The organism is Bradyrhizobium sp. CAR08, assembly GCF_052871955.1.
This window is the reverse complement of the sequence record NZ_JBIXJX010000014.1, coordinates 109,883-165,274: the sequence shown is the minus strand read 5'-3', so window position 1 is coordinate 165,274 and position 55,392 is coordinate 109,883. Positions and strand designations below refer to the sequence as shown.

Below are 55,392 nucleotides of genomic sequence, written 5' to 3'. Positions count from 1 at the left end.
CTCCTGATCAGGCTGGGATCGCGTCCGGCGAGCCGCTGCAGCGCATCGAAGCGATCGACCGGTGCATCGCGGCGCGGCGCGAGCGGACGGGTCGAGGCCCTCGCCCGCAGCGGCGGCGCGACATGGCCGTGCCCTAGTGAACTGCCATCGGCCCGGCGCAGCTCGACGAGATCGTCTGCGTCGCGCGCGGCGGGATGGTCGAATTTGACATAGCGCGACAGATCGATGCCGGCTGCGATCAAGCCGTCGGTGAGACCCAGCAGTGCGCGCGCCGAACGGCAGGCGCCGACGATGCGGCGATCGTCGTCATAGGCGAGCAGGCCGCTACCGCCGTCGCCCGGCACGGTCGCGATCCAGGCGTTGCGGAAATGACTGCGGAAGATCGCGCCCTCCATGCGCCGCGTTGCCTCCATCGTCACCGCGAGCGCAAGCTGATGCGCGGTGCGTTCGAGGTCCTCGCGGCAGGAGGTGATGTTCACGGCGCCTGCGAGCCGTCCCGCCTGGTCAAACAGCGGCGTCACGGCGCAGGAAAACATGTGCCACTGCGCGCGAAAATGCTCGTCGCGATGCACCAGGATCGGCTTCTGCTCGGCGAGCGCGGTGCCGAGCCCATTGGTGCCTTCGGAGGCCTCGGAAAAATTCGAGCCTGTGTAGATCTTCCAGTCCATGAATAGTCGTGCGTCGGCCTCGCCGGGCAGGCGGCTGAACAGCATGGTTGCGTTCACGTCTGCCAGGTTGACGCAATAGCCGGCACCGCGCAGTACCCGGGCGAGGTCGTCGAGCTCCGGTGTTGCAAGCCGGATCGTCTCCTCCATGGGTTCGGCGACGTGACGGATCTCGGCTTCGGTGAGCGTCTGCGGCGGCCCCTGACGGCCGGGATCGAGCTTGTGGCTGACCAGGCAGCGCCGCCAGGAATTGGCAATGCGCGAAGAGGCATCGACGTCGGCCAAGCGGTCTGTAACCTGATTGGCGACGGACAAGACACGGGCGACATGGTTCGAGGCCGAAAGGCTGGCCATCGCGGACGTCTCCACCCTGCATTATTGTGCAAAGTCTGGCACCGCGGGCGGGGATGTCAATCGGGAACCGGGAACGCGGCGAAGCGCAATCAGAATTGCTGCACCGCCCTCACCACGTATCAATACAGGGCCGCTTCTTCCCAGTCCGCGCCGGCGGCTTCGGCACCGAGCGCAGGCCCGCCATGATCCAGCGCCTGGTCTCGGCGGGGTCGATGACGTTGTCGATCTCGAACACGGAGGCGATCGAGACCGCCTTGCCGTTGGCATAGAGCTCGGCGACCTTGTTGCGATAGTAAGTCTCGCGCTCGACGGGGTCGGCGATCGCCTCCATCTCCTTGCGGAAGCCGAGGCGGACGTAACCCTCCAGGCCCATGCCGCCGAACTCGCCGGTCGGCCACGCCGCGGTGAAGAATGAGGCGTGGAAGCCGCCGCCGATCATCGACTGTGCACCCAGCCCATAGCCCTTGCGCAGCACGATGCCGAACAACGGCACAGTCAGGCTCGCGCCTGTCACGAACATGCGCGAGACGTGACGCACGATCGCCGTCTTCTCGGCTTCCGGGCCGACCATGAAGCCGGGCGTGTCGCACAGCGAGACGATCGGCAGATCGAAGGCGTCGCAGAGCTGGAGGAAGCGCGCGGCCTTGTCGCCGGCATCGGCGTCGATCGCGCCGCCGAGATGGCGCGGATTGTTGGCGATCAGGCCGAACGGTTTCCCTTCGATGCGAATCAACGCTGTGATCATGCCGACACCGTAGTCGCGGCGCAGCTCCAGCACGGCCTCCTTATCCGCGACGAGGTCGATCACGCTGCGGATGTCGTAGACGCGCAGTCGGTTCTCGGGGATCGCGCGGCGCAGCAGGCGCTGGTCGGCGGCCTGCCACTCCGTCACCGCGCCCTGGAAATAGGATAGGTATTTTTGCGCAACGGATGTTGCCTCCTCTTCGTCTTCGACGAGGATGTCGATCACGCCGTTCGGCGACTGGAACGTAACAGGACCGACCTCGGCCGGGTGATAGACGCCGAGCCCGCCGCCTTCGATCATCGCGGGGCCCCCCATGCCGATCGAGGCGTTCTTGGTCGCGATGATGACATCGCAGCAGCCGAGCATCGCGGCATTACCGGCGAAGCAATAGCCGGAGACGATGCCGATAACCGGCACCAGACCCGAGAGCCTTGCGAACTGCACGAAGGACGGACCATCAAGCCCGGTCATGCCGAGCCGGTCGGTATCGCCGGGGCGGCCGCCGCCGCCCTCGGCATAGAACACCAGCGGCACGCGCCAGTCTTCCGCGAGCGTCAGCATGCGGTCGATCTTCTTGTGGTTCATGTGGCCTTGCGTGCCCGCGAGCACGGTGTAGTCGTAGGCCACGACGATGCAGCGCCCGCCTTCGGGACCGAACTTCTCGGCGTTCACGGTCGCGACGCCCATGACGAGGCCGTCGGCCGGCGTGTTCTTGACGAGATCGTCGAGCTTGCGCCGGCGCCGCTGCGCCGCAATCGCAAGGCTGCCGTACTCCATGAACGAGTCGTCGTCGACGAGCTGCGCGACATTCTCGCGCGCGGTGCGCTGATTGGTGTTGCGGCGGCGCTCGACGGAGGCAGGGCGATTTTCGTCGAGCGTGTTGGCCTGGCGGGCGATCAGTTCGGCGAGATCAGGACGGATGTGGTCGAGATCGACATCGGTTTCCGTTGCCGACGCGTCCGCCGCAACGTCGAGCGGCTCCAGATACATGATCGGCTCGCCATGCATCAGCGTGATACCGTCGCCGGCGAGTAGCTTCGTGACGCGGCCGCCCTGCTCGGCCATGACCAGATGTTCCATTTTCATGGATTCGATCACGGCGAGCTGCTGGCCCGGGCGCACGACCTCGCCTTCCTTCACCTGAATAGTGACAATGGTCCCCTGCAAGGGTGCCGCGACCATCACTGTGCCTTCGGGCACGGTCTGTGCCGTATGCGCCTCGGTGCCGGGACCGCCGTTTCGCTCCGTCGCTGCAAAATAAAGTGGTTTGGCCGCGCCATCCGCGGCTTCGACGAGCTTGCCCATGTTGCAATCGATGAAGTCGGTCGCGATGCGGTTGGACCTGAAGTCGGGATGCGCCAGCACCGCCTGGAGGAAGGCGATGTTGGTGATGACGCCGTCGATCCGAAACTCGCGCAAGGCGCGCGAAGCCTTGGCGACCACGTCGTGCCAGGCTTCACCGGGCGTATGCACGATGACCTTTGCCAGGAGCGAGTCGAAGGCGGCGCTGGTCTTGTAGCCGGCATACCCGAAACTATCGACGCGGACGCCGGGACCCGACGGCGGTTCGAACACGGCGAGCACGCCGCCGGTCGGGTGCGTCGCCCCCAGCTCGTCCAGCGTCTCCATGTTGACGCGCAACTGCATGGCATAGCCGCGCGGTTTCGGGATCGAGCCTTGCGCCAGGCCGATCGAGGCAAGCGAGGCGCCGGCAGCAACCGCGAGCTGGGCGCGGACGAGGTCGAGGCCGAGCACCTCTTCCGTCACGGTGTGCTCGACCTGAAGCCGCGGGTTGGCCTCGATGAAGGCAAAACTGTCTTCGGCGGCACCGTCGACCAGGAACTCGAACGTGCCGAGATTGTCGTACGACGCGGCCACGGCGAGTTGCTTCGCCGCCGCGATGATACGGCCACGCAAGCCGTCGCTGAGCGACGGGCTCGGCGCCACCTCGATCAGCTTCTGGTGTCGGCGCTGAATGGTGCATTCGCGCTCCCAGAGGTGGGAGATCGCGCCGTCGCGATCGCCGATGATCTGCACCTCGATATGGCGCGCCTGCCGGATCAACCGCTCGGCATAGACGCCGTCGAAGCCGAACGCGGCCTTGGCCTCGGACTGGCAGCGCGCATAGGCCTCCGCGAGATCGGCAGCGCGCTCGACCACGCGCATGCCGCGCCCGCCGCCGCCGGCCATTGCCTTGATCACGATCGCCGCGTTGCTGCCGAGCGAGGTGAAGAACGCCGCGATGTCCTCCAGCGAGGACGGCCCGCTGGTGCCGGCGATGATCGGGACGCCGCAGCGCTTTGCCAGTTGCCGTGCCGCCACCTTGTCGCCGAACAACTCGAGCGCCGCGGCTTGGGGCCCGACGAAGGCGATGCCTGCATCGGCGCAGGCCTTCGCGAACGCAGCGTTCTCGCTGAGGAAGCCGTAGCCGGGATGCACGGCGTCGCAGCCTGCGCTCTTCGCCGCCTTGACCACGGCCTCGATGTCGAGATAGGCCCGCGCGCCGCGACCGGGGATTTCGACGGCCTCGTCGGCAACCCGCACATGCAGCGACATCGCATCGTCCGCGGGATGGATCGCGACCGTCGCGATGCCGGAATCGGCGGCGGCGCGCGCGATACGGATGGCGATCTCGCCGCGATTGGCGATCAGGAGCTTCTTGAACGACATGCAGCGTCTCCATGCCCGCGTGCCCAAGCGCGGGTCGGCAGGTCCCATGGTTCTGCTTCGTCACTTTAACCGAGGCCGTCAAGGGCAAGAACGCGGTCCCGACGACCGTTCCCGCGGGCCGGAATTTCAGTCGGTCGCGCGCGCCGTGATGAGGCGAATAATCCGCGCCACGGCAGACGGGATCGGCGCGATGATCGGCACGGTGAACATCGGCTGAAGCTCGCACGCAGCTTCGCCCAGCGGGCCGCCACCGATGATGACCGCCTCCGCGCCATCCTGTGCGATGCAGGCCTCGACCGCGCCGGCAAGCGCCGCACGCAATCGCGCCGGATCGCCCATCAGGTCTTGCGGATCGCCTTTGGCGAAGCGGGCGCCGGTATAACGCGATCGCAACCCCAGCGCGTCCGGCACGGCGTCGATCTTCGATTCCAGCAGCGGCGTCGTGGTCGCCACGCCGAAGCGACGGCCGTTCTCGGCGGCTGCCAGCATGGAGGACTGACCGATACCGACCGCGGGCCGTTTAACCGCGGCTTTGATCCCGGCCAACCCAGGATCGCCGAACGCCGCGACGATGATGCCGTCGCATGCATGCCGGTTCGACTGCGCGATCTCCAGAACTTCGATGGAAGCTGCATCCAGCGCATCCGGCGTCACGATCATTTGCGGCGCGCGCGTTGCGGTCGCGCCGTCGATGTCGAAGCCGTCCACGGCGGCCGACCTCGCGATGGCGACCATCATCTCAGTGGTCGCCACAGAACTGTTCGGATTGATCAGGAGAATGCGCGCGCTCATTCTCCTGCTATACTAGGCCGCCCGTACCCCCGCAACGAAAGCACTGACCTCGTCTTCCAGCGATTGCAGCTTCTGCGACAGCCGGCCGCTCGATTGCAGCACGAGGCCGGCGGCCTGGCCGGTCTCCGCCGTCGCGTCGGTCACACCCGAGATGTTCTGCGAAACCTGGTCGGTGCCGGAGGCGGCCTCCCGTACGCTGTGCGCGATCGCCGCCGTCGCGGCGCCCTGCTCCTCGACGGCTGCGGCGATCGACGAGGAAATTTCGTTGACCTCCATGATGGTCTTGCGAATGCTGTCGATGTTGCCGACCACCTGGTTGGTCTCGGCCTGGATCGCCGATATCTGCGCGCCGATCTCGTCGGTCGCCTTCGCGGTCTGGCTCGCCAGCGACTTCACTTCGCTTGCCACCACTGCAAAACCCTTGCCGGCCTCGCCGGCGCGCGCCGCCTCGATGGTGGCGTTGAGCGCGAGCAGATTGGTCTGCGAGGCGATCTGGTTGATGAGGTCGATGACCTCGCCGATCTTGTGCGCGGCTGCAGCAAGTCCCTGCACGGTGTCGTTGGTGCGGTGACCGTCGGCGGCGGCCTTGTCGGCCACGCTTGCAGCCTGCGCGACGCGCTGGCTGATCTCGGCGATCGAGGACGACAGCTGCCCGGCGGCGGAGGCCACCGTCTGCACGTTGCTCGAGGCCTGCTGACAAGCGGTGGCGACGAGGCTCGCACGGTCGGTGGCCTTGTCGGCGGTCTCGGACATGCCCTGCGCGGCCTGCTGCATCGCGCGCGCCTCCTTGAACACGTCGCGGACGACGGCTTGAACGTTCGCCTCGAACTTGCCGGCGAGGTCGGTCATCGTCTTGCGCTTCTCCTCGTCGGCCTTCTGCTTCGTCTCCTGCTGTTCGGCGTGCATGCGGCCGACCGCAGACGCATTGTCCTTGAACACGGCGAGCGCCTTGGCGAGCCCGCCGATCTCGTCGCGACGGTCGGTATGGGGCACGTCGAACGCGCTGTCGCCGGCGGCGAGGCGGTCGGTGAGCGCGGTGATCTTCGCCAGCGGCCGGGTCACGCTGCGGCCGATCACGAAGGAGGCGCCGAGCACGAGCACGAACACGACCAGGCACACCAGGGCGAAGGTCATCGCATTCTGGCGGAAGACGGCGTCAACATCGTCGAGATAGATCCCGGTGCCGATGATCCAGCCCCAGGGCGCAAAGCCCTTCACGTAGGAGATTTTCCCGACCGGCTGGTCGAAGCCGGGCTTCGGCCAGAGGTAGCTATAGAAGCCCGCGCCCTGCTTTTTGACGACGTCAACGAAGCCGACGAACAGCGCGTTGCCGGACGGATCCTTCATCCCGGAGAGATCCTTGCCATCGAGTTCGGGCTTGATCGGGTGCATGACCATCTTGGGGGTCATGTCGTTCAGCCAGAAATACTCGACCTTGTCGTAGCGCAGGCTCTTGATCTCCGCGATCGCGCCGGCCTGGGCCTGCTCGCGCGGGAGTTTTGCTTCGCTCTCGAGCTTCTGGTAGTGCGCCAGGATGCCGTAGCCGACGTCGACCAAGTGCTGCGTCTTGGCCTGACGATCGGCGATCATCTGCGCGCGCAAGGTCGAAAGCGCGATCGGCGCCAGCGCGATCATGCCAAGGAGGCTGATGCCGACAATCAGGACCAGCTTGAAACTGATGCGGGAGAAAAACATTGGTGCTCGCAAGATTTGGAAGGCTGATATGCCAGTTTATCCCGCGCCCCTTAGCAAAGCTTTAAGCATTCGGGTTCCCCCACCCCGCAAAACTCCATGCATCCTACCGGCATGCCGCAGACGGCTCGCAGGCTCGCGAGGCTGGCTGCATCCGAGATGCGAACTCTTCAAAACTAGAAGACCTCGACATCGCCCCTCCGAGCGTTGACTTGCAGGGGGCTCTGACGGAACGATCGACGCAGATCATCGGCGCCTGCCGGGACGTGGGCGCAGCCGGAGGCCAGAGGCTCAATGCACCAATCGACATCGACAGGGTCTCTCGACCTTCCGGCGCTGAGCGCAGCGGAGCGGCTCTTCATTTGGGGATTTCGGGCCAAGGCGCGCAGCGGAAGCGCCGTTCCGACCGCGGCCGACATCCAGCAAGTGACGACCATTTTGGCGTGGGCGACGCCGTGCCTTCGCTGGAATCCATCATCGAGATCTTTGCCTGCACGGCGCATACGGCCATCGCGGTGCACTGCCCGACCTGCCCCCGCATGTCCGACAGCGAGCACGGCATGTTACGGGCGATCGCGGCCGCGCAGAAAGAGCGCGACGATATCGCGCGCGAGCAGTTCGAATGCTGGCTGCCGCCGGTCGGCGCCGATTGGGCTCTCGCACCCGTGCGGGGGCTTGCAACGATCTTCCGCATGGCGGGTCTCATCCTGCCCGACCGGCGCGTTCCGTCTTTGGACCATGACCAGACGATGGCGATGAAGAGCTGGCTGGTCGGAAGCCCCACGTTGCACTGACCGGGATCGCGCATGATGCAGGATAGTTGCGGCTCTGTGCCTGTCACGGAAGCCGGCCAGGCGCGGCTCTGTCCGCTTCAGGCCGCGCTTGCGACGCGGCCTGACGTCGAGAGTTACGATGATTTTGGCCGCGTCACGCTCTCGCTGTTCCGGTTCATCGCTGCCGCCTATGCGACCGGCGCGTCCGATTGCTGGGAGGCGGCCTATCGCTTTGCCGACGAGGCGCCTGGCATCACCGACAGTCCGCTGCTGGTCGCACGCGTTGCCGCGCTGGTCAGAATCCTGCGCAGCGGCCGGCCTTGCCAATTGTGCTTCATGCCGCCATCGTGCCGGCGCCTGTCGAAGGACGAGGCGGAATTGATGCGGCTGCTGGCGGTCGCACGCGGCAAGCAGCCGGGCGAGCTCCAAACTGTCGTCTGCCAGTTCGTCGGCAACGAGAACGAGACCGTGACGACGCGGGCGGTCAACGCGCTCGCGGTCTGCTGACCCCTAGCCGCCCTTCCTGCCGAGCACGAGATCGATGGTGTGGGACGCGATCTTGCGCAGCTGGGGCTCGTCGCCGAAGGCACGTTCGAGCACGGCGAGGCCGCGCGTCACCGTGATGATGTGCAGCGCTGCGGACGCGGAATTGCCGTTGAATTCACCGCGCGCCGCACCCGCCGACAACGTCTCCTGAACGAGAACGGTGATGCGCGAGATGAGGTTCGCGAAGGCTTGCCGCGCCTCCTCGTCGAGCCCCTCGCCTTCGGCCGCGCCGAGCTCCATCAGCCCGCGCGTCGTCGGACATCCGCGCGGGGGCGTGCCGGCGCGGAAGTTGCTGATGGTCAGGTCGAAGAACGCGGTGAGGCGTTTTCGCAATGAGCCCGCACCCAGCGCCTTTTGCAGGGCGACGAGATAATCGCCCGCGTAGCGCTCGTAGGCCTGGAGGAACAGCGCCTCCTTGCTGCCGAAGGCGTTGTAGAGGCTACCGCGCTGGACACCGGCGTCGCGCGCGATATCCGACAGCGAGGTGCCGCGCACGCCCTTGCGCCAGAACTGGTCGAAGGCGATACGCAGGACATCGTCGTGGTCGAACTCGCGCGGCCTCAAGCTTTGCTCCTAGCAAGCATATTTGACACGATGTCAAAAACATGATTTCTTGACGCCGCGTCAAAAACAAACTGGGGGCGATGCGCCCTTTCGTCAATGAGGATTTCGCGATGCCTCTCCTCCACATTTCGATGCGCGCCGGAAAGCCGGAAGTCTACCGGCAGGCGATCCTCGACGGCCTCTACCGCGCCATGCGCGAAGCGCTGAACGTCCCTGAAGGCGACGAGTTCATGACCATCAGCGAGCTTTCGCCCGCGAACTTCCGCTGCGGCAATGCCTACGGCGTCACGCGCAGCGACGATGCCGTGCTGATCCAGATCACCGTGTTCGCCTCGCGCACCCCCGAGCAGAAGAAGGCCCTGTACCGGCGGATCGCGGACCTGCTCGGCGAAAAACCGGGCCTCCGCCCCGAGGACGTGTTCGTCAACGTCCTCGATGCGCCCGCGGAGAATTGGTCCGTTGGAAACGGCATCGCACAATTCGCTTGAGGCGGCAGCTTCAACGATCCGCAACGCAGGTCTCCATGATCCCGTCGAGCTCCGCCTTCGAGAGCACGCCTAGCTCGACGATGAAGACAATCCGCGCGCACGGCACGCCCGGCGTCGGCGCTTCGCCTGGGGCCAGCGTGGCGCGGCCGGCGGCGAGTTGAAACACCATCTGGCGCCCCGGCTGCTCGACGGTCTCGAACAGGCCTTTTGCCCGCGCGAGTTTTGGCGCCAGTCGGCCGATCGCCTGCTGCAGGCGGGCCAGCGAAAGTGGCTGGTTCGAGGTCCAGCTCAGCGTTTCGAAGCGTTGCTCTGCCGGACGCTTCGGTCCGGATTTGCGCGGCGCGGGCGCACGATCGACGGTCGCGGGAAACAGCAGCGCGGACGGAATCTCGCCGTGCTGCGCGTCGACGACCACGGCAGGAACGCGCTGCGCGCGGATGGCCTCGCGGATATGCGCGCCCGCACCCTCATCCGCCAGATCCAGCTTGCTCAGCGCCACGATGTCGGCGACGCGCAGCTGCGAACGGTGCAGCGCGTCGTCGAGAGCGGCCGGCGGTGTCGCCGTGTCCATCACGCAGAGCACCGTTTCCAACGGCGCTTCGCGCAGGATCACGGGATCCATCAAATTGCGGACGATCTCGGCGGGATCGGCGACGCCGCTGGTCTCGATGACGATGTATTCCGGCTTCGGATCACGCCGCAGCAGCGTCGCAAGCGTGCGCAGCAGGTCGCCTTCGAGCGAGCAGCAGATGCAGCCATTGGCGAGGCTGACCACGCCGTCGCTCGCGCCCGCGATCAGCTCGGCATCGATGTTGATCGCACCGAAATCGTTGACCACAGCGGCGATCCGCCGCCCCTCCGCATGCGCCAGCAGATGGTTCACGACAGTGGTCTTGCCGGCCCCCAGAAAGCCCGTCACCAGGAGAATGGGGACCGGCATGTCTCAGCTCCCGACGACGGGACGGCGCACGGGACGGCCGGGCCGCACCGCGACGTCCAGCACACCATCTGTGATTAACGGCTGGCCGCTGACGATCAGATGCCGCACGCCTTCGGAGGGACGGTTCATCGCCGTGAAGGTCGCGCGGTCCGAGAGCTTCTCGTAGTCGAACACGACGATGTCGGCATCGGCATCCTTCGCGAGCCGACCTTTTGCGCGCATCGCGGGCGTGCTCTGCGACAGGATCTCCGCCGGGATCAGCGCGCATTTGCGCACGCCTTCGAGCAGCGACACGGTCTTGCGCTCGCGCACCCATTCGCGGATGAATTTCGTGAAGCAGCCCGCCGAGCGCGGATGCGAGGTGGCGTCATCCGGCAGCGGCCAGGCATCGCCGGTGTAGGTCTTGCCGTCCGACGTCGTCCACGGCATCGCGTCGGAGGCGATCGCGCCGCCGGGATAGAGCACCGACATGTCGAGGAGGTCGCGGTGATGCGCATTGTTCTCGGTGTCGAGGATGTGCCACAGCACCAGCGAGGACGGCTCTTCCGCCTGCGCCTTCAGGAGCTCCTCGCGATCGCTGAAGCGATGGCCGTCGGTGACCCGCTGCACGGAATCGTAACCGGTGCCGTTGCGCTCGACGAATTCGGGGTCGCTGAAGAAGGCGGCCGCCAGCACGGTCGAGCCGGTGCCGTAGGGATAGGCCTCGACCGTGATGGGCAGGCCCTGCGCCTGCGCTTTCGCGATCAGCACGCGGCAGCGCTCGACGTCGGTCTTGCTCGACGAGTTGAAATGGCAGATGTGCATGTGCGCGCCGGTGGCTCCGGCATAGCCGATCAGGCGGATATAGGCTTCCGCCGCGCTCTCGGGATCGATGCGCGACATGTAGGCGACATGGGTGAAGGTCGGCACGTCCTGCGCGGCCGCGAGCTGGCAGACCGCGGTCAGCTCCTGCACGCCGGCGCCCGGCGCATAGGCGTTCAAGATCCCGATGCCGATGCCGCCCTCGTTCAGGCCGCGCGAAAGGCGCTCGAGGATGCCGGCAACCTCCGCATCGCTCGCCACGTTGTCCATCCAGCGGCGATCGCGCATGGCGCTGCCGAACGCCTCCAGCGAGCTCTCCGCATTGGAGCCCGTCATCGCGCCAATACGCGCGAAAGCCCAATTGGTGGCCGCGCCGTAGTTCAACACGCGCCCCTTCCGCGCCTGGCGCTCATACCAGGACCCGACCGGCAGCACGCCCGCTTCGAGATCGAGCGTCGTCGTGACGCCGTCGAACGCCTGCATCCGATCCGCGGGGAGCGACTGGCCATGCGCGTGCAGGTCGATGAAGCCGGGGGCGACCACTAGCCCCGTCGCGTCGATTGTCCGCTCGGCGCTTCCGAGCGAGGCGCCAACCGCGGCGATCCTGCCGTCCACGACCGCCACATCCCCGATGGCGTCCATTCCGCTGGCGGGATCCACCACCCGGCCGCCAGAGATCACCAAGCCGCTCATGTCAAAATTCCTCCGCGCTGAATTCGCATCAAGGCAGATTCCGGGAGGGACGACCACCTCCACCGATGCCGACGCATCATGCTCGCAAGGAAGCTCGAAAGGGAGGCTCGAAAGGGAGGTCAGTTTGCATGCGGGTCGCGGACACGCGCTCGCAGCCTCGCGGCATGTTTTGCCCGAGCTATGCTTCTCGCTTCACCCCCTCGAAAAGAAAGGGCGCAGGGAAGACCGGGCGCCGGCTGGCACCCATAAAAACCCCCATGCGAACTGATTGCACACGCAATGCACAGGGGAGACACAGGGCAGCCGAGACCAGGCCTTCCCTGCGCGATGGTTTGACGGCCTATGCCGCGCTCTCCCCGGAGACGAGTTCCTTCTTGCCTCCGTCACCTCCGCGAAATGCACGGCACCGCGCCGGTTGACGCGATGACGCCTTCGCAAAGGCTTGACCGTAGCAACGACGGCCAGGGCCACACGGTTTCGCCGTACGCAGGCATCCTGCTTCGCCCAAGCTTCGCAGGACATGGCCCTGCTTCGCCAGAGGCTTCGCGAGGTTTGAGCGCCGTCCGTCGATGCGGTTCGTGCCATGCTCACGAGGTTCATCTCGCCCTGCACGCACAAGCCCGCCTTTAACGCCGCCCGCGTCCACCGCAACTCCCAACCCGCGTTCGTGACGACGTACGACCGCCCCTTTTGTGGGCTGGGATGGCCGACACATACGATATTTCCGAATTTCGGTAAACTGGAATATTTTTGCGGAGAGGGATTGACTTGCGTTTGCGGCTGTTTCGCTCTACCGGCGGAGACGATGGACTGCACGACCATGCAATGGACCGCAGAGCAGCTCCGCCGTCTTCTCGCCCCCATTGTCATTCAGAGATGTAGCGGGGCGCTACGGTGGGCAAAGTTCCCAAAGGTTTCGTGTGATCGCTCGACGTCTCCTGCAACGCGACCCTCGTCATTCTATTTCGCGCCGCGCTCTCCTCGGCGGATTTATGTCGGCGGGGACCGCCCTCGCGCTTGGCGGATGCGCCGGCTTGGGTGCGACCGGGGCGCGTTTCGACGCGTCATCGCTATCCCTTGACCCCACATTGCTCGTCACCACCACGCGCAAGCCGGTGAACGGCGGTCGCACGAAGCCCTGGTTCGGGCCGGAGCGCGCGACGACCATGACAATCGCGCGGGCGAAGCTGGGGGCGCCGGACGAGAGCCGCCTTTCTCTGGCCTCGGTTGGACTTGGCGATTGGCGCCTTGACCGGGTCGAACCGGTGTCGGCCGACGTTGGCGATCTCGTTGCGCAGGCCGGCGGAGGAGACGTGCTGATCTATGTGCACGGCTTCAAGCAGACGTTCGAGACGGCGGTGCTGGATGGCGCCCATCTCTCCGATGGGATCAAGTTCCGCGGCCGGACCATGGTGTTCTCCTGGCCCTCCAAGGCAGGACTGTTCGACTATGCCTATGACCGCGACAGTGCGATGTGGTCCCGCGACGAGTTCGAGCGCGTGCTCTCCACACTCGTGTCGGCGCCAGGCACCGGCCGCGTGAACATCGTTGCGCACAGCATGGGAACCATGCTGTCGCTCGAAAGCCTGCGTCAGCTCTATGCGCGATACGGCGACACAGTGACGAGCAAGATCGGCGCCGTGGTGTTTGCCGCGCCCGATATCGACATGGACGTGTTCTCGTCAGCGATCCAGCGCATCGGTCCGCTTGCGGGCAAAATCACCGTGATCGCCGCGACGAACGATCGCGCACTGGCGTTGTCGGGACAGATCGCAGGTGGAATGACCAGGGTCGGCGCCGCCGAAAAAGCCGTCATCGCGCGCCTCGGCGTACGCGTGGTCGATGCGTCAGCGGAAGGCTGGGGCATCATCAACCACGATCTTTTTCTGTCGAATGCAGAAGTACAGCGGGTGATCCGCCGCTCGATCGACGGCACGATCGCTTAGGAGAGCGCCCGCGCGGCATGAGTTTGATGCGTCGCGATCAATGACACCGAAGCGACAACCAACTACAATGGCAATTTTCGCTCGGCGATGATCCGCACAGGCGGAAAGGCGACGCAATCCACCACGTCGAACAACACTTCAATGTTGCGGTCAAACGCGTGCGCGAAGTCCATCGCATCATCGCGGCGTTCATCGGCAATAGCAGTGCCGAGCGTGCAATGGGGCGTCCAAGCGCCGGGCCGGTAGTGAGGACGACAATGCGCTGGATCGATTGCCGCGCTGATGATGCCGTGGATGCGAGCCAGGGATTCGTTGGCCTCCGGCTCCGCCCAGAGGACAAGCGGAGAAGCTTCGAACCAGCGAATTCGTTTGAACCTGATCCGCAGTTGCCTCTCGCCAGAACTAGCTGCCAGCATCGCATCGCACGCAGCCTGCTCGTGAGCCGCCGGGGAATCGTAGATGGCAAACGTAAAATGAGGCCGGTAGCCAAGGGCACGCATCGAGGGCTCGGCCTCGAAGACGGCAACCTGATGCCACAGCCGCACGATCTCGCCTGCTGAATCGTTGTCAGACCGGATATTGATCGCCAATGCCACAGGCGCACCCAAGGGGCGGAACAATCAAATCGAGATCAGGGGAAGGCTGGCTTCAAGACAATGGCGCTCCCTAGGGGAATCGAACCCCTGTTTCAGCCTTGAGAGGGCCGCGTCCTAACCGCTAGACGAAGGGAGCGTTGAGGGAGAGGACATAGCCTCGAATTTTGCCGGCGGCAAGCGGGGATCGAGGGGTTTCGGATGCTCGCTCTCCGCTGTCGTCCTGGCGAATGCAGGACCCATTACCCCAAGGCGTGGTTGTGGGCGAAGTGCCAACCACCAGTCCCCGCAACCACACCAGCCGGTGTTATGGGTCCTGGCCTTCGCCAAGACGACGATGGCGGCGAGTTCCGAGGCCGTACTCACGGCTCATTGGCGAATTTCAGCTTTCCAGCCGGCTTCAACGTGTGGGCATCGAAGGTGCGGATCTCGGTGACGCCGCCGATGTCGAGCGTGATCACGAGCCGGTCGCCGGCGACGCCGCTCGAGACGATTTTGGCGCCCTTCGGGAGAGTCGCGGTGACGTCGCCTGCCGGCTCGGGCGCCCTTCCCTCGGACTTGAAAAGGCGGTAGCCCACCGCGATCAGCACGGCGCAGATTGCCAGCGCCGTGGTCAACCCCGCGATCAGCATCATCCGCCGCACCCGCGCGAACAGCGCGGCCTGCTCGGGGCTCGGTTCGGGAACAACGGTATCAGACGTCGTCATGGAAAATTCTGGCTCTGCGCAAAGGTTGGAGGTTGTCGTCGAAGGCTCCGAGGGCTCGACCCGGCTCGACCGCGTGCTGGCGCTGCACCTTGCCGAGCTATCGCGATCGAGGCTGAAAGCCCTGATTCTGGGGGGCGCGGTGAGCCTCAGGGACGCCGCGATCCGGGACCCCGCTTATCACGTCGCCTCCGGCGATACGATCACAATCGACGTGCCGGAAGCGGCCGCGCCGGAGCCGAAAGGCGAGGATATCGCCCTCGACATCGTGTTCGAGGACGACGACATCGTCGTCCTCAACAAGCCGAAGGGGCTGGTGGTGCATCCCGCGGCGGGCCACGAGACCGGTACGCTGGTCAATGCGCTGATCGCCCATTGCGGCGGCTCGCTCTCCGGCATCGGCGGGGTGCGCCGGCCCGGCATCGTGCACCGGCTGGACAAGGACACCACCGGGTTGATGGTGGTCGCCAAGAACGACCTCGCGCATGCCTCGCTCACCGCGCAATTCGCCGATCACGGCCGTACCGGGCCGATGCGGCGCGGCTACATGGCCTTCGCCTGGGGGCTGCCGGGCCGCCATCGCGGCACCGTGGACGCGCCGATCGACCGTCACCCGCATGCGCGCGAGAAAATGGCGGTGCGCCAGGGCGGCCGCGAGGCCGTGACGCATTGGGAGCTTCTGGAGAGTTTTGCCGGACGCGACGGCAAGCCGATCGCGACGCTGCTCGCCTGCGAACTCGAGACCGGACGCACCCATCAGATCCGCGTCCACCTCGCCCATATCGGCCACCCCCTGATGGGCGACGCCGTCTACGGCCCGCATTTCAAGACCAAGGCGAACCAGCTGGGCCCCGAGTCGCAGGCCGCCCTCGCCGCGCTGGGGCGGCAGGCGCTGCACGCCTACCTGCTGGTATTGGAGCACCCGAGGACTGGAGAATTACTTCACTGGGAGACGCCTCTGCCGGAGGATTTGCTTCTCCTTCAGGGGGCCCTCAAAGCGGCGCTATGACGCAGGCCGCTTCAGAAATGCTTTACATTACAAAAAGTTATAGCTGCCACACGGGGACGTGACGTCAGCAATCCTTCCCTTTTTGCCTTCCGATGGAGTATATTGCGCTTGCGTTGAAGACCAACGCGGAACATCGCAGCACCGATCGGCTTTAACCAAGCGGTCGTCTGCCTGGCCCGCCGCTATCGGGGGCCTGAACCTGTTTGGAGGGCGCACTATGGCCCGTACAGCTACCCTGCCGGTCCTTAATGGCGAATCCGGCCTTTCCCGTTACCTCGGCGAAATCCGCAAGTTTCCGATGCTGGAACCCCAGCAGGAATACATGCTCGCCAAGCGTTGGCGCGAGCACGATGATCGCGACGCCGCGCACCAACTCGTCACCAGCCATCTCCGTCTCGTGGCCAAGATCGCCATGGGCTATCGCGGCTACGGCCTGCCGATCTCCGAGGTCGTCTCGGAAGGCAATGTCGGCCTGATGCAGGCGGTGAAGCGGTTCGAGCCCGAGAAGGGCTTCCGTCTCGCAACCTACGCGATGTGGTGGATCAAGGCGTCGATTCAAGAGTACATCCTGCGTTCGTGGTCGCTCGTGAAGATGGGCACCACCGCGAACCAGAAGAAGCTGTTCTTCAACCTGCGCAAGGCGAAGAGCAAGATTTCCGCTCTGGACGAAGGCGATCTTCGCCCCGACCAGGTGGCCATCATCGCAAAGCGTCTCGGCGTCACGGCTCAGGACGTGGTCGACATGAACCGCCGCCTCGGTGGCGACGCGTCGCTCAACGCTCCGATCCGCGACGACGGCGAAGCCGGCGAATGGCAGGACTGGCTGGTCGACAATTCGCCCAACCAGGAAGCCATGCTGGCCGAGCACGAGGAGTATGATCACCGTCGTGACGCCCTGAACGGCGCCATGGGCGTGCTCAACCCGCGCGAACGCCGCATCTTCGAGGCCCGCCGCCTCGCCGACGAGCCGATGACCCTGGAAGACCTTGCCGCCGAGTTCGGCGTGTCGCGCGAGCGCGTCCGCCAGATCGAGGTCCGCGCCTTCGAGAAGGTGCAGTCCGCGGTCAAGGGCACGATCGCAAAGGCCGAACAGGCCGCGCTGGAAGCCGCGCTCTAAGCGCGAGGTTTTGGCGCCAGAGATTGGCGGATCAACAAGAGACAGAAAGCCGGCGGCGACGCCGGCTTTTTTGTTTGTTTGCGTGTGAGGCGCAGCATGTTCGCGGGGACGCGGACCAGGCATCTTGAACCCGCACTGCCGGTTGACCGACCAAAGGGATCGGGCCAACAGCATCAAGAGAACGGACACGCGCCGTGTCGATCATCCTGCAATCCACCGTGGGCGGCTTCTCCGCCCAGTTCATGCGCAAGCTGCCGCTGGTCGAGCAGGCGATGCGCGAGCACGGGCTCGAGCCGTCGGAGTTCGTGATCTCGAAGGACTATGCCTCGACCGCGACGATCCCGCTCATGGGTCCGTTCTTCTTCAATTACAGCGTCTATTTCGGCGAGGAGACATTCACCGTCACCGAGCCGAACGACATGGTGTTCCTGGACTACTTCTTCAAGCGCGTGCTGGCCGCGGACGGCCCGCCGGAACTGCCGCGGCGACCGGGCTTGATCCGGCGGCTGTTCGGGTGGATGTCGGAGCCGGTGTGATTGATCTTCCCCTCTCCCCTTGCGGGAGAGGGTGGCTCGCCGCGATAGCGGCGAGACGGGTGAGGGGTTGTCTCCGCGAGCACGTCTCTCACATCGTCATTCGCGGAGACAACCCCTCATCCGGCGCTTCGCGCCACCTTCTCCCGCAAGGGGAGAAGGGAAGAGCGCATCGTCGGCGCCTCGCTCACTCCTCCCATGTCCGCGCCAGCGTCGCAAGCCAGCAGCCTTCGCAATAGCGGGCATCCTTGTAGTCGATCCAGTTGTGCGCATAGACGTGGTCGAGCGGGATGCCGTAGCGCGCGCGCAGGATTTGGACGAGGATCTTCCACGCCGCGACCTGCGCCGCGGTCGGTCCCGTGGTGACGTCGGGATAGTTGCCGGCGAACTCGACGCCGATCGAATTGTCGCGCACCACCTGGCGGTAGGTCGGCTTGTTGTCGATGTACTTGTTGTCGTTGCGGTTGGCGCCGTCGCCATGGGTCGGCACCAGGTTTTCCGCGACCGCCCAATAGACGGTGCCGTCGGTCTCGACCCACAATGTGACGCCGCGACGCGTGGGATTCTTCGTTTGCATCTCGGCGCCGCCGCGCGCCGAGCCTGCCGGTCCCTCGGTCTGGTGCACGATGATGTTGCGCCAGGCTTTTGCGTTGCCGACATCGCCCCATGGCGCCAGCCACACCATCTTCAGGCCGGGAATGTCGGGCGTGCCGGAGGCGCGCGCGAGCTTTGCGAGCTCGGCGTCGGTCGCAGCGGCAGGTGCGATCAGAATGAGGGCGGCGAGAACGGCCGCGAGCAGGCGAGAGATCATCATGCGGGTCCAATGCGGACCTGACGTTAGCACGCCCTTACGCGAATTTGCGCAAGGCCTCGCCTGAACCGATCGGGTCAGGCATCAGCGGTGGCGCCGGATCGTGGACGGCAAAGTCGTTCTTGCCGTTCTTCTTGGCCGCATAGAGGGCGTGGTCGGCATGCGCGATCAGGCGGTCCGGAAACTGGCCGACGCCGCGGTCCCACTGCGCCACCCCGATCGAGATCGCAATCGGAATGTCGATGCCGGTGCAGCTGACGGCATCCTGGCGGCAGACCTCGAGCACGCGGCGGGCGATCGCAGCCGCCTCGCGCAAGGTCGACGACGGCAGCACGACGCAGAATTCGTCGCCGCCGGTGCGGGCGAGCATGTCGCCGGGCCTCAAGCGCGTCTGCGCCATCAGGGTGAAGTGCTGGAGGCAGGCATCGCCCGCGGCATGGCCATGGGTGTCGTTGATGGTCTTGAAGCCGTCGAGATCGATGACCAGCAGCGAGAACGGCTCGCTGCTGCGCTCCGAGCGGGCGCATTCTTCGCTCAGCCGCTGCAACAGATGCCGCCGGTTGGCGACGCCGGTGAGATCGTCGAGTAGCGCGAGGTCGGCGACCTCGTTGCGCAAGCTGTCCATCGCCATCAGCAGGAAGCCGAAATTGAGCGTCATGGACAGGAACAGGAGACCCAGCACCATGACGCCATGAGCCTGGCCGCCGGCGCTTGCCGAGAAATCGCCGCCGAGCAGATTGCCCACCGTGCGGACGACGAGGATCGCGATAATGGCGAGGATGACGATGCCGGACAGCCGGGCGCCCGGACTGACGCGGCCTTCCGGCGGCGACAGCAACAGACGCAGCGCCAGCACCAGCGGCACGGCCTGACCGAGCGTGTAGCAGAGCATGCGCAGCTGCATGTTGTCGAAGCCGACCACGAAGAACACGACGCCGGCGAGGCTTAAGCCTGCTGTTGCGATCATGACGCGCCATGAGACGGGCCGGTGATAGAAGCGTTGAATGCCCATGGCGGCAAGGCAGCTCGCCGCGATGACGCCGGCGGCGCCAAGCAGGAGCGGCAACGGAGACGCGACGAACAGGCGCAGCAGGGCCGTCATCGCGCCGGTCGCGCCGATAAAGGACGATGCCATCCAGAACCGCGCGGCCGCGAATTTCGGATAGGTGCGCATCACGTAGGCCCAGATCAGGCCGAGCGCCAGGAAGTTGACGACGAACACGGTCCAGAGTGTCGGCACGTTCAGCATGGCGCACGCGGCGCGCGCAGCGTCGCGCCCTCCGTCCCTGCCAGCTGACCGTCCATGATCCCGTCCCCGTTTTCTTGGGGGGACAATGCCGCCGCCGCGCTTAACGGAGTCTCACTGCGATCCGCGAAAGCATGACTTTGGTTTTGGATTCATGAACGGCTGGCGCATTGTCGGATCGTTAGGCATGCCGGCGACGCGGATTCGTGAGCCAAAATCACCCGAAAATGCATCTGAGCTGTGGATAACGCGATGACACGGATGTGACAGCGCGGGGCAGAAGCGCGCGAATCTGCTGAGCTTGTCATCGAGGATGTTGCGAGGCTGGCCCTCCGCCGAGCATCCCTCGTGTCGCGTTTCACCATTAACCCTGAAGAGGATCCTATGGCTAAGAAAGCGAAGAAGGCGAAGAAGGCGACGAAGAAGAAGGCCAAGAAGGCAGCGAAGAAGAAGTAGCGAGGCTTCTTATTCTTTGCCCGGGTGGAGCACGCTCCGCCCGGGCGTCGGGTGGGAGTTCTGAGTTGGAAGATGGCGGGCGCAAGGCCCGCTTTTTTATTGGCTGGAGAAGCTATCGCTCCGCGAACGCCAGCTTGGCGCCGAGCGCGGCGAAGCCGGCGGCAAAACTCCGGCGCAGCCAGGCCATGACACGCGGGCGGGAGATGACGCGCTCGCGCACCGATGCCGCACAGAGGCCGTAGACCACGAACACCGCAAACGTCATCGCCATGAAGGCGCCGCTCAACTCCAGCATTCGCGCCAGCACATGGGCTTCGTCCGCGGCGATGAACTGCGGCAGGAAAGCCAGGAAGAAGATCGACAGTTTTGGATTGAGGATGTTGATCAGGAAGCCGGTCACGATCACCCGACCGACCGAACGCTCGCGGATCTCGCCGTCGACTGCCAGCGCCCCGGTCTCGCGCAGCGCCTGCCAGGACATGTAGAGCAGATAGGCGACACCGCACCATTTCAGCGCGGCGAAGGCGAGCGCGCTGGTGTGGAGCACGGCGGCGAGCCCCAGCATCGCGGCCGTCATGTGCGGCACGATTCCGAGGGTGCAGCCGAAGGCAGCGGCGATGCTCGCGCGCGAGCCGCGGGTCAGCGCGGCCGCCAGCGTGTAGAGCACGCCGGTGCCGGGCGAGGCGACGACGATCAGCGAGGTGAGCAGGAAGGACAAGGTCATGGACCGACCTTATCACCGCGCCGCGGACCACGAAAGCCGGCCTGCCGGATCGACCCTCAGGACAGCTGCGCGATCTCGGCCTCGCGGAGCACGTCGAGCGGCGCCCATGGCTTGGCCCAGAACTTCGCGCCGTTCGGCAAGGCCTGCATCAAGGGCCGGCCGGAGGTGACGACGACGTCGAGCTTCGGGTTGCGGTCCTTGGCGACATGCGCGAGCTCGACGCCGTTCATGCGGCCGGCAAGCTGAACGTCGGTCATCATCAGGCAGAGCGCGCCGGCGCTCTTCTCCAGCACAAGCTCGGCCGCCTCGGCGCTCTCGCATTGAATGACGTCGTAGCCGCTTTCTTCGAGAAGAAGACTGAGCATCTCCCTCTGCATGAGGTCGTCTTCCACGATCAGTGCGGTGGCTCGAAACGGCTTTGCTTGTCCCATCGGCGGCTCCCAATGCTGCCTGTCTTCATCAAGTAACGTAGGTTAAGGTGGGAACCGCCATGCGGTTCGGTTCCAATATGAAAAAATGTAAATCATAGTTCCGCTCAAGTGGCTCGACGGGGGGATCATCTTGACTGCAATCCGCGGCGCCGCCGCTATCACCGGAGCGGCAAGCGGCATCGGCCGCGCACTGGCGATCGAACTTGCACGGCGCGGCTGCGATCTCGCGCTCGCCGATCGCGACGAGCCCGGGCTGAAGACGCTCGCGGCCGAGATCGGCGCCGCAAGCAAGCTCAGCCTGCATCGCGTCGATGTCAGCGAGCCCGACGACATCGCGCAATTCGCGCGTGAGGCGGCCACCGCGCATCCCGCACTTGGCATCGTCATCAACAATGCCGGCGTTGCACTGATGGGATCGTTCGAGGAGATCGAGCAGGCGCAGATGGACTGGCTGTTCGACATCAATTTCTGGGGCGTGGTGCACGGCACGCGCGCCTTCCTGCCGCATCTGAGGACGAGGCCAGAGGCGCACATCGTCAATTTGTCCTCGATCTTCGGCATCATCGCCCCGCCGGGACAGTCGGCCTATGCCGCGGCGAAATTCGCGGTGCGCGGCTTTTCCGAGAGCGTGCGGCATGAGCTGGCCATGGCGGGCAGCCCTGTCAGGCTGTCGGTCGTGCATCCTGGCGGCGTCGCCACCGCCATCGCCCGCAACTCGCGCACCGGGGTCGGCGTCACCGACAACGCACGCCGGTCGCAATCGATCGAGCGGTTCGAGAACGCGGCAAGGACCACGCCCCGGGACGCCGCGCTGCGCATCATCAAGGGCATCGAGAGAAACGAGCCGCGCATCCTGATCGGCAACGACGCCCGCTTCATGGATCTCCTGCAGCGCTTCCGCCCGGCAACGTACTGGGCGCCGTTGCAGCGCAAGCTGGAGAGGATGGCGAAGGGGACGGAGTGAGGGGCGCCGTCGAATTAAACCGTCGTCCTGGCGAGCGTTCACGGACCTCTCCGTTGTCATTCCCCGCGAAGGCGGGGAATCCAGTACGCCGCAGCCTCTCCGTATTCTCGCGCGGTCTCTGGAATACTGGATCGCCCGCCTTCGCGGGCGATGACACCAAGTATGTGCGCGAGTGCTCCGTCTCTTTGGCTCCCCTCACTGCCCCGCCAGCCGATCGGCAAAATACCCGATCGTCTTGCGATAGATCACCGCCCTGTTCCATTCGCGCATGGCCTCGAAATTGGCGGTGCCTTCGCTGTAGGGCTGGCCCATCTTGAAGCCGCTGGTGTGGAGCAGGTTCGCGGTCGAGGCGAGCACGTCGGGGACGCTGTGGCGGAGATCGACGTGGCCGTCGCCGTCGAAATCGACGCCGTACTTGATGTAGGAGGAGGGCAGGAACTGGGTCTGGCCGATCTCGCCGGCATAGGCGCCGATCAGGTCGCGCAGCGGCAGGTCACCGCGCTGCACGATCTTCAGCGCCGCGAGCAGCTCGCCCTGGAATAGCTCGGTGCGGCGGCAGTCATGCGCGAGCGTCGCCAGCGTGCGGACCACCGGCAGCTTGCCGATGTCGCCCTTGCCGAAATCGCTCTCCAGCCCCCAGATCGCGACCAGGATATAGCGGGGCACGCCGAACTGCTGCTCGATGCGTGACAGCAGCGCGGCGTGGCGCTGCAACAGCGCCTTGCCGCCATTGATGCGGCCGGGGCCGACCCGGGTCGAGACATACTGCTCGAAGCTCTTGTTGAAGGTGTAGCGCTGGCGCCGGTCGAAGGCGAGCACCGCGCCGTCCTGCTGCACACCACTGAGTGCCGCGCTGGTCACGCCCGCCGAGACGCCGGCTGCTTGCGCTTCCGCGGTCATGCTCGCGACAAAGCTATTGAAGTCGCCGCCGCAGCGCGCGGCCTGCGCCGATCCGCCGGCCAGACAGGTGATGACGGCGATGGCCAGGGCGTATTTCGACATTGGGAAAAATCCTACAGGGAATGAGTGGGGAAGCGGCGCGCGATCATGCCCGGGAACCGGATTCGCGTCAAAGCGGCAAATCCTCGCCAGAACCGATCGCATCCTGCTCGACGAATGAAGTCCGATGTCGCGACTCCTGCATATCTGAGATGCGCTCGCTGCGACTTCGCAGCGCCAACGATTTGCCTTGCCATGGCTTGGCGCCGGTTCTAATATTCTATTCTAGGTTGTCGCCCCGCCAGCCCCGGGCGACGCTGAAGACCAAAATAAACGGCGGGCTTCGCGGCCCGCCGTTTGTTGAGGCAAGGGTGAGGCAAGGATCTCCTAAGGAGCGCATCGGGTTTTACGAAGCGTTGGACTCTTCCGCCCGACATCGAGGCGCCTCGTAAATGGGTTCGTCGATCGATCGCGCAGCTGGTTCTGCCGCTGCAGGGTCCGCGCCCAGCCACCGGAAACCTGCCAAAGTCATTTGACTATGGCCCCCTGATCGACGAAAAGCCGGCCATGGCCAAAAAACCCGGAACCAATCCCAAGGGCGAATTCGCCTTTTTCAACGTCTTCTATGAAGACGGCTCACAACGCTCCAACCGGCGCGTGCCCGCCGAATTGCTCGGCGGCCTCGACGGCGACGAGCCGGCCCGCGCCTATATCATGGAGCAGGACCGCGAGATCGCCGAAAAATCCGGCCGCCCGGCGCTTGAGATCAAGAACCTCGAGCGGGTCGGCGCGAAGAAGAAATAGGTCGACCCAGGCAGGCGCTCACCAGCGCCCGCTCCGCCTGTTCCAGGCAAACAGCAGATCGGCAAACCGATCATAGAAGAACCGGGTGAACGGCAGCGCCACGCGATTGCCGAACAACCCCGCAAGCCACCCCTCCCCCGGGGTCAGCGTCCAGAGCGCAATCGCGACATCCGCACCGACGATGAGTTGGCCGGTCTCGTCGGTCGCATGCAAGCGACGTCTGATGTCGTCGAGCGTGGCGCCAAAGTGCCCCAGCGCATCGGGCTGCTCGTTGATATCCCTGAATTCGATCGTGCCCGCGCGCACCAGCGCCAACAGCTTGTTGCGCTGCCAGTCGATGCCGGCATCGCAGACAGGGCAACGGGTGTTGTACCAGACGGTGAGGTGAGCCGGCATCATCAAAGCATAGATGTCGATCCTTGCGACGTCGAGGTTGGAGCCATCCACCCGGAATTCCAGAATCGATGCGCCTCTCTGGTCGGGTGTATATTCGATTGGAAAAGCATGAGCCTCTATTGGGCTGAACGCTGTCGAAGTAGGCGTGAACGAAAACGGCGGGCTTTCGCCCGCCGTTCTTGTTTCAACAGACCGCCAAGTGGCGGCGTTTGAACTAGTTATCCAGGAAGCTCCGCAGCTTCCGCGACCTTGACGGGTGCTTCAACTTCCGCAGGGCCTTCGCCTCGATCTGTCGAATACGCTCTCTCGTCACCGAGAACTGCTGGCCGACTTCTTCCAGCGTGTGGTCGGTGTTCATGCCGATGCCGAAGCGCATGCGCAGCACGCGTTCTTCGCGCGGGGTGAGCGAGGCCAGCACGCGCGTGGTGGTCTCGCGCAGGTTGGACTGGATCGCGGCGTCGATCGGCAGGATCGCGTTCTTGTCCTCGATGAAATCGCCGAGATGTGAATCCTCTTCGTCGCCGACGGGCGTCTCCAGCGACAGCGGCTCCTTGGCGATCTTGAGGACTTTTCGGACTTTCTCCAGCGGCATGCCGAGCTTCTCGGCCAATTCCTCAGGAGTGGGCTCGCGGCCGATCTCGTTGAGCATCTGGCGCGAGGTGCGCACGATCTTGTTGATCGTCTCGATCATGTGCACGGGGATGCGGATGGTACGCGCCTGGTCGGCGATCGAGCGGGTGATCGCCTGCCGGATCCACCACGTGGCGTAGGTCGAGAACTTGTAGCCGCGGCGATACTCGAACTTGTCGACCGCCTTCATCAGGCCGATGTTGCCTTCCTGGATCAGGTCGAGGAACTGCAGGCCGCGATTGGTGTATTTCTTGGCGATCGAGATCACGAGACGGAGGTTGGCTTCCACCATCTCCTTCTTGGCCTGGCGGGCTTCGCGCTCGCCCTTCTGCACCGAGTGCACGATCTTGCGGAACTCGATAATCTCCAAGCCGGTCAGCGCCGCGAGCTGATGCACCTCGTGGCGGAGGTCCTTGATGCGGTCCTTCTCGTGATGGACGAAGTTCTTCCAGCCCTTGGCCGACAGCTTCGAGACACGGTTGAGCCAGCGCGGATCGAGCTCCGAGCCGGTGTAGTTGCGCAGGAAGTCTTCGCGCGCGACGCCGTGGCTGTCGGCAAGGCGCATCAGGCGGCCCTCGTGGGAGACGAGGCGCTTGTTGATGTCGTAGAGCTGCTCGACCAGTGAGTCGATACGCGCCTGGTTCAGGCGCAGCGACTTCACCTCGACGATGATCTCGTCCTTGAGCTTGCGGTATTTGCGCTCCTGGTGCGGCGAGAGCGAGGGGCCGTGCGAGGTGCTCTCGAGCTGGTTCTGGATGTCCTGCTCTTGCAGCTTGCGCAGCTTCTTGTAGCTGTCGGCGATCTTGTCGAAGATCTCGACGACCTTCGGCTTGAGCTCGGCCTCGATCGCCGCAAGCGACATCTGGTTCTCGAACTCGTCGTCCTCGTCCATGTCGGCTTCGGCGGCGGACTCCGCGGGATCCTTCGCGGCGTCGCCGGCATTGCCGGGCGCAGGCGCGGCGCGGAACGGGGTCGGCGCCGGCGGTGCGGCGGGCGGCGCGACATGCGCCGGCGCGGAGCCGGTGGCCTGGCCGCCTTCGGCCGACGCTTCACCGGTCTCGCCGTTCGGACCGGCGATCATCGCATTGTTCATGCCGGCCTTGGCGTCGGGCCCAGCATAGGTGGCTTCGAGATCGATGATGTCACGAAGGAAGATTTTTCCTTCGTTGAGCTCGTCGCGCCAGATGATGATGGCCTGGAAGGTCAGCGGGCTTTCGCACAGACCTGCGATCATCGCCTCGCGGCCGGCCTCGATGCGCTTCGCAATCGCGATTTCGCCTTCGCGCGACAGCAGCTCGACGGTGCCCATCTCGCGCAGATACATGCGCACGGGATCATCGGTGCGCTCGCCCGGCTCGCTCTTCTTGACCTCGGTGACGGCCTTCTGGGTGACTTCGACCAGTTCGTTGTCGGTCTCGTCCTCGCCGCTCTCGTCCTTGTCCTCCTCGCCTTCGCTATCGTCGGCTTCGGTGACGTTGATGCCCATGTCCGAGAGCATGGACATGATGTCCTCGATCTGCTCGGGAGAGGTCTGGTCGGACGGCAAAACTTCGTTGAGCTGATCGAAGGTCACGAAGCCGCGCTTCTTGGCCTGCTTGATCATCTTCTTCACGGCCGCGTCGGACAGATCGAGCAACGGCGAGGGCGCGTCCTGGGAGTCCTTCTCCGGCGCGTCCGCTGCCTTGTCGTCTTTTTCCTTGTCCTTCGCCTGCAGCGTCTTTGCCTTGGTGGCCATCCATTGCTCCTAAACGCGTTTCACACAGACGTTCGCCGCGCCCGCGTGAAATCACTTGAACCTGTTGCTCGATGCTCTCGCTTCGTCAGATCTCGACACGGAAAGGGCGGCGCGGACCTCTTGTCGCCACCCCCGACCTTTCACTCGCCGGATTTGCCTAACGCTTCGTAGAGCCTCTTTGTCGCAGCGGATGCAGGTGTAGTGCCAACAGCAATTGCGCGGATTCATTCCTGACGCGTCTGTTCTGCCTGCGGCCGCCTGGTGGCCAAAGTGCTACAAGACCGTTAAGCCTCGATTAACCCTGTTTTTGCCGCCAAACCTCGGATTTGGCGAGTCTTTTAGCGGTTCCGGTCCCGGCCGTCCGCATGATTCTTTCATCACACGCTCTTCTGGAACCGGCCCGACAGCTCGCCAAAACCCTCGATCAGGGCCTCGGTGCCGTCGACTTCGCCTATCCGAGCCTTGACGTCGCGCAGCCACGCCATGTTGGCCTCGCTGGGATCTTCCCCCAAGGCCAGCTCGGCGTCTTTCAGCTCTCTAAGTAGTGAATGGTACTGCCGATGCAAGGCGACCAGCTGATGCCAGGTGGAGAGAACGTCGTCCCGTGCGGCGCCCTCGCGGGCGCCCCACACCGCCGCGGTCGTGATGCCGCCCTCAACCCTTTGAAGGGCCTGAGAAAATCCACCCTTCTCGAGGTCGCTGCGCATCTTCTCGGCGAGCTCGCCGGGGTCCGGCGAATGGTGATGGTCGTTGGCGAAGGCGGCGATGATGCCGGCCCGGAGCTTATGGACCTCGGGATGGGCGAGCTCCAGGGCCGCGACTTCCTCGAGATGATCGTGCAGCAGCCAGGGGTGATTGATCAGGATTTGCAGGATCAGGGCCTCCCGGCGGGAGATGGCGCTGCGCTGGCCGCGCATGATCGGGCTTGCCGCGAGCTGCGCGCTCGCCGCCTGGTAGGGTCCGGAGGGCAGCTGGATGGGCCCGGGTGGGCCGCGGCGGCCTCCAAATCCCTGACCGCCGAATCGATTCGCGCCTCCCCCACCGCGGGGCTGGAACTGGCGACCGCCGGGCCCGGGGCGGAAATTGCCACGGCCGGCGCCAAAGCCGCCGCGCCCGCCTTCGGGGGCAAAGGCACGCTGGAGCCGCTCGGCAAGATCCTGCCGATAATAGCGCCGCACCACCTCGTCGCGGATGCCGTTGGAGAGCTCCTTGATGCGCGCCTCTAGCGCGGCGCGGCGCTCGGGCGTGGCGAAATTGCCGCCTTCGAGCTCGCGCGACCAGATCATCTCGGCGAGCGGACGCGCCGCCGCGATCACCTCCTCGATCGCGCCACGACCGCCGGAGCGCACGAGATCGTCGGGGTCCTGCCCTTCCGGCAGCAGGGCGAAGCGCAGACTCTTGCCGGGCGCGAGGAAGGGTAAGGCGAGATCCGCGGCACGATAAGCGGCTTTCTGGCCGGCGCGGTCGCCGTCGAAGCAGAGGATCGGCTCGTCCGCCATTTTCCAGAGCAGCGCGAGCTGGTTTTCAGTGAGCGCGGTGCCGAGCGGCGCCACGCTGCCGGCAAAGCCCGCGGTGACCATGGCGATGACGTCGACATAGCCTTCGACCACGATGAGGGGGCTGCCGTCATGGGTGGCTTTGCGCGCGGTCTGGTGGTTGTACAGATTGTCGCCCTTGTGGAAGAGCGGCGTCTCCGGCGAGTTCAGGTACTTGGCCGGAACGTCCTTCTCCAGCGCGCGCCCGCCGAAGGCGATGACGCGGCCGCGCAGATCCGTGATCGGAAACATCACGCGATCGCGGAAGCGATCATAGGGCACCGGGATGTCGTTGCCGGCCACCAGCATGCCGGTTTCGACCATGTCGTCGACGGAGACGCCGAGCTTGCCGAGATGCTCTTTCAGCGCAAAGCGATCAGGTGGCGCATAGCCCAGCCGAAACTGCAATTGCGTCGCCGGCGAGATCGCGCGGTCGGCGAGATAGCCGCGCGCCTTGGCGCCGACGCGCGAGGCCAGCGTCTCGGCAAAGAACTTGGCGGCGAGATCCATGACGTCATGCAGCGAGCGGCGCCGCTGCTCCTGACGCGCCGCATCCGGCGTCACCGCTGGCAGCGGCAGGCCCGCCATATTGGCGAGCCGCTCCACGGCCTCCGCGAACGGCAGGCCGTCGGTCTCCATCATGAAGCTGATGATGTCGCCGTGCTTGCCGGATGAGAAGTCGTGGTAAAAGCCCTTCTGGTCGTTGACGTAGAAGGACGGCGTCTTTTCCTGCTGGAACGGCGACAGCCCCTTCCACTCTCGCCCCGCCTTCTTCAGTTTGACGCGCTTGCCCACGACTTCGGAGACCGAAAGCCGGGCCCGAAGCTCGTCGAGGAATTGGGGCGTGAAGCGCATCAGGTTGATTTCTGGGGTGAGTCGGGCGTTTTGCCAACGAATAGGCATATAAGGATGCCCCCGGGAAATACGATGCACTTAGGGCTTCTCCCGGCTATTCACAGGTCGAAGATTCGACGGAAAGCTTGAACCCGCCCCGGTTCCACGCTTCCATGGGGGCCATGTTCAGGACCTTCCGAGGCGGCCAGAGCGGGGGTTGGCGCATCACCTCGATTTCGCCGGTGACGGGCGAGCCCCTCGCCTTCATGCCAACGCTGTCGGTCACCGACAGCGAGGCCATCGCGTTGCCGCTGGTGCCCTCGCGCAATGCCTGGCGCCTGGTCGGTGTCGCGAGCAGCTTGCGCTACACCGAGCGCCCGGAGAAGCAGCAGCTCACTGCCGTGCAGGCCGGCCTCGGCCGGCTGGAAGCAACCAGTGCGGCGCTGATCCCGATCCGCAAGTCGCAGGCCTGGTGGGATCTGACCCAGGAAGAGCGCCGCAGGATCTTCGAGGACAAGTCGCATCACATCGCGAACAGCCTGCGCTTCCTGCCTGCGATTGCGCGGCAGCTCTATCATTGCCGCGACCTCGGCGGGCCCTTCGACTTCCTGACCTGGTTCGAATTCGCGCCTGCGCACGCCTCGCTGTTCGAGGAGCTGGTCGCGATGCTCAGGCGAACCGAGGAGTGGAGTTATGTCGAGCGCGAGGTCGACGTGCGCGCAGTGAAGGAAGTGCTGTCGGGCTAGAGCCCAAGAAAGCGGCCGGATTCGATGCGCGGCAGATCGGTGACGGGCCAGTTGTAGATGTAAGTCCAGGCCGGTGCCGTCACCCCGTCTGCACCTGTCACGTCGACCAGCTGGCGCAGATATTCGGTCGGCTCCGGAAAGCCCTCGCCGCAGGCCTCGTACATGTCGAGCTCGCGCAAGAGTTCGTCGGGCACGCGCAGGTGAAAGAGTTCGCCGTGGACGCGGTCGGACGGCACATCAGAGAGCAGCAGCCCCGGATAATGCTTCACCAGAACGAGCCGGCCGCGGCAGGTCGCTTCCCCCAGAAAATCCGCGTGGCCCGCAAGCAGCCGCGCCATCGGATGGTCGAAGCCGCGCATCAGCGTGCCGTAGACGAAGAGACGATTGGAGGTCATGGCCTTCTATAACCATCAATCGGCAGCGTGCAAATCGCAGCGGATCTACAAAACCTCCGCCTCGAGTGTCTCGCCGCTGCATTGCTCGTCCGACACCACCCTGATGGTCACGTCCATGGCGTCGAACGCGCCGGCAGGGCCGATATAGACGCCGTGCAGCGGGATTGCCTGGCGCGGATCGCGGGCGACCGCGACGCGGATGAGGTCGCGGGTGCCGACGATGCCGTTGGTCGGATCGAACTCGATCCAGCCCGCGCTGGGCAGGTAGACCTGGACCCAGGCATGCGTCGAACCGCCGCCGACATGGCGCTGCTCAATATCCTCCGGCAGGAAGATGTAGCCGGAGACGAATCGTGCGGCGATGCCGAGATGACGCAGCGCCTCGATCATGAACAGCGCGTAGTCGCGGCAGGTTCCGCTACCGGACTGCAAGGTGTCGAGCGGATGCTGCGTGCCCAGCTCGTGGCGCTTGCGGTACTTGAACCGCTCGCGGATACCGTGGGTCATGCCGCTCAGGATCTTGAAGGTCGGCGTCGGCGCGTCCTCGTCGAGAAAGCCGCGCGCCCATTCCGCGATCTCGCCATCGGGATCGGTATATTGCGGCGTGATGTAGTGGACGAGGTCGGGAAACTCCTCATCGTCATACGCGAAAGGATAGAAATAGGCCGAGTCGTCCGGCGTCAGCGCGAACTCCTCGACCGGATTGTGCTCGACGGTGACGTGCCAGTCGAAGATCAGCGCGTCCGCGCGCTCGTCGAAATTCGCGATCGCGACGGAATTGCCGAACACGTCGTGGATCCAGTGCAGCGACATCGGCTCGGGCGATATCTCGAGCCTGGAGTCGAGCACGCGCAGATCATGCCCGTCGCGCGGCCGCAGCATGATCCTGTGTTCGCCGAACGCCACGGGGCGGGTGTAGCGATATTCGGTCTTGTGATGAATCGTCAGCAACGGCATCGTCAGGCAATCATGGTGATGTCGGGCGGACCAATCTATAGCAATCCCGCCCGATTCTTCGGGGTGACTGCTGTTTCATTAGGCAATCAGGATGGCTTTAGACACAATCGGGGCGACCAATCAACTCCTCAGCGAGGGTGACGTCCCCCCGGTGCACGAGGTGAATGCGCAAGGGACATCGCCTTTTTTGCTCACCTCGGACCACTACGGACGGGTCCTGCCGGCTGCGCTTGGCGATCTTGGCGTCGCCGAGAACGAGCTGACGCGGCATATCGCCTGGGACATCGGCATTGGGGGTGTCGCCGACCGGCTGGCAGAGATGCTGGGCGCACATCTGATCGCCCAGCGCTATTCGCGGCTGGTGATCGACTGCAACCGCCCGCCCGCCGCCGTGAGCTCGATTCCCCTGATTTCCGAAGCAACCGCGATCCCGCGCAACGAGGGAATTTCGGAGCAGGAGCGCAAAGCGCGCCGCCGCGAGATTTTCGAGCCCTATCACCGCCGTATCGATGCCGCGATCGACCGCCGCGTGCACGACAAGCGGCCGACGGTGCTGGTGTCGCTGCACAGCTTCACCCCCGTTTACGCCGGCGTCGCGCGTCCCTGGCACATCGGCGCGCTCTACAATCGCGACACCGTGCTGCCGCAGCTGCTGCTCAGGCATCTCCGCAGCGAGGGCGATCTCGTCGTGGGCGACAACGAGCCCTATGCGGTGAACGACCTCACCGACTACACCATCCCCGTGCACGGCGAAGCTCGCGGCCTCGTCAATACCGGCATCGAGATCCGCCAGGATCTGATCGCCGACCAGTCTGGCCAGCAACAATGGGCCGAGCGGCTGGCGCGGATTTTTGCAGAGATCGAGGTTGAGCTGCCGGCGGAAAGGCTGGTCGATTAGCCCGACAGCGGTTATTTCGCCCTGGTCAGCGCCAGCCAGATGCCGCCGCCGATCATGAAGCCGCCGGAGATGCGCGACATCATGCGGGTGCGGCGAGCCGAGAAGAACTTCCGGGCCCGCCCCGCGGCGATGGCGTAGAGCGCGTCCGTCATCACCGCAGTGACCATGAAGGTGGCCCCCAGCAGTGCGACCTGCGGGAAGTGGTCGCGGTTCATGTCCATGAACTGCGGGATGAAGGCACCGAAGAACACCAGCACTTTCGGGTTCGACAGCAGCACCAGGAAACCTTGCAGGAAGAATCCGCCGCGCGGCGGCGCCGGCGGCTCATCCACATTGACGCCCTCGACCGGCGCCCAGATCAGCTTGATGCCGAGCCAGACCAGATAGGCGGCGCCGGCAAAGCGCACCCAGTCGAACCAATACCCCATGGTCGCCATCAGCGAGGTCAGTCCGACCGCGACGATGCCGATGACGATGGCGAGGCCGGCCTGCGCACCGGCCACATTGGTCAGCGCCGCGCGCGTGCCGTGGCGCAGCCCGTTGGCGATGACGAGGGTGACGATCGGCCCCGGCAACAGCGCGAGCGCGATGCAGGCGGCAAGGAAGGCGAGATAGGCTTGCAGAGACATCATGGGGAGGACTCGCTGGGAGCGGTTTGGGGCATTAATGCATGACACTCAATGTCCGTCCAGCGCCGCAGCCCCCACGTCTTCATCTCCGGTGCTGCAGGAACACGAGCCGCGCGCGATGCATCACCGTCTTGACAAGCAACCATTTGGTTGCCTATTATCGCCGCCATGGATGAGGTCTTCAAAGCGCTCGCCGATGCGTCACGACGGTCGCTGCTCGACAGACTTCACGCCAGGAACGGCCAGACGCTGAACGAACTCTGCGAAGGCCTCGCGATGACGCGCCAGGCCGTGACCAAGCACCTTGCCATTCTGGAAGAGGCCAATCTGGTCACGACCATCAGGCACGGCCGCGAGAAGCTGCACTATCTCAATCCGGTTCCGATCCATCAGATCGGCGAACGCTGGATCAAGAAATTCGAGCGCGGCAAGCTCGCCGCACTCGGCGAGTTGAAACGCCAGTTGGAGAAGCGCGATGAGTAAGCCGCAATTCGTCTATGTCACCTACATCGAGACAACGCCAACGAGGCTGTGGGAGGCGCTGACATCGAGCGAGTTCACCAAGCAATACTGGTTCGGCGCCGAGGTCAGGTCCGACTGGAAAATCGGCTCCCCTTTCGCGCTGCTGCTGGACGGCGAGACCACCGATTCCGGCGAGATCCTCGAAGCCGATCCGCCGCGGCGGCTGTCTTACAGCTTCAAGCACCAAAAATACGAGGAGCTGCGCGGTGAGCCGATCTCGCGGGTGGTCTTTACCATTGAACCGTTCGGCTCGCTCGTGCGTTTGACGGTGCTGCATGACGGCTTCGTCGAAGGCGGCAAATATTTCGGCGCCGTTTCCAACGGGTGGCCGGCGATCCTGTCCGGGCTCAAGAGCCTGCTGGAAAGCGGCAAGGTGCTGGCCATTCCGCACGCAGCCCTCAACAAGGGATTCGATGCAAAATGAACCTCGATCAGTTCAAACCGCTCACCGTCTACACGATTTACATCGCCGCGACGCCGGACCAGGTGTGGGAGGCGCTGACCTCCGCCGAGTTCAGCCGCAAATACTTTTCCGGCTTTGCGGTCGAGATGGAGCCAAGACTCGGCGGCAAATTCGTCGTGCGCGCGCCTGATGGCTCGGAACACATTTCGGGCGATGTGTTCGAATACGCTCCGCCGAACAAGCTGACGGTGACGTGGAACGTCAACTGGCCCGACCTCGTCGCGAAGCTCGGCACGACGCTTGTCACTTACGCGATTGAACAAGCCGGCGAGGCCGTCCGCCTCACCATGAGCGAACGCCACGACCGCCCGCTCAGCGACGACATCCTTTCCGGCGGCCGCACCGGCTGGCCCGCAATCCTGTCGGGGCTGAAGAGCCTGCTGGAAACGGGCAAGGCGCCGCAGATCAAGATGGCGCCGCCGGCGCAGATGCTGGAAGCGTTGAAGGCGATGGGTATCAAGACGCCGTAGCGGGCGAACTCCGTGTCGTCATCGCTTCTTCTTCACCGGAGGCGGATTGATTTCGTCGATCTTGCGACTGCAATCCGCTTCCGAGTCGTGCGGGCCCGAGACAAAGGTTCCGCTGACCTTGATCGCGTACCAGCCCGACTCGACGCCGAGCCGGAGCGCTTCTTCTGTCTTGACGTGCCGTGGCGAGAGAGCTTGCATCGGTTGAGTTTGCATCGGGTGCTTTCGGTTGGCGTTCGATCTCATGATCGATCGCGGTGAAACCTTCAGGTGTCCGCGGCACGCGCCTGCCGCGTCCAACTCACCGCTGGAGTGGGCAATATGCGCGACGACCGCTGTTACGACGTCGCTACGAGTCGGCTCCGCCGGTGCGAGGGAATGAGGCGCTTCACGTCGCGCGAATAGTCGTGGCGCTGCATAGGCGCAGAAACGACAGATCTTTCGACATTCCCGCACCGTGCGCGCAATCGCCGCAATTAGCTATCATTTTCTCGCCCGTGCCGCACTTTTGAGGCGCCAATTGCCGCCCGCGACCGAATAAGCCGTCAAAGCCTTGTGATCGGCCGCTTCGTAGCCATGTTACGAGCTTAGCCAAGGGAAAATCGTATGAAGCTCCGCGTCGGGTTTGAGATGCTGTACGAATTCCCGCAGCCCACGCCTATGATCATGGTGCTGGGCACGCACTTCACCCGCGCCTCCGATGTCATCGTGCCCGACCTGCTGACCACCAGACCGTCGGTGCCGATCACTCCCTATCGCGACCTCTTCGGCAATTGGTGCAGCCGCATCGTGGCGCCGGCTGGCGCCTTTCGCCTTGCCGGCGACGGCGTCGTGAGCGACAGCGGCCTGCCCGATCCAGTGTTCCCGAACGCGGCTCAGCACGCCGTCGAGGCGCTGCCGACCGACACGCTCGTCTATCTGCTCGGCAGTCGCTACTGCGAGACCGATCGCCTGTCGGATATCGCATGGAAGTTGTTCGAGCACACGCCGCCCGGCTGGGCGCGGGTCCAGGCCATCTGCGATTTCGTTCATCGTCACATCGCCTTCGGCTATGAGCACGCGCGCGCGACCAAGACGGCGCGGGAAGCCTACGACGAAGGCAAGGGCGTGTGCCGCGACTATGCTCATCTTGCCATCGCGTTCTGCCGCTGCATGAACATCCCGGCGCGTTACTGCACCGGTTATCTCAGCGACATCGGCACGCCGAAGCCCTGGGCCGTGGGAGATTTCGCCGGCTGGTTTGAGGCTTATCTCGGCGGAAGCTGGCACATGTTCGATCCGCGCAACAACACGCCGCGGATCGGCCGCGTGTTGATCGCACAAGGACGCGATGCCGCGGACGTCCCGATCACCCAGACCTTCGGTCCGAATACCCTTGTCAATTTCAAGGTATGGACCGACGAGGCTGCCTGATGACAGACAGCAGCGTTGCACTCAGCGCCGATGAATTTGCGTCCTTGGCCGAGATCGGCAAGGGCAAGGCGCAAGGCGAAATCCCGCAAGCGCACGGCGAGCGCCTGACCAACCTCGGTTATGCAATCAGGCGCCTCGGCGAACTCGAACTGACCTCATCCGGCGAACGCCGGCTGGCAACTAGCGAATAGCTCGCTGCCGTTGCGTCCGGCTTCCTGCTACGCCACCGGCACCACGATCCGCCGATAAAGATGCCAGGTCGCGTGCCCGAGCACGGGCAGCGTCACCACCAGCCCCAGAAAATACGGCAGCGCCGAGACGATCAGGACCATCACGATCACCGCGGCCCAGCCAATCATCGGCAGCGGGCTGGCCACGACCGCGCGCACGCTCGTCACCATCGCCGTGACGAAATCGACCTCACGGTCGAGCAGCAGCGGAAACGACACCACGGTCAGCGAAAACAGGATCAGCGACAGCACCGCGCCGACCGCGTTGCCGATGCCGAGGAACAGCAGGCCCTCGTTCGTAGTCAGCACCACCGTCATGAACTCCTGTAGGCTCGAGAACGAGGCATGCAGGCCAAGCAGCAGCGCGATCAGAAGCCGCACCTGATACATCCAGACCACGAACACGAACAGCGTGACGAAGGCCATCCAGCCGATCTCGCTACGCGCGCGCACGGCCGACCAGATCGCGCCGAGCGAGACGGGCTCGCCGCGCTCGCGACGGCGGCTGACTTCATAGAGCCCGATCGCCACGAATGGCCCGAGCAGCGCGAAGCCGGCGGCCAGCGGATAGACCAGATAGACCATGCCGAACGCAGTGAAGCACAGCATGATGGCGATGCCGCCGGCGGCGTAGAGCGTACCGAAGCAGAGGCCGTAAAGCGGCAGCGCCTGGAAATCCCGCAGGCCTTCGACCAGCGCCTCGGCGATATCGGTCGCCGCGACAGGACGCACCACCGGATCGACCTTGCCCGAAATGGACATCAGCTTCCTCCTCGTTCGCCGGCGCGATCTCCGTCGCACGCGGATTGACTCGATCTTAGCGTCCCCGCGGCAGGTGCGCACGCGCGAGTTGTTGGCTGGACGACAGTATCCCGAAGCCGCCGGCGCAGACCCGGGAAAACCACCGCGCCGACGGCGCGCGTCCTTCGGGAAGCTCATCCGTCCTGCCCGCGGCTCGAAATCTTTCCCCGTCGGGGACTTTTTCGACCCGATGCCTATGGACTGAGCGGCGGGTGGTGCCGCAAATTGAGTCTTTGAACGAGCGCGATGACTCGAATGGACCGTCCGACCGATGAGCTTGCGTACCCGACTACTGATACTCGTCATCGCGGCCATGCTGGTGCCGGCGAGCCTCGTCGGGCTGCGTTTCGTGCAGAACCGGAGCAGTGAAGTCAACGCCGCCCTGGCCAATCTGTCGGCCTCGGCCGACGACATTGCGAGCGATCTGGGTGGGAAGATTCAGGGCACCGCTCAGCTTCACTATGGTCTGGCCCGCGCGCGCGACCTCGACACGCGCGACAAGGCGGCGTGCTCGGCGTTTCTGTCGGACGTGCGCGAGGAATACCCTCAGTTCACGGGAATCCTGACCATCGATCCGGACGGCAGCCTGTTCTGCGACTCGCTGCGGACCAACCGCACCCTCGATCTGAGGGATCGCGCCTATTTCAAGCAGGCCCTGGTCTCGCGCAACGTCGTGGTTGAGCCGGTATTCGGCCGGCTGACCGGAATATCGGTGCTCCAGATCGCATATCCGGTGCGATCGGAGGCGGGCGCGCTGAAGCTGGTGCTGCTTGCCTCGTTCAACCTGCGCAAATTCGCCGAGTATCACCACAAGCGGCTGCTCGCCGAGAAGGATATTCTGCTCATCGACGGCAAGGGCACCGTTCTCGTCGCTCCCTCGGGAGCCGGCTGGACCGCGCCCGTGGGCGCGTCGATCGCGGGATCCGACCTGCTCGGCTTCGCGACGGCTCCCGATCAAAAGGCATTTCAGGAAGTGACCGATCGCGACGGCCGCACGCAGGTCTGGGCCGTCGCCCACTCACCTTCGATCCGTGATGCCGGCCTCTACATCCTGGTCGGACGGTCCAAGGACGGATTGGTCGCGGCGGCGGATCGCCGGCTCTATGAGGATATGGCGATCCTCGCGGTGGCCTTGCTGCTGCTGCTGGCCGGCGTATGGATCCTCGCGACCGTGAGCGTCGGGCGCCAGGTCGGGCGGCTCGCCAACATGGCGAAGAGACTCGGGCTCGGCGATCTCAACGCGCGAATTCCTCCTCCCCATCCGCGCGGCGAGCTGGGCGGATTGATGACCCTGCTCAACGACACTGCCGAATCGCTTGAGCAGCAACGGGCGGCCATCGCGGACCTCAACCAGAAGCTCAGCCAATCCCAGAAGATGGAGGCCATGGGTCAGCTCACCGGCGGTGTGGCGCATGACTTCAACAATCTCCTCACCGTCATTCTCGGCAATTCGGAGCACCTTGCCGACAGGCTGGCGGGGAACAAGGAGTTGCACCGGATCGCCGGCGACATCGCGACAGCTGCCGAACGCGGCTCCGACCTGACGCGGAGCCTGCTCGCCTTCGCGCGCAAGCAGCCCCTGAGGCCGCGAGACATCGACATCGGCGAAAAGATTAAGGAGGTGGAGCACTTGTTGCGCCGCCCCTTGGGCGAGCACATCGAATGCACCTTCGCGCTCGCACCGGACCTGTGGTTGATCAGCGTCGATCCCGGCCAGCTCACGACTGCGCTGCTCAATCTCGTGCTCAACGCGCGCGATGTCATGCAGTTGGGCGGCAGGCTGACCATCGAGGCGCGCAACGTCTCGCTCGGTGAATCCGACTTGGACATCAATGGCGAACCGCGACCAGGCGACTATGTCATGGTGGCCGTGATCGACACCGGCAGCGGCATGACCGCCGAGGTGGCGAGCCGGGCGTTCGAGCCGTTCTTCACCACCAAGGAGGTCGGCAAGGGGACCGGGCTCGGCCTGAGCATGGTCTACGGTTTTGTGCGGCAGTCCGGCGGGCTGGTGCAGATGCAGTCCGCACCGAGACAAGGCAGCACCGTCAGGCTGTTCTTTCCCCGCCTGGCAACACCGCCAAACGAGGACGCCTCACCCGCCGAAGGGATCGTCACGCGCGAAGGAAGCGAGACCATTCTCGTCGTCGAAGACAACGACATGGTTCGGACTTATGTCGAAAGCGAGCTGAAGACGCTCGGCTATCGCGTCATCACGGCCGCGAGCGGCCCGGCGGCGCTCGACTTGTTGCGCCAGTCCGGGGATATCGACCTGCTGTTCACCGACGTCGTGATGCCCGGCGGCATGTTCGGGCCGGAGCTTGCCCGGCAAGCAATCCAGCTGCGACCCGGGCTCAAGGTGCTCTTCACCTCCGGCTACAGCCAAAATCCGGTCTCGGCGCCCGACGCAATCGGCGATGCCCGCATCCTGACCAAGCCGTTCCGGCGGCGAGACCTCGCCGCCATGCTGCGATCTGCGCTGTCGACGCCGTCGCGGTAGTCAGGAGCGCGACGCGAGGAGAAGCGCCGCACCCAGATTGGCCACGAACAAGGCCGCGTCGATGACGAAGATCCTGAGCATCGGGCCTTTCAACACGGGCCAATAAGCGACCCCGACGCGTCCTCCGCGCAGCAGGACCGGAAGGTTGTAGGCGAACTGGCTGAAATGGCAGGCGGCAAAGAACAGGAACAGCACCAGCTGCGCTTCGACCGGCTGGAAGAAGACCGGACGGGCTGCCAGAAGGTAGAGCGACAGAAGGCCGATCGGCAGATTGATGCCGCCAAGGAATGCCACGCTGGCCGACAATGTCGGCGCGATCGGATTGGTGCGCTCTTCCCGCGGCAGGAGAATCTTCAGTGTATTGGCTTGCGCAATGCTGAACTGGATGAAGGCGCCGCCGAACCAGAGCGCGTTGAGGAGCAGCACGATATCCGAAAGACGCATGGCGGAGCCCTCCCACGGCTCGTTGGCCAGGAAAGTGGCAAAGCCCGCTCCTCATGTCAACCATGTTGACTTCAGGAATCGTCAGTTGGTGTCGGCGATCGCCTCCATCACGCCCATCCACGCAGCCGCACCTGTCGCTCCGACGCGATCGAACGCCTCGCGCAGCACCTTGCGCTCGTGGTCCGATGCGCGCTGCTCGATGCGCTGCCCCGCGGCCGTCAGGCGCAGCAGCTTCGAGCGATGCTGCTCGGGCGAGCGTTTTGAGGTCAGGAGCTTGCGCTCAAGCAACAAATTGAGCGGCCGGTTCAGGGCCTGCTTGGAAATGCCGAGGATCTCGATCAGCGAGCCGATCGCGATATCGGGCCGGCGCGCCACCACGTAGAGGATGCGATGGTGCGGGCGCGACAGTCCTTGCTTGGCGAGATATGCGTCGGCTTCGAGTGTCATGCCGCGCCAGCCGTAATACATGAGCTCCAGCGCCGCATCGAGTTCGCTCAGCTTCGCAAGTGAAGCGCGGTGAAGCCCCGCGGCTTGAGACGTCTTTGCCATTGCAGGAAGCTAACCCCTCGTCCGCAGCTCGCGCCGCAGCACCTTTCCGGTGGCGGTCATTGGAAGTGTCTCCGCGAACTCCACGAACCGTGGGTATTCGTGGGCGGCGAGTTGCACCTTGACGAACTCCTGGATCTCGCGCGCGAGTGCGTCGCTGGCGGCAAAGCCCGGGCGCAGCACGATCCAGGCCTTGATCGATTCAGTGCGGATCGGATCGGGAATGCCGACCACCGCCGCCATCGCCACCGCCGGGTGCTTCATCAGCGTGTGCTCGATTTCGGACGGGCCGACACGATAGCCGGCGGTGGTGATGACGTCGTCCTCGCGGCTGACGTACCAGAAGTAACCGTCCTCGTCCTGCACCCCGAGATCGCCGGTGAGCAGGAACTCGCCGGCATATTTCTTCGACGTTGCCTCCGGATTGCGCCAGTATTCGAGCATCGTGCAAGGACAGGGTTGGCGCACCCCGATGATGCCGCGCTGGCCACGTGGCTGCTCCTCGCCTCTGTCATTGACGATGCGGACGTCGAAACCCGGCGTCGCCTTGCCCATCGAACCGGGGCGGATCGGAAACAGATTCGCGTTGCTGCCGATCACGAGATTGCATTCGGTCTGGCCAAACACCTCGTGCGCGTCGACGCCGAAGGTCTCGCGCACCCAGCCGAGCAGCTCGCCGCCGAGGGACTCGCCGCCGGTAAAGATGCTGCGCAGCTTGATGCCGGAATGCGTCACGCCGGCCTGCCGCATCAGCTTCAGCGCGGTCGGCGGCAGGAACACATTACGCACGCCGAGATCGGCCATCATCTGCATCGCCGCTTGCGGCTCGAACTTTCGCGCGCGGTGACCGACCAGGGGAATGCCGTGGTACCAGAACGCGAACAGGCCGTTGATGAGGCCGCCGATCCAGGCCCAGTCCGCCGGCGTCCACATCAGATCGCCGGGGCGCGGCAGGAAGTTGTGGCACATCTCGACATTGGGGAGATGTCCGAGCACGACGCGGTGGGCGTGCAGCGCGCCCTTCGGATTGCCCGTCGTGCCCGAGGTGTAGATGATCAGCGCGGGATCGTCAGCAGACGTGTCCACCAGCCTGAAGTCGGGCGATGCAGCCTTGACCGAATTCCAGAACGATGTCGTACCCGCCGGCGTTCGTTCGCCAACGATGTAGACCTTCTTCAGCTCCGGCAGACGGTCGCGAATCTTCGAAAGCTTCTCCCAGCCACCCTCGTCGGTGACGATCGCCCTCGCTTGCGAGTTCGACAGGCGGAATTCCAGCGCGTCTTCGCCGAACAATGCGAACAGCGGAATGGAGATCATCGCCGAACGGAACGCGGCCATGTGCGCGATCGGCAGCTCCAGCGACTGCGACAGGAACACCGCGACGCGGTCGCCGCGGACAAGGCCATCCGCCCTCAGCACATTGGCGAAGCGGCGCGACATCTCCGCGACATCGTCGAAGGATGTGCGCGTGATGGCGCCGTTCTCATCGAGATAGACCAGCGCCAGCCGGCCGGTGCCGTCGGCGTGGCGATCGCAGCAGGCCTCCGCCAGGTTGAAGCGCGCCGGGATCTCCCAGCGGAAATTGCCGTAGAGTTCGTCATAGGTGCTGGCTTCGGTGAGCATGGTCGTTTCCCGGCAGCGTCGTCTGACCGGACTTGTCCCGGCCATCCACGTTCTTGTTTGACCTGAGTTTAAGGGCGCGGATGCCCGGGACAAGTCCGGGCCTGACGGAGAATGCGTCTCAGCGCACCGTCCGGAAGAACTTTCTGACCTCGCCGACATACAGCTCCGGCTGCTCGAATGCGGCGAAATGGCCGCCCTTCTCCATCTCGCTCCAATGCGTGATGTTGCGGAAGTTCGGCTCCATCCAGCGCCGCACCGGCGTGATGATCTCCCTGGGAAAGACAGCCACGCCCGTCGGCACCTTGACGACCGGCGTGGTCCGGCGCTTGCCAAAGCTTTCCCAATAGAGCCGCGCCGACGAGGTCGCGGTCTCCGTCGCCCAGTAGAGCATGACGTTGTCGAGCAGCTCGTCCTTGGTGAAGATGTTCTCGGGATGACCGTTGCAATCGGTCCAGGCCCAGAATTTTTCCAGAATCCAGGCCGCCTGCCCGCTCGCCGAATCCGTCAAGCCGTAGCCGAGTGTCTGCGGCCGCGTCGATTGCTGCTTCGAATAGCCGGAGTCGAGGTCGACGTAATGCTTGAGGCCGGCGAGCGCGCGCTTCTCTTCCGGCGTCGGTTCGCCCTCGACTTTCGGCGCGGCGTTGAAGGCGAGCGTGATGTGGATGCCGGCGCAATGCTCGGCGTCCTGCATGCCAAGCGAGGTCGTCACTGCCGAGCCCCAGTCGCCGCCCTGCGCGCCGTACCTGATATAGCCGAGCCGGTCCATCAGCTGGGCCCAGGTCGCGGCGATACGATCGACGCCCCAGCCGGTGGTCTTGGGTTTGCCGGAAAAGCCAAAGCCCGGCAGCGACGGGCAGACAACGTGGAAGGCATCGGCAGGATTGCCGCCATGCGCGACAGGATCGACCAAGGGCGCGATCACCTTCTGGAATTCGACGATCGAGCCGGGCCAGCCATGGGTGATGATCAGCGGCAGTGCCGACGGCTCCTTCGAGCGCACATACAGGAAGTGGATGTCGAGCCCGTCGATCTCGGTGGTGAACTGCTCGAAGCAGTTGAGTTTTGCTTCGCGCGCGCGCCAGTCGTAGCCATCAGCCCAATAGGTGCAGATTTCCTGGATCCATGCCAGCGGCGCGCCCTGGCTCCAATCATCGACCAGCTCCGCCTCCGGCCAGCGCGTGCGGGCGAGGCGCGACTTGAGGTCGGTGAGGACGTCGTCGCTGATGGCGATGCGGAACGGCTTGATGGCGGTCATGGGAGAGGCCCTGCTCATCGGAGGTTCTCGTCATGGCCGGGCTCGTCCCGGCCATCCACGTTCTTTCTCTCCATTTTGAAGAACGTGGATGCCCGGCACAAGGCCGGGCGTGACAAGGATGATAGTCTGTCAGCTCCTGGCAAACCTTCGGCGCGGCCGCCTAGCCCGTCAGAGCAGCCTTCACCAAACCAGAGGCCTTGCCGAAATCCATCTGGCCGGCGTACTTGGTCTTCAACACGGCGATCACCTTGCCCATGTCCTTCATGCCGGCGGCGCCGGTCTCGGCGATCGCGTCCGAGATCACCTTCTTGACGTCGTCATCCGACATCTGCTTCGGCAAGTACGCGGAGATCACCGCGATCTCGTCGCGCTCCTGCGCGGCGAGTTCGGCACGGCCGCCCTTCTCGTAGAGCTCAACCGATTCCTGGCGCTGCTTGATCATCTTCTGAAACACGCCGAGCAAGTCCGCGTCCGAGAGCGGCGGCTTGCCGTTGCCGCGCGCCTCGATGTCGGCGTTCTTGATGGTCGAGTTGACCATGCGCAGCGTGGACAGCTTGCGCTCTTCCTTGGCCTTCATGGCCTCCTTGACCGCATTGTTGATGTCGTCGCGCAGCATGATCGTGATCCCCTAGACTATCCGACGCCTGATCTAGGCCGTTCGCAGCCCGGAGACAACCGGGGTTCCCAGCCATTCGACCAGCGCCCGCACCGTCGCCGCAGGCTGCTCCGGTTGCGGCAGGTGTCCGCAATTCTCCAGAACGACGAGCCTTGCGCCGGCAATGCCCTCCGCCATCTCCTTCGAGAATGCGTTGGGAATCGTGTTGTCCTGATCGCCCGTCAGCACCAATGTCGGGCATTTGATCGTCGCAAGCGTCGGCCGTGAATCCACCCGCGCGATGATTGCGGTCTGCTGCCGCAGATAGCCTTCGACGCCGACGTCATCGCCCTGCTCGTGTACGAGCTGGCGAATGCCTGCATCGTCGCGGCGCGACGGATGCACCAGTTCGGGAAACATCTCCTCGCGCGCGGCACGCAGCTCCCCGCGCCGGGCCAGCTCCATCAGGCCGCGGCGGCGTGCGGTCGCCTCCTCCGTGTCGGGCCGCGCCTGAGTGTTGATCAGCGCGAGCCTGGCCACCCGCTCGGGCGCCTGGCGCATGATCTCGAGGGCGATGTAGCCGCCCATGGAATGGCCGGCGAGCGCGAAGCGCGGCGGCGCCTCGCTCAGCACCCGCCGGGCGATCGCCGCCATGCTGTCATCGCGAATATGGTTGGCGACCATCACCGGGCCGAACTGCCACAGCGACGGGATCACCGGTGCATAGATCCGGGCCGAGGAGGCTAATCCCGGAACCAGCAGAATCGGCGTCGTCTGGTCCATTATTGCCTCCCGAGCCCCGGAATTTGCCGGAAATTATGCTGCGGAGCTTAGGGGCCCAAGCCGACCTGTCAAATATGCAAAAACGCATGTGAATCGGCGCATCTCCGCTTTGACGGCAGCGCCCGCGGGGACTATGAACCGGGCTCATGACACAACATGATAACGATCACGCTTGGCCGGACCACAAACCGACCGCGCTGTTGGTGCTTGCCGACGGCACGGTGCTCGAAGGCTTTGGCCTCGGCGCCGAAGGCCAAGCCGTCGGCGAGGTCTGCTTCAACACCGCGATGACCGGCTATGAGGAGATCCTCACCGATCCCTCTTATGCCGGCCAGCTCATCACCTTCACCTTCCCGCATATCGGCAATGTCGGCACTAACGACGACGACATCGAGACGGTGAACATGGCCGCGACGCCCGGCGCGCGCGGCGTGATCCTGCGCACCGCGATCACCGATCCCTCGAACTATCGCGCCACCAAGCACCTCGACCAGTGGCTGAAGGCGCGCGGCATCATCGGCCTCTCCGGCATCGACACCCGCGCGCTGACCGCGCTGATCCGCAACAAGGGCATGCCCAACGCCGTAATCGCGCACGCCAGGGACGGCGAGTTCGACCTGCACGGCTTGAAGGAAGAAGCGCGCGAATGGCCCGGCCTCGAGGGCATGGACCTGGTGCCAATGGTCACCTCAGGCCAGCGCTTCACCTGGGACGAGACGCCCTGGCTCTGGGACAAGGGCTTTGGCCGCCAGGACAAGCCTGAGTTCAACGTGGTCGCCATCGATTACGGCATCAAGCGCAACATTCTGCGCCTGCTCGCCGGCGTCGGCTGCAAGGTAACGGTGGTGCCGGCAACGACGTCGTCCGAGGATATCCTGGCGATGAAGCCGGATGGCGTGTTCCTGTCGAACGGTCCCGGCGATCCGGCCGCGACCGGCAAATATGCCGTGCCCGTGATCCAGGACGTGATCAAGTCGGGCACGCCGACATTCGGAATTTGCCTTGGCCATCAGATGCTCGGCCTCGCCGTCGGCGCCAAGACCAAGAAGATGCACCAGGGCCATCACGGCGCCAATCATCCCGTGAAGGACGAGACCACCGGCAAGGTCGAGATCACCTCGATGAACCACGGCTTTGCCGTCGACGAGAGCACCCTGCCGACGGGCGCGACGCAGACCCACATCTCGCTGTTCGACGGCTCCAATTGCGGCATCCAGCTCGACGGCAAGCCGGTGTTCTCGGTGCAGTACCACCCCGAGGCCTCACCGGGTCCGCGCGACTCGCACTATCTGTTCCAGCGCTTTGCCGATCTGATGCGGCAGAACAAGAGCGTGTAGGGCGCGCGCTCTCCTGCAACTGCTTTGACGACATCGAGCCCGGGCCTTCGCCCGGGCTCTTGTCGTTCCGGGCGCAGCGCAGCGCGAATCCGGAATGACAGCGGAACGAGGAACGCCGCTTAACTCCCTTCGTTGATCACTGCTACGCTCACGCAGGAGCCTCTTATGTCTGTCGTCCGCGACAATGCCGAGCCGCTCGCCATCGTATTTGAGGATGACGGGCTCGTGCCCAACAATATCCTCCCCTTCCTGGTCTACCAGGCCGCGGTGAAGCTCGATTCCAGACAGCCGGAAGAGACGATCGAACGCTTGTTCGAAGCGAACGGCTGGGGCGGCACGTGGCGCAATGGCGTGTTCGATTATCTGCATTATCACGCAACGGTGCACGAGGTGCTCGGCGTTGCGCGTGGCAGCGCGCGCGTCCGCTTCGGCGGCGACCACGGCCAGGAGCTGGAGATCAAGGCCGGCGACGTCGCGATCCTGCCCGCCGGCACAGGTCACCAACGCATCAAGGCCAGCGCGGATTTCTGCGTGATCGGCGCCTATCCGCCGGGCGCGAAGATGGAGGTCACCCGCGCAACACCGGAGAACCACGCCAAGGCGCTGAAGACGATTCCAAACGTCGCGCGGCCGCCGGCCGATCCGGTGACGGGCAATAACGGGGCGTTGATGCGGTTGTGGCGGTAGCTACAAAGACGGTGCAGTAGGGTGGGCAAAGCGAAGCCTGCCCACCAAACAGTTTGAACTGCGGAGAGATAGTGGGCACGGCGCGCGAAGAGCGCGCCTTTGGCCACCCTACGACAGTGTGCCCCTACGCCTCGTTCGCGCCTTCCTGTCTTGTGGCTTCGAACAGGAACCAGGTGCGGCGCTCGGTCTCGTCGATGAAGTTCTCGAGGATGCTGGCGCTGGCGACGTCGCCGGCGTCGTCGCAGACCTCGTGCGCCTTGCGCATTGCGGCGGCGACATGCTTGTTGTCCTGCATCAGCTCGCGCAGCATCTCGCGCGGCGGGACATAGTCTTCGTTGTTGTCCTTGATGGTCTGGAGCTTGGCGATCTGCCCGATCGATTTCAGCGTGGTGCCGCCGATCTTGCGGACGCGCTCGGCGAGCTGGTCGGTGGTGGCGAAGATCTGGTCGGACTGCTCGTCGAGCAGCAGATGATAGTCGCGGAAATGCCGGCCGCTGATGTGCCAGTGGAAATTCTTGGTCTTCAGATACAGCGCGAACGCGTCGGCCAGAAGCACGTTGAGTGCCTCCGAAACCTTGTTGACCGCCTGGGACGACAGATCGGTGGGCGTGTCGAGGTCGGGCGAGACCTTTTGTGGAGCTTTGCTCACGGGAAACCTTCCTGTTAGGACGCAGACATTGACGGCGCGCCGCCGCACCCCTAACGCAGGCGGGCAGCGCCGGTTCCTGCAACGGAACCGTTTGGCCGGGGCCCTCGACGACCATGGACGATTGGATCGATTATTACGACTCGACGCACACGATCTATGTCAGCAAGCTGCATCGCGACTTGCACTTCCAGATCATCGCGCGGGACATCATCGGCTACATCTCTTCGCCCGAGGCGACCGTGCTCGACTATGCCTGCGGCGAGGCGCTGTCGGCGAGCCAGGTCGCGGCGGCCTGCGGCAAGCTGATCCTCGCCGAGCCTGCGCCCGGCGTGCGCGGCCGGTTGATCGCGCGGTTTGCCCCGAACACGAAAATTCGCGTCCGCTCGCTCGACGATGTGCGCAAGATGCAGGAGCAGTCGATCGATCTCGTCGTAATGAACTCGGTCGCGCAATACATGACGCCGGACGAGCTCGACGCCGCCCTCCTCAACTTCTCCCGTATCCTGAAGCCCTCGGGCAAGCTCGTGCTGGGCGATATCCTCCAGCCCAATGTCGGCATGTTCAGGGACGTCACAGCGCTGCTCAGCTTCGGCCTGCGTCACGGCTTTTTGAAAGATGCGCTGATCGGGCTGATCAGCACCGCACTGTCGGATTACCGCCAGCTGCGCACGCGCATCGGGCTACAGCGCTACAGTGAGGAGGAGATCACCGCCAAGGTCAAGGCAGCCGGCTTCGCGGTCCAGCGCGCTCACCGCAATATCGGCCACAATAGCTGGCGCATGACGTTCGTCGCGCGGCCGCCGCTGGTCCGTTGAGCTTGGTGGATCCGTTAAGCATAACGTCTGCCTGAGGTGGCTTGTCGCACCCCGATCGGTAATGATCGCCGCGGCCCGGTGGCGGAAGTGTCTACGCGAGGGCGATGCATCGCTCTTTATCCTGGTTCAAATCCAGGCCGGGTCTCCACGCTTCGCCCCTCACGGGGCTACGCGTGGCGCAGCCACGCGAGGCCCGAAGGGGGCGAAGCGTGTCCGGCGTAGCTGGAGCGAAGCGCAAGCGTACAGGGACTGGCCGCCCAATCCTCAATCAGCCTCAACCACTTCACATTCCGACACAAGCCGCAGCCGGTCGGCATCCTTTGCCGCAGAGGTTATGACGGCATCGAGCAGGCCCGGAAAGCGTGCGTCCAGATCCTCGCGGCGCAGGCGTACGAAGCGGTTCGTGCCGGCGACGCGGGTCTGCATCAGGCCGCATTCGCGCAGCTTGGCGAAGTGATAGGCAAGATTCGACTTGCCGCTGAGCCCGTTGAAATCGCCGCAGCACAGCTCGCCGCTGACACGTTCCTGCTGCGCGAGGTGATACACGATCGCCAATCTGATCGGATCGCTCAGGCAATCCAGAACCATGGGCAGTTCGATCTGCTCGCGGGTGGGGTGGGGTGGGTTGCGGCTCATGGTCTAAAGATCATAGCGAAATGGCCCTAGATGTTCAATAGTTCTTGAACCAATTGACTCCTGACGTGGTCCCATCAATAGTTCAATAAACGTTGAACATAGGGATTTCTCGGATGAGCGTATTCTGGTTGGCCTTGGCAGCCTTTGCGATCGGCACGGAAGGCTTTGTCATTGCTGGGCTTTTGCCGTCGATCGCCACGGACCTGGCGATTTCCGTCCCCGCCGCCGGACAGTTGGTGACGGCCTACGCCCTCACCTATGCGGTCGGCTCGCCGATCCTGGCGGTGACACTGAACAATATCGACCGCCGCACCGTGCTGGCCCTGGCGCTATCGACCTTCATCGCCGGAAACCTCGCGGCGATGGTGGCGTCGAATTACGCCCTGCTGCTGGCCTCGCGCATGCTGATGGCGCTGGGCTCCGGGCTGTGCATGCCGACCGCGCTGGCCGTATCCGTGGCCGTCGCCGCGCCGGAGCGACGCGGCCGCGCGGTGGCGCTGGTTACCTCGGGCCTCACGGTCGCGACCGTCATCGGCGTTCCCCTCGGCAATCTCGTCGGCAGCCTGCTCGGCTGGCGCGCGACCTTTGCCATGGTCGCCCTGATCGGCGCCGTTGCGCTCGCCGGCCTCCTGCTCGGTCTGCCCCGCGGCCTGCCACGCAACACGGCCTCGCTCAGCGATCGGCTGGCGGTGGCGCGTCACCGCAATGTCCTGACGGCGCTTCTGATCACGATTTTATGGGCGCTCGGTGGCTTCACCGTCTTCACCTATTTCGCGGTCCCGCTGCGCGGCCTTGGATTCGATGCGTCGCAGATCAGCCTCGCGCTGCTGGTGTTCGGCGGCGCCGCCGCGATCGGGAACATGCTCGGTGGCGTCCTGGCCGACCGGCTCGGCACGCTCGCCACAGCAGGTCTCGGACTTGCCGGCATGGCCAGCGCGCTGATCCTGCATTCGCTGATCCTGAAGCTGATGCCGGGACAGGCGCATTATGCGGTGCTGGGCGCGATCTTCCTCTGGGGCATCTCGGGATGGGCGTTCTACCCGGCCCAGGTCGCCAGCATCATCCGGATCGAGCCACAGGCCTCGATGATCGCGCTCTCGCTCAACGCCTCGGCCATGTATCTCGGCTTTGCGATCGGCGGTGCCTTGGGCGGCGCCGTGCTTGCGGCGTGGAGCCCCGCCGATCTCGGCTGGGTCGGCGGATTAAGCGTTTCGGCGGCTCTTCTGGTCCATCTCGCCCGCGGTTGGCAGGCCCGGCCAAAACCGGTCAAAATTGCCGGTTGATGGGCGTTTTTCGGGGTTTCGCCGCCCGGAAAACTGGTCTAAGACCCACCCCGCGCGCGAGGGGGGACCACCGCGCTCTCGGCCAAAGGGACGCGCAGCAGGCGCGCCCTTTTTTTGTGCCCAAATTCCACTTCGGCGAGAGTTGATGCCCAAACGTACAGACATCACCACCATCCTGATCATCGGCGCCGGTCCCATCGTGATCGGCCAGGCCTGCGAGTTCGACTATTCGGGCACCCAGGCGGTGAAGACGCTGAAGGAAGAGGGCTATCGCATCGTCCTCGTCAATTCCAATCCGGCCACCATCATGACCGATCCTGAATTGGCTGATGCGACCTATATCGAGCCGATCACGCCAGAGATCGTCGCGAAAATCATCGAGAAGGAACGTCACGTCATTCCCGGCGGCTTCGCGCTGCTGCCGACCATGGGCGGACAGACCGCGCTGAACTGCGCGCTGTCGCTGCGCCAGCAAGGCACGCTCGACAAGTTCGACGTCGAGATGATCGGGGCCACCGCGGACGCGATCGACAAGGCCGAGGACCGCCAGCTGTTCCGCGAGGCCATGACCAAGATCGGGCTCGAGACGCCTAAGTCGCGGCTCGCCAACGCCTCCGCCCTGAAGAAGTCCTTCCGCGACAAGTACCAGGCCGAACGCGCCAAGGCATCGGGCGCTGCACTCGAAGAACTCGAGCGGCAATGGACACTCGGCGAAAGCGACCGCCGCAAGCGCTACCAGGAATATGCGCTTGGCCAGGCGCTGATGGCGCTGTCCGAGATCGGCCTGCCCGCGATCATCCGCCCCTCCTTCACCATGGGCGGCACCGGCGGTGGCATTGCCTACAACAAGGACGAGTTCCTCGACATCATCGAGCGCGGCCTGGATGCGTCTCCCACCAACGAAGTGCTGATCGAAGAATCCGTGCTCGGCTGGAAAGAGTACGAGATGGAGGTGGTGCGCGACAAGAACGACAATTGCATCATCGTCTGCTCGATCGAGAACCTCGATCCGATGGGCGTTCACACCGGCGATTCCATCACGGTGGCGCCGGCGCTGACGCTGACCGACAAGGAATACCAGATCATGCGCGACGCCTCGCTGGCGGTGCTGCGCGAGATCGGCGTCGAGACCGGCGGCTCCAACGTGCAGTTCGGCGTCAATCCCGAAGACGGCCGCATGGTCGTCATCGAGATGAACCCGCGCGTGTCGCGTTCCTCCGCCCTGGCTTCGAAAGCCACCGGCTTTCCGATCGCAAAGGTCGCCGCCAAGCTTGCGGTCGGCTACACGCTCGACGAAATCGCCAACGACATCACCGGCGGCGCCACGCCGGCCTCGTTCGAGCCGACGATCGACTATGTCGTCACCAAGGTGCCGCGTTTCGCTTTCGAGAAATTCCCCGGTGCCTCCACCACGCTGACTACGTCGATGAAGTCGGTCGGCGAAGTCATGGCGATCGGCCGCACCTTCCAGGAAAGCCTTCAGAAAGCATTGCGCGGGCTCGAGACCGGCCTCACCGGCCTCGACGAGATCGAGATCGAAGGTCTCGGTCGCGACGACGATAAGAATGCGATCCGCGCTGCGCTGGGCACGCCGACACCGAACCGGCTGCTCCAGGTCGGGCAGGCGATGCGGCTCGGCTGGTCGGACGAGGAGATCTTCAATTCCTGCAAGATCGATCCGTGGTTCCTCAGCGAGATGCGCGGCATCGTCGAGATGGAAGCGAAGGTCCGCAAGAACGGCCTGCCGGGCAACGCCTTCGGCATGCGCACGCTCAAGGCCATGGGCTTCTCCGATGCCCGGCTCGCGGTGATCGCAGAGACGACGGAGGCCGAGGTCACGGCGAAGCGACACGCGCTCGGCGTTCGCCCGGTCTACAAGCGCATCGACACCTGCGCGGCCGAGTTCGCTTCGCCCACCGCCTACATGTACTCGACCTATGAGGCGCCGTTCGCGGGCGCGCCTGCGGACGAGAGCTCGCCGTCCGACAAGAAGAAGGTCATCATCCTCGGCGGCGGACCGAACCGCATCGGCCAGGGCATCGAGTTCGACTATTGCTGCTGTCACGCCTGCTTCGCGCTGCACGACGCCGGCTACGAATCCATCATGGTGAACTGCAACCCGGAGACGGTGTCGACCGACTACGACACCGCCGACCGGCTCTATTTCGAGCCGCTCACCGCCGAGGACGTGCTGGAGATCATCGCGAAGGAACGCACGAACGGCACGCTGCACGGCGTGATCGTGCAGTTCGGCGGCCAGACCCCGCTCAAGCTCGCGCGCGCGCTGGAAGCCGCCGAAGTGCCGATCCTCGGCACCTCGCCCGACGCCATCGACCTTGCGGAAGACCGCGACCGCTTCAAGCGGGTGCTCGACAAGCTGCGGCTGAAGCAGCCCAAGAACGGCATCGCCTATTCGGTCGAGCAAGCGCGCCTGGTCGCAACCGATCTCGGGCTGCCCCTGGTGGTGCGCCCGTCCTACGTGCTCGGCGGCCGCGCGATGCAAATCATCCGCGAGGAAAACCAGCTCAGTGATTACCTGCTCGGCACGCTGCCGGAGCTGGTGCCGGGCGACGTCAAGGCGCGCTACCCGAACGACAAGACCGGCCAGATCAACACCGTGCTCGGCAAGAACCCACTGCTGTTCGACCGCTATCTGTCCGATGCGACCGAGATCGACGTCGACTGCCTCTGCGACGGCAAGGACACCTTCATCGTCGGCATCATGGAGCACATCGAGGAAGCCGGCATCCATTCCGGCGACAGCGCCTGCTCGCTGCCGCCGCACTCGCTGGACGACAAGATGATCGAGGAGCTGGAGCGGCAGACCCGCGAGCTGGCCCTCGGCCTCGACGTCGTCGGCCTGATGAATGTGCAATACGCCATCAAGGACGGCGAGATCTACGTGCTCGAAGTCAATCCGCGGGCCTCGCGCACGGTGCCCTTTGTCGCCAAGGTGGTCGGTACGCCGGTGGCGAAGATCGCGGCGCGCATCATGGCCGGCGAGAAGCTCGCCGATTTCAACCTGAAGAAGGCGAACCTCGATCATGTCGGCGTGAAGGAATCGGTGTTTCCGTTCGCCCGCTTCCCCGGGGTCGATACCGTGCTCGGCCCCGAGATGCGCTCGACCGGCGAGGTCATGGGCATCGACCGCTCCTTTGCGGTGGCGTTCGCCAAGAGCCAGCTCGGCGGCGGCACGCGGGTGCCGCGCAAGGGCACGGTGTTCGTTTCGGTTCGCGAGAGCGACAAGACGCGCATCACCGAGGCCGTTCGCGAGCTGCATTCGCTCGGCTTCAAGGTGCTGGCGACGTCGGGCACGGCCCGCTTCCTGACCGACCAGGGGATCCCGACCGAGAAGGTGAACAAGGTGCTGGAGGGCCGGCCGCACATCGTCGATGCCATCACCAATGGCGACGTCCAGCTCGTCTTCAACACCACCGAAGGCCCGCAGGCGCTCGCCGACAGCCGTTCTCTGCGGCGCGCGGCCCTCTTGCATAAAGTGCCGTATTACACCACTCTTTCCGGGGCCGTGGCGGCCGCGCAGGGCATCCGCGCCTATCTGGGCGGGGACCTTGAGGTTCGGACCCTGCAGAGCTACTTTTCGGAAACCTGATCGCGAGCGGAAGGCCCAACCTTCTGTTAGTGATTGGCGGTGAAGCCACTATGGCCGGAGGAACTGTCCGGCCATATGGTTGTTCTGTTCCGGTGCCAAGCCCATATGAACGTTCGGCGGCACGCGCGTTGAGCCCCCGGACAGACTGACGAATCAAGTTGCGTGCGCGCTGACTTTTCAGGGCGCGCGCGACCGAAGGACGAGAGAAGAGATGGAAAAGGTACCGATGACAGCGGGCGGCTTTGCCGCGCTCGGGGAAGAACTGAAGAAGCGCCAATCGGAGGACCGTCCGCGGATCATCGAGCATATCGCCGAGGCGCGCTCGCACGGAGACCTTTCGGAGAACGCGGAATACCACGCCGCGAAGGAAGAGCAGTCCCACAATGAAGGCCGCATCGCCGAGCTCGAGGACAAGCTGGCGCGCGCCGACATCATCGACATCTCGAAGCTGTCCGGCGACACCATCAAGTTCGGCGCGACCGTGACACTGGTCGACGAGGACACCGAAAAGAAGACGGTGTGGCAGATCGTCGGCGAGGTCGAGGCCGACGCCAAGAAGGGCCGCATCTCCATCACCTCGCCGCTCGCGCGCGCGCTGATCGGCAAGAAGAAGGGCTCAACCGTCGAGGTCAACGCACCCGGCGGCGCCAAGGCTTATGAGATCACCAAGGTGGAGTGGCGGTAACGATTTGCCGTCGCGCGTGATTTGAAAAGGCCGCGCGATGCGCGGCCTTTTTATATCTAGTGTTGCCGAGGGGGTGCGGCTTACTCCACCTCGCTCCGCCTGCGGGGAGAGGACGAACTACCTTCTTCCTCTCACGTCGAGCGGCACGGCCGCCTCGTATTTCGAATTGTGCAGCACCAGCGAGGTCCGCACGTTGCGGACGTGCGGGGCGGCGGTCAGGTGGGTGACGAAATCCTGGAAGGTGGCCATGTCGGGTGCGACGCATTTCAGGATGAAATCGACTTCGCCCGACAGCATCCAGCACTCGCGCACCAGCGGCTCGGCGCGGACGAACTCCTCGAAGGCGCGCAAATCGGCCTCCGCCTGGCTGGAGAGGTGCACTGCGGCAAACACCGTGACGTCGAAGCCGAGCTTGCGTGCATCCAGAAGCCCGCGATAGCCGTGGATATACCCCTCCTCCTCCAGCGCCCGCACGCGGCGCAGGCAGGGCGGGGGCGAAATGCCGACGCGCTTGGCCAGCTCGACATTCGTGATTCGACCGTCGGCCTGAATCTCGGTGAGAATCTTCAGGTCGATCTCGTCTAGGTTCCGCGACACGTGATTGGAACTCCTGGTCTTGCGGCGGTATCGGTGGCTTTGTCGCAATCCTCATAGCCCAGACCGCACGACCGGCGCAATTTTATTGCGCGTGCAGCGCAATCGACTTTTGTTCCCTGTTGGAAAAATCCGCCGATAGGGAATGCAATTCTTGCATAGCTCACCAGAAGGCTTAGATTACCTCTGATATTTCAGCGCCTCCGCGAGGCCTCCCGGCACGTTCCGCGCCCGCGCTGCAGTCCCCCGTGAAAGGCATCTGTCGAAATGTCCGCCGCTGTCCATGCAAAGGTCGTCATCATCGGCTCCGGCCCCGCAGGCTACACGGCGGCGATCTACGCCGCGCGCGCGATGCTCGAGCCGATCCTGATCCAGGGCATCCAGGCAGGCGGCCAGCTCACCATCACCACCGAGGTCGAGAACTATCCCGGCTTCGCCGACGTGATCCAGGGCCCCTGGCTGATGGAGCAGATGGAGAAGCAGGCGCTGCATGTGGGCACCCAGATCAAGACCGATCTGGTGACGAAGCTCGACACCTCGCAGCGACCCTTTCGCCTCACCTGCGATAGCGGTGACGTCTATCTCGCCGACACCGTGATCCTCGCCACCGGCGCCCAGGCGCGCTGGCTCGGGCTGCCGTCCGAAGCGAAATTCCAGGGCGGCGGCGTGTCGGCCTGTGCCACCTGTGACGGCTTCTTC

55 protein-coding genes and 1 tRNA gene (2 of these 56 only partly in view) are annotated in these 55,392 nt (G+C 64.6%); 24 read left to right on the top strand and 32 right to left on the bottom strand.

Features of this window, described 5'->3' with window-relative positions; all coding sequences use genetic code 11:
- The 4 genes from ACIPUD_RS27590 to ACIPUD_RS27575 form a co-directional block, all read right to left on the bottom strand.
- Positions 1-1,019 carry the 5' portion of a sigma-54-dependent Fis family transcriptional regulator gene (locus tag ACIPUD_RS27590; protein ID WP_446481894.1) on the bottom strand. 862 nt of this gene lie to the left of the window's left edge, so 1,019 of the gene's 1,881 nt are visible here — the first part of the coding sequence; the start codon lies at positions 1,017-1,019; the stop codon falls past the left edge of the window.
- A 109-nt stretch (positions 1,020-1,128) separates the two neighbouring features.
- Entirely contained in the window at positions 1,129-4,434 is a 3,306-nt protein-coding gene (locus tag ACIPUD_RS27585; RefSeq protein ID WP_247489351.1) for an acetyl-CoA carboxylase family protein, read from the bottom strand.
- Between the two features lie 126 nt (positions 4,435-4,560).
- On the bottom strand, positions 4,561-5,226 hold the full coding sequence (locus ACIPUD_RS27580) for an aspartate/glutamate racemase family protein (RefSeq protein WP_247296136.1): 666 nt from the start codon (positions 5,224-5,226) through the stop codon (positions 4,561-4,563).
- Between the two features lie 12 nt (positions 5,227-5,238).
- On the bottom strand, positions 5,239-6,921 hold the full coding sequence (locus tag ACIPUD_RS27575) for a methyl-accepting chemotaxis protein (RefSeq protein WP_446481893.1): 1,683 nt from the start codon (positions 6,919-6,921) through the stop codon (positions 5,239-5,241).
- A gap of 440 nt (positions 6,922-7,361) precedes the next feature.
- Here ACIPUD_RS27575 and ACIPUD_RS27570 point away from each other — a divergent pair, with 440 nt between their 5' ends.
- Entirely contained in the window at positions 7,362-7,712 is a 351-nt protein-coding gene (locus ACIPUD_RS27570) for a hypothetical protein (RefSeq protein ID WP_446481892.1), read from the top strand.
- Between the two features lie 12 nt (positions 7,713-7,724).
- On the top strand, positions 7,725-8,198 hold the full coding sequence (locus tag ACIPUD_RS27565) for a hypothetical protein (RefSeq protein WP_018453635.1): 474 nt from the start codon (positions 7,725-7,727) through the stop codon (positions 8,196-8,198).
- Between the two features lie 3 nt (positions 8,199-8,201).
- Here ACIPUD_RS27565 and ACIPUD_RS27560 read toward each other — a convergent pair whose 3' ends face one another.
- Positions 8,202-8,801 carry a TetR/AcrR family transcriptional regulator gene (locus ACIPUD_RS27560; RefSeq protein WP_094183489.1) on the bottom strand — a complete coding sequence of 200 codons (600 nt, stop codon included), beginning with the start codon at positions 8,799-8,801 and terminating at the stop codon, positions 8,202-8,204.
- Between the two features lie 110 nt (positions 8,802-8,911).
- On the opposite strand from ACIPUD_RS27560, the gene ACIPUD_RS27555 reads away from it, so the two are divergent.
- Positions 8,912-9,289: a tautomerase family protein gene (locus ACIPUD_RS27555; RefSeq protein ID WP_026232569.1), complete on the top strand. Its 378-nt coding sequence runs from the start codon at positions 8,912-8,914 to the stop codon at positions 9,287-9,289.
- 10 nt (positions 9,290-9,299) lie between these two features.
- Here ACIPUD_RS27555 and ACIPUD_RS27550 read toward each other — a convergent pair whose 3' ends face one another.
- Both ACIPUD_RS27550 and ACIPUD_RS27545 read right to left on the bottom strand, forming a co-directional pair.
- On the bottom strand, positions 9,300-10,229 hold the full coding sequence (locus ACIPUD_RS27550; RefSeq protein WP_247489343.1) for a CobW family GTP-binding protein: 930 nt from the start codon (positions 10,227-10,229) through the stop codon (positions 9,300-9,302).
- 3 nt (positions 10,230-10,232) lie between these two features.
- On the bottom strand, positions 10,233-11,723 hold the full coding sequence (locus tag ACIPUD_RS27545) for an amidohydrolase family protein (RefSeq protein WP_446481891.1): 1,491 nt from the start codon (positions 11,721-11,723) through the stop codon (positions 10,233-10,235).
- Between the two features lie 992 nt (positions 11,724-12,715).
- On the opposite strand from ACIPUD_RS27545, the gene ACIPUD_RS27540 reads away from it, so the two are divergent.
- Positions 12,716-13,669, top strand: a complete 954-nt coding sequence (locus ACIPUD_RS27540; protein WP_085384409.1) for an alpha/beta hydrolase — start codon at positions 12,716-12,718, stop codon at positions 13,667-13,669.
- A 62-nt stretch (positions 13,670-13,731) separates the two neighbouring features.
- Here ACIPUD_RS27540 and ACIPUD_RS27535 read toward each other — a convergent pair whose 3' ends face one another.
- The 3 genes from ACIPUD_RS27535 to ACIPUD_RS27525 all read right to left on the bottom strand — a co-directional run bounded on the left by ACIPUD_RS27535 (position 13,732) and on the right by ACIPUD_RS27525 (position 14,969).
- Positions 13,732-14,265: a 2'-5' RNA ligase family protein gene (locus ACIPUD_RS27535; RefSeq protein ID WP_446481890.1), complete on the bottom strand. Its 534-nt coding sequence runs from the start codon at positions 14,263-14,265 to the stop codon at positions 13,732-13,734.
- 61 nt (positions 14,266-14,326) lie between these two features.
- Positions 14,327-14,401, bottom strand: a tRNA-Glu gene (locus tag ACIPUD_RS27530).
- Positions 14,402-14,624: 223 nt separating this feature from the next.
- Positions 14,625-14,969, bottom strand: a complete 345-nt coding sequence (locus ACIPUD_RS27525; protein ID WP_018453628.1) for a hypothetical protein — start codon at positions 14,967-14,969, stop codon at positions 14,625-14,627.
- Between ACIPUD_RS27525 and ACIPUD_RS27520 the strand changes: the two genes are divergently transcribed.
- The 3 genes from ACIPUD_RS27520 to ACIPUD_RS27510 all read left to right on the top strand — a co-directional run bounded on the left by ACIPUD_RS27520 (position 14,968) and on the right by ACIPUD_RS27510 (position 17,628).
- Complete coding sequence (locus ACIPUD_RS27520) at positions 14,968-15,975, top strand: RluA family pseudouridine synthase (protein WP_026232566.1); 1,008 nt, start codon at positions 14,968-14,970, stop codon at positions 15,973-15,975. The genes ACIPUD_RS27525 and ACIPUD_RS27520 overlap by 2 nt on opposite strands.
- 217 nt (positions 15,976-16,192) lie before the next feature.
- A complete protein-coding gene (gene rpoH, locus ACIPUD_RS27515) occupies positions 16,193-17,092 on the top strand; it encodes an RNA polymerase sigma factor RpoH (RefSeq protein WP_007596598.1) in 900 nt (299 codons plus the stop codon).
- A 194-nt stretch (positions 17,093-17,286) separates the two neighbouring features.
- Entirely contained in the window at positions 17,287-17,628 is a 342-nt protein-coding gene (locus tag ACIPUD_RS27510) for a hypothetical protein (RefSeq protein WP_018453625.1), read from the top strand.
- Positions 17,629-17,812: 184 nt separating this feature from the next.
- Here the strand turns inward: ACIPUD_RS27510 and ACIPUD_RS27505 are convergent, their stop codons facing one another.
- The 4 genes from ACIPUD_RS27505 to ACIPUD_RS27490 form a co-directional block, all read right to left on the bottom strand.
- A complete protein-coding gene (locus ACIPUD_RS27505; RefSeq protein WP_018453624.1) occupies positions 17,813-18,439 on the bottom strand; it encodes a peptidoglycan recognition protein family protein in 627 nt (208 codons plus the stop codon).
- Between the two features lie 34 nt (positions 18,440-18,473).
- Positions 18,474-19,685, bottom strand: a complete 1,212-nt coding sequence (locus ACIPUD_RS27500; RefSeq protein ID WP_085360511.1) for a GGDEF domain-containing protein — start codon at positions 19,683-19,685, stop codon at positions 18,474-18,476.
- Positions 19,686-20,250: 565 nt separating this feature from the next.
- On the bottom strand, positions 20,251-20,862 hold the full coding sequence (locus ACIPUD_RS27495; protein ID WP_007596605.1) for a LysE family translocator: 612 nt from the start codon (positions 20,860-20,862) through the stop codon (positions 20,251-20,253).
- 56 nt (positions 20,863-20,918) lie between these two features.
- Entirely contained in the window at positions 20,919-21,293 is a 375-nt protein-coding gene (locus ACIPUD_RS27490) for a response regulator (RefSeq protein WP_018453620.1), read from the bottom strand.
- A 130-nt stretch (positions 21,294-21,423) separates the two neighbouring features.
- On the opposite strand from ACIPUD_RS27490, the gene ACIPUD_RS27485 reads away from it, so the two are divergent.
- Entirely contained in the window at positions 21,424-22,257 is an 834-nt protein-coding gene (locus ACIPUD_RS27485; protein ID WP_446481889.1) for an SDR family NAD(P)-dependent oxidoreductase, read from the top strand.
- A gap of 195 nt (positions 22,258-22,452) precedes the next feature.
- Here the strand turns inward: ACIPUD_RS27485 and ACIPUD_RS27480 are convergent, their stop codons facing one another.
- Positions 22,453-23,259, bottom strand: a complete 807-nt coding sequence (locus ACIPUD_RS27480; protein WP_247489333.1) for a lytic murein transglycosylase — start codon at positions 23,257-23,259, stop codon at positions 22,453-22,455.
- Between the two features lie 504 nt (positions 23,260-23,763).
- Here ACIPUD_RS27480 and ACIPUD_RS27475 point away from each other — a divergent pair.
- Complete coding sequence (locus ACIPUD_RS27475) at positions 23,764-24,000, top strand: hypothetical protein (RefSeq protein WP_007614643.1); 237 nt, start codon at positions 23,764-23,766, stop codon at positions 23,998-24,000.
- 18 nt (positions 24,001-24,018) lie between these two features.
- On the opposite strand, the gene ACIPUD_RS27470 is transcribed toward ACIPUD_RS27475, so the two are convergent.
- The 3 genes from ACIPUD_RS27470 to dnaG all read right to left on the bottom strand — a co-directional run bounded on the left by ACIPUD_RS27470 (position 24,019) and on the right by dnaG (position 29,151).
- Positions 24,019-24,399 (bottom strand): thiol-disulfide oxidoreductase DCC family protein, encoded by a 381-nt coding sequence (locus ACIPUD_RS27470; RefSeq protein ID WP_377792036.1) that lies wholly within the window; start codon positions 24,397-24,399, stop codon positions 24,019-24,021.
- A gap of 211 nt (positions 24,400-24,610) precedes the next feature.
- Entirely contained in the window at positions 24,611-26,761 is a 2,151-nt protein-coding gene (gene rpoD / locus ACIPUD_RS27465; protein WP_446481888.1) for an RNA polymerase sigma factor RpoD, read from the bottom strand.
- A gap of 377 nt (positions 26,762-27,138) precedes the next feature.
- Complete coding sequence (dnaG, locus tag ACIPUD_RS27460) at positions 27,139-29,151, bottom strand: DNA primase (RefSeq protein WP_018453614.1); 2,013 nt, start codon at positions 29,149-29,151, stop codon at positions 27,139-27,141.
- A 161-nt stretch (positions 29,152-29,312) separates the two neighbouring features.
- On the opposite strand from dnaG, the gene ACIPUD_RS27455 reads away from it, so the two are divergent.
- Positions 29,313-29,876, top strand: coding sequence for a chlorite dismutase family protein (locus ACIPUD_RS27455; RefSeq protein ID WP_085360595.1), 564 nt, complete (start codon positions 29,313-29,315; stop codon positions 29,874-29,876).
- Here ACIPUD_RS27455 and ACIPUD_RS27450 read toward each other — a convergent pair.
- Together ACIPUD_RS27450 and ACIPUD_RS27445 are read right to left on the bottom strand one after the other, a co-directional pair.
- Positions 29,873-30,271: a gamma-glutamylcyclotransferase family protein gene (locus tag ACIPUD_RS27450; RefSeq protein ID WP_018453612.1), complete on the bottom strand. Its 399-nt coding sequence runs from the start codon at positions 30,269-30,271 to the stop codon at positions 29,873-29,875. The genes ACIPUD_RS27455 and ACIPUD_RS27450 overlap by 4 nt on opposite strands.
- Before the next feature lie 45 nt (positions 30,272-30,316).
- Positions 30,317-31,228 (bottom strand): transglutaminase family protein, encoded by a 912-nt coding sequence (locus tag ACIPUD_RS27445; RefSeq protein WP_018453611.1) that lies wholly within the window; start codon positions 31,226-31,228, stop codon positions 30,317-30,319.
- A gap of 91 nt (positions 31,229-31,319) precedes the next feature.
- Between ACIPUD_RS27445 and ACIPUD_RS27440 the strand changes: the two genes are divergently transcribed.
- The gene (locus tag ACIPUD_RS27440; protein WP_446481887.1) at positions 31,320-32,126 is read left to right on the top strand and encodes an N-formylglutamate amidohydrolase; all 807 of its coding nucleotides are present in this window, start codon (positions 31,320-31,322) and stop codon (positions 32,124-32,126) included.
- An 11-nt stretch (positions 32,127-32,137) separates the two neighbouring features.
- Here the strand turns inward: ACIPUD_RS27440 and ACIPUD_RS27435 are convergent, their stop codons facing one another.
- Positions 32,138-32,758: a LysE family translocator gene (locus ACIPUD_RS27435; RefSeq protein WP_085384410.1), complete on the bottom strand. Its 621-nt coding sequence runs from the start codon at positions 32,756-32,758 to the stop codon at positions 32,138-32,140.
- A gap of 165 nt (positions 32,759-32,923) precedes the next feature.
- Between ACIPUD_RS27435 and ACIPUD_RS27430 the strand changes: the two genes are divergently transcribed.
- From ACIPUD_RS27430 to ACIPUD_RS27420, 3 genes are read left to right on the top strand one after another with little or no spacing between them, the layout of a single operon-like run.
- A complete protein-coding gene (locus ACIPUD_RS27430) occupies positions 32,924-33,238 on the top strand; it encodes an ArsR/SmtB family transcription factor (RefSeq protein ID WP_007614659.1) in 315 nt (104 codons plus the stop codon).
- Entirely contained in the window at positions 33,231-33,701 is a 471-nt protein-coding gene (locus ACIPUD_RS27425) for an SRPBCC family protein (protein ID WP_377791906.1), read from the top strand. Before ACIPUD_RS27430 ends, ACIPUD_RS27425 begins: the two co-directional genes overlap by 8 nt.
- The gene (locus tag ACIPUD_RS27420; RefSeq protein ID WP_085360525.1) at positions 33,698-34,210 is read left to right on the top strand and encodes an SRPBCC family protein; all 513 of its coding nucleotides are present in this window, start codon (positions 33,698-33,700) and stop codon (positions 34,208-34,210) included. Before ACIPUD_RS27425 ends, ACIPUD_RS27420 begins: the two co-directional genes overlap by 4 nt.
- An 18-nt stretch (positions 34,211-34,228) precedes the next feature.
- Here ACIPUD_RS27420 and ACIPUD_RS27415 read toward each other — a convergent pair whose 3' ends face one another.
- Positions 34,229-34,453 carry a hypothetical protein gene (locus ACIPUD_RS27415; protein WP_007614662.1) on the bottom strand — a complete coding sequence of 75 codons (225 nt, stop codon included), beginning with the start codon at positions 34,451-34,453 and terminating at the stop codon, positions 34,229-34,231.
- Positions 34,454-34,813: 360 nt separating this feature from the next.
- On the opposite strand from ACIPUD_RS27415, the gene ACIPUD_RS27410 reads away from it, so the two are divergent.
- Complete coding sequence (locus tag ACIPUD_RS27410) at positions 34,814-35,620, top strand: transglutaminase-like domain-containing protein (RefSeq protein ID WP_085349611.1); 807 nt, start codon at positions 34,814-34,816, stop codon at positions 35,618-35,620.
- Positions 35,620-35,811: a hypothetical protein gene (locus tag ACIPUD_RS27405; RefSeq protein WP_085349612.1), complete on the top strand. Its 192-nt coding sequence runs from the start codon at positions 35,620-35,622 to the stop codon at positions 35,809-35,811. Before ACIPUD_RS27410 ends, ACIPUD_RS27405 begins: the two co-directional genes overlap by 1 nt.
- Positions 35,812-35,838: 27 nt before the next feature.
- Here ACIPUD_RS27405 and ACIPUD_RS27400 read toward each other — a convergent pair whose 3' ends face one another.
- Positions 35,839-36,612: a DUF2189 domain-containing protein gene (locus tag ACIPUD_RS27400; RefSeq protein ID WP_018453603.1), complete on the bottom strand. Its 774-nt coding sequence runs from the start codon at positions 36,610-36,612 to the stop codon at positions 35,839-35,841.
- Positions 36,613-36,922: 310 nt separating this feature from the next.
- Here ACIPUD_RS27400 and ACIPUD_RS27395 point away from each other — a divergent pair, with 310 nt between their 5' ends.
- On the top strand, positions 36,923-39,151 hold the full coding sequence (locus ACIPUD_RS27395) for an ATP-binding protein (RefSeq protein WP_446481886.1): 2,229 nt from the start codon (positions 36,923-36,925) through the stop codon (positions 39,149-39,151).
- Here ACIPUD_RS27395 and ACIPUD_RS27390 read toward each other — a convergent pair whose 3' ends face one another.
- The 6 genes from ACIPUD_RS27390 to ACIPUD_RS27365 all read right to left on the bottom strand — a co-directional run bounded on the left by ACIPUD_RS27390 (position 39,152) and on the right by ACIPUD_RS27365 (position 44,397).
- On the bottom strand, positions 39,152-39,595 hold the full coding sequence (locus ACIPUD_RS27390; protein ID WP_018453601.1) for a hypothetical protein: 444 nt from the start codon (positions 39,593-39,595) through the stop codon (positions 39,152-39,154).
- A gap of 81 nt (positions 39,596-39,676) precedes the next feature.
- Positions 39,677-40,144 carry a MarR family winged helix-turn-helix transcriptional regulator gene (locus ACIPUD_RS27385; RefSeq protein WP_018453600.1) on the bottom strand — a complete coding sequence of 156 codons (468 nt, stop codon included), beginning with the start codon at positions 40,142-40,144 and terminating at the stop codon, positions 39,677-39,679.
- Between the two features lie 9 nt (positions 40,145-40,153).
- Positions 40,154-41,764 (bottom strand): acyl-CoA synthetase, encoded by a 1,611-nt coding sequence (locus tag ACIPUD_RS27380; protein ID WP_204512330.1) that lies wholly within the window; start codon positions 41,762-41,764, stop codon positions 40,154-40,156.
- Between the two features lie 118 nt (positions 41,765-41,882).
- The gene (locus ACIPUD_RS27375) at positions 41,883-43,019 is read right to left on the bottom strand and encodes an epoxide hydrolase family protein (RefSeq protein WP_446481926.1); all 1,137 of its coding nucleotides are present in this window, start codon (positions 43,017-43,019) and stop codon (positions 41,883-41,885) included.
- A gap of 160 nt (positions 43,020-43,179) precedes the next feature.
- Entirely contained in the window at positions 43,180-43,635 is a 456-nt protein-coding gene (locus ACIPUD_RS27370) for a GatB/YqeY domain-containing protein (protein WP_018453597.1), read from the bottom strand.
- Between the two features lie 33 nt (positions 43,636-43,668).
- Positions 43,669-44,397, bottom strand: a complete 729-nt coding sequence (locus tag ACIPUD_RS27365) for an alpha/beta fold hydrolase (RefSeq protein ID WP_204512331.1) — start codon at positions 44,395-44,397, stop codon at positions 43,669-43,671.
- 146 nt (positions 44,398-44,543) lie between these two features.
- On the opposite strand from ACIPUD_RS27365, the gene carA reads away from it, so the two are divergent.
- Both carA and ACIPUD_RS27355 read left to right on the top strand, forming a co-directional pair.
- Complete coding sequence (gene carA, locus ACIPUD_RS27360; RefSeq protein ID WP_026232561.1) at positions 44,544-45,734, top strand: glutamine-hydrolyzing carbamoyl-phosphate synthase small subunit; 1,191 nt, start codon at positions 44,544-44,546, stop codon at positions 45,732-45,734.
- Between the two features lie 165 nt (positions 45,735-45,899).
- The gene (locus tag ACIPUD_RS27355) at positions 45,900-46,421 is read left to right on the top strand and encodes a hypothetical protein (protein WP_446481885.1); all 522 of its coding nucleotides are present in this window, start codon (positions 45,900-45,902) and stop codon (positions 46,419-46,421) included.
- A gap of 124 nt (positions 46,422-46,545) precedes the next feature.
- On the opposite strand, the gene ACIPUD_RS27350 is transcribed toward ACIPUD_RS27355, so the two are convergent.
- Positions 46,546-47,070: a Dps family protein gene (locus ACIPUD_RS27350; protein ID WP_007596666.1), complete on the bottom strand. Its 525-nt coding sequence runs from the start codon at positions 47,068-47,070 to the stop codon at positions 46,546-46,548.
- 113 nt (positions 47,071-47,183) lie between these two features.
- Between ACIPUD_RS27350 and ACIPUD_RS27345 the strand changes: the two genes are divergently transcribed.
- On the top strand, positions 47,184-47,885 hold the full coding sequence (locus ACIPUD_RS27345) for a class I SAM-dependent methyltransferase (RefSeq protein ID WP_085349618.1): 702 nt from the start codon (positions 47,184-47,186) through the stop codon (positions 47,883-47,885).
- Between the two features lie 264 nt (positions 47,886-48,149).
- On the opposite strand, the gene ACIPUD_RS27340 is transcribed toward ACIPUD_RS27345, so the two are convergent.
- Positions 48,150-48,521 carry an ArsR/SmtB family transcription factor gene (locus tag ACIPUD_RS27340; RefSeq protein ID WP_085354352.1) on the bottom strand — a complete coding sequence of 124 codons (372 nt, stop codon included), beginning with the start codon at positions 48,519-48,521 and terminating at the stop codon, positions 48,150-48,152.
- 113 nt (positions 48,522-48,634) lie between these two features.
- Here ACIPUD_RS27340 and ACIPUD_RS27335 point away from each other — a divergent pair, with 113 nt between their 5' ends.
- From ACIPUD_RS27335 to greA, 3 genes are all read left to right on the top strand, one after another.
- The gene (locus ACIPUD_RS27335) at positions 48,635-49,804 is read left to right on the top strand and encodes an MFS transporter (RefSeq protein WP_377791895.1); all 1,170 of its coding nucleotides are present in this window, start codon (positions 48,635-48,637) and stop codon (positions 49,802-49,804) included.
- 145 nt (positions 49,805-49,949) lie between these two features.
- The gene (carB, locus tag ACIPUD_RS27330; protein ID WP_446481884.1) at positions 49,950-53,414 is read left to right on the top strand and encodes a carbamoyl-phosphate synthase large subunit; all 3,465 of its coding nucleotides are present in this window, start codon (positions 49,950-49,952) and stop codon (positions 53,412-53,414) included.
- 211 nt (positions 53,415-53,625) lie between these two features.
- The gene (gene greA / locus ACIPUD_RS27325; RefSeq protein ID WP_007596674.1) at positions 53,626-54,099 is read left to right on the top strand and encodes a transcription elongation factor GreA; all 474 of its coding nucleotides are present in this window, start codon (positions 53,626-53,628) and stop codon (positions 54,097-54,099) included.
- 117 nt (positions 54,100-54,216) lie between these two features.
- Here the strand turns inward: greA and ACIPUD_RS27320 are convergent, their stop codons facing one another.
- Positions 54,217-54,696: an Lrp/AsnC family transcriptional regulator gene (locus ACIPUD_RS27320; protein ID WP_007596676.1), complete on the bottom strand. Its 480-nt coding sequence runs from the start codon at positions 54,694-54,696 to the stop codon at positions 54,217-54,219.
- Between the two features lie 264 nt (positions 54,697-54,960).
- Here ACIPUD_RS27320 and trxB point away from each other — a divergent pair, with 264 nt between their 5' ends.
- Positions 54,961-55,392, top strand: partial view of a thioredoxin-disulfide reductase gene (gene trxB, locus ACIPUD_RS27315; RefSeq protein ID WP_247296188.1) — the start only. The gene runs 534 nt beyond the window's last position; the window shows 432 of its 966 coding nt (coding positions 1-432); its start codon is at positions 54,961-54,963; its stop codon lies off the right edge, out of view.

Coding starts and splice junctions, on each gene's coding strand:
- ACIPUD_RS27585 (WP_247489351.1), bottom strand. CDS start 4,434: ATGTCGTTCAAGAAGCTCCTGATCGCCAATCGCGGCGAGATCGCCATC.
- ACIPUD_RS27580 (WP_247296136.1), bottom strand. CDS start 5,226: ATGAGCGCGCGCATTCTCCTGATCAATCCGAACAGTTCTGTGGCGACC.
- ACIPUD_RS27575 (WP_446481893.1), bottom strand. CDS start 6,921: ATGTTTTTCTCCCGCATCAGTTTCAAGCTGGTCCTGATTGTCGGCATC.
- ACIPUD_RS27565 (WP_018453635.1), top strand. CDS start 7,725: ATGATGCAGGATAGTTGCGGCTCTGTGCCTGTCACGGAAGCCGGCCAG.
- ACIPUD_RS27555 (WP_026232569.1), top strand. CDS start 8,912: ATGCCTCTCCTCCACATTTCGATGCGCGCCGGAAAGCCGGAAGTCTAC.
- ACIPUD_RS27550 (WP_247489343.1), bottom strand. CDS start 10,229: ATGCCGGTCCCCATTCTCCTGGTGACGGGCTTTCTGGGGGCCGGCAAG.
- ACIPUD_RS27545 (WP_446481891.1), bottom strand. CDS start 11,723: ATGAGCGGCTTGGTGATCTCTGGCGGCCGGGTGGTGGATCCCGCCAGC.
- ACIPUD_RS27540 (WP_085384409.1), top strand. CDS start 12,716: ATGTCGGCGGGGACCGCCCTCGCGCTTGGCGGATGCGCCGGCTTGGGT.
- ACIPUD_RS27520 (WP_026232566.1), top strand. CDS start 14,968: ATGGAAAATTCTGGCTCTGCGCAAAGGTTGGAGGTTGTCGTCGAAGGC.
- ACIPUD_RS27525 (WP_018453628.1), bottom strand. CDS start 14,969: ATGACGACGTCTGATACCGTTGTTCCCGAACCGAGCCCCGAGCAGGCC.
- rpoH (WP_007596598.1), top strand. CDS start 16,193: ATGGCCCGTACAGCTACCCTGCCGGTCCTTAATGGCGAATCCGGCCTT.
- ACIPUD_RS27505 (WP_018453624.1), bottom strand. CDS start 18,439: ATGATGATCTCTCGCCTGCTCGCGGCCGTTCTCGCCGCCCTCATTCTG.
- ACIPUD_RS27500 (WP_085360511.1), bottom strand. CDS start 19,685: ATGCTGAACGTGCCGACACTCTGGACCGTGTTCGTCGTCAACTTCCTG.
- ACIPUD_RS27495 (WP_007596605.1), bottom strand. CDS start 20,862: ATGACCTTGTCCTTCCTGCTCACCTCGCTGATCGTCGTCGCCTCGCCC.
- ACIPUD_RS27490 (WP_018453620.1), bottom strand. CDS start 21,293: ATGGGACAAGCAAAGCCGTTTCGAGCCACCGCACTGATCGTGGAAGAC.
- ACIPUD_RS27480 (WP_247489333.1), bottom strand. CDS start 23,259: ATGTCGAAATACGCCCTGGCCATCGCCGTCATCACCTGTCTGGCCGGC.
- ACIPUD_RS27475 (WP_007614643.1), top strand. CDS start 23,764: ATGGCCAAAAAACCCGGAACCAATCCCAAGGGCGAATTCGCCTTTTTC.
- ACIPUD_RS27470 (WP_377792036.1), bottom strand. CDS start 24,399: ATGATGCCGGCTCACCTCACCGTCTGGTACAACACCCGTTGCCCTGTC.
- rpoD (WP_446481888.1), bottom strand. CDS start 26,761: ATGGCCACCAAGGCAAAGACGCTGCAGGCGAAGGACAAGGAAAAAGAC.
- dnaG (WP_018453614.1), bottom strand. CDS start 29,151: ATGCGCTTCACGCCCCAATTCCTCGACGAGCTTCGGGCCCGGCTTTCG.
- ACIPUD_RS27455 (WP_085360595.1), top strand. CDS start 29,313: ATGTTCAGGACCTTCCGAGGCGGCCAGAGCGGGGGTTGGCGCATCACC.
- ACIPUD_RS27450 (WP_018453612.1), bottom strand. CDS start 30,271: ATGACCTCCAATCGTCTCTTCGTCTACGGCACGCTGATGCGCGGCTTC.
- ACIPUD_RS27445 (WP_018453611.1), bottom strand. CDS start 31,228: ATGCCGTTGCTGACGATTCATCACAAGACCGAATATCGCTACACCCGC.
- ACIPUD_RS27440 (WP_446481887.1), top strand. CDS start 31,320: ATGGCTTTAGACACAATCGGGGCGACCAATCAACTCCTCAGCGAGGGT.
- ACIPUD_RS27435 (WP_085384410.1), bottom strand. CDS start 32,758: ATGATGTCTCTGCAAGCCTATCTCGCCTTCCTTGCCGCCTGCATCGCG.
- ACIPUD_RS27430 (WP_007614659.1), top strand. CDS start 32,924: ATGGATGAGGTCTTCAAAGCGCTCGCCGATGCGTCACGACGGTCGCTG.
- ACIPUD_RS27425 (WP_377791906.1), top strand. CDS start 33,231: ATGAGTAAGCCGCAATTCGTCTATGTCACCTACATCGAGACAACGCCA.
- ACIPUD_RS27420 (WP_085360525.1), top strand. CDS start 33,698: ATGAACCTCGATCAGTTCAAACCGCTCACCGTCTACACGATTTACATC.
- ACIPUD_RS27415 (WP_007614662.1), bottom strand. CDS start 34,453: ATGAGATCGAACGCCAACCGAAAGCACCCGATGCAAACTCAACCGATG.
- ACIPUD_RS27410 (WP_085349611.1), top strand. CDS start 34,814: ATGAAGCTCCGCGTCGGGTTTGAGATGCTGTACGAATTCCCGCAGCCC.
- ACIPUD_RS27405 (WP_085349612.1), top strand. CDS start 35,620: ATGACAGACAGCAGCGTTGCACTCAGCGCCGATGAATTTGCGTCCTTG.
- ACIPUD_RS27400 (WP_018453603.1), bottom strand. CDS start 36,612: ATGTCCATTTCGGGCAAGGTCGATCCGGTGGTGCGTCCTGTCGCGGCG.
- ACIPUD_RS27395 (WP_446481886.1), top strand. CDS start 36,923: ATGAGCTTGCGTACCCGACTACTGATACTCGTCATCGCGGCCATGCTG.
- ACIPUD_RS27390 (WP_018453601.1), bottom strand. CDS start 39,595: ATGCGTCTTTCGGATATCGTGCTGCTCCTCAACGCGCTCTGGTTCGGC.
- ACIPUD_RS27385 (WP_018453600.1), bottom strand. CDS start 40,144: ATGGCAAAGACGTCTCAAGCCGCGGGGCTTCACCGCGCTTCACTTGCG.
- ACIPUD_RS27380 (WP_204512330.1), bottom strand. CDS start 41,764: ATGCTCACCGAAGCCAGCACCTATGACGAACTCTACGGCAATTTCCGC.
- ACIPUD_RS27375 (WP_446481926.1), bottom strand. CDS start 43,019: ATGACCGCCATCAAGCCGTTCCGCATCGCCATCAGCGACGACGTCCTC.
- ACIPUD_RS27370 (WP_018453597.1), bottom strand. CDS start 43,635: ATGCTGCGCGACGACATCAACAATGCGGTCAAGGAGGCCATGAAGGCC.
- ACIPUD_RS27365 (WP_204512331.1), bottom strand. CDS start 44,397: ATGGACCAGACGACGCCGATTCTGCTGGTTCCGGGATTAGCCTCCTCG.
- carA (WP_026232561.1), top strand. CDS start 44,544: ATGACACAACATGATAACGATCACGCTTGGCCGGACCACAAACCGACC.
- ACIPUD_RS27355 (WP_446481885.1), top strand. CDS start 45,900: ATGTCTGTCGTCCGCGACAATGCCGAGCCGCTCGCCATCGTATTTGAG.
- ACIPUD_RS27345 (WP_085349618.1), top strand. CDS start 47,184: ATGGACGATTGGATCGATTATTACGACTCGACGCACACGATCTATGTC.
- ACIPUD_RS27340 (WP_085354352.1), bottom strand. CDS start 48,521: ATGAGCCGCAACCCACCCCACCCCACCCGCGAGCAGATCGAACTGCCC.
- ACIPUD_RS27335 (WP_377791895.1), top strand. CDS start 48,635: ATGAGCGTATTCTGGTTGGCCTTGGCAGCCTTTGCGATCGGCACGGAA.
- carB (WP_446481884.1), top strand. CDS start 49,950: ATGCCCAAACGTACAGACATCACCACCATCCTGATCATCGGCGCCGGT.
- greA (WP_007596674.1), top strand. CDS start 53,626: ATGGAAAAGGTACCGATGACAGCGGGCGGCTTTGCCGCGCTCGGGGAA.